The following is a 57,671-nucleotide window of genomic DNA, read 5'->3' as shown; positions in this document are numbered from 1 at the left end:
TCATACGCTAAAGAATCTAAAATTTCACCTTTAGAATTGATAACCGCAGAAATACCCGTATTAGCACTTCTTACTACGTTTTTTCTGTTTTCTATGGCTCTTAGTCTAGCATAGCTTAAATGTTGTTGGTGCCCTTGTGTGTTACCCCACCAAGCATCATTTGTAATAATAGCTAAAAGTTGAGCGCCATTTTTCACATAGTTAGTAACATACTCTCCATAAACAGATTCATAACAAATTACAGGGGCTACTTTTTCTCCAGAATTTAGCAGAAAAACAGCTCGATCTTCTTGCGTAGTTTTCATAGCTACCGTACCTCCTAAATCTATCATAGCATCTCCTAAAATAGGTTTTAAAGTAGATTGATAAGGGAAGTTTTCTACCCCTACTACTAGTTTAGATTTATGATAAATCTGTTCTTTTTCATTATTTAACAAGAAAGCAGAATTGTAATCATTATACCAAAGCCCTTCTTTGTAATAATTAGACTGTGGACCAATTTTATTTTCATCTGAAAATAATTCAGCAAAAGAAATACCACCTAAAAAATTAGCTTGTGGATGATTGATGTTGATTTGTTTCCCGTAATGATATGCTGTAGAGTTTTTAAAATCATTAATTTTTGTACCATTTGCAAAAACAGTTTCTGGTGCAACTACTAATTTGGTAGAATCTGTAATTTTATCTTCGGTTAATTTGTTTAATAATTGTCCAATTTTTCGGTCGTTAGTATTGTATTTTTCGGTGTACGGATTAATGTTTGGTTGTAGAATTACAACTTCCATTGTAGTAGAAGTTTTTTCTTCTTCAGAATAAAATAAAATAAAAGAAACTATAATTGGGGTTATAATGAATAAACTGTTTTTTAAAATACCGCGGTAAATAATAGCTTTGTCTTTGTGTTGGGTGTAAAGCAAAACTGTTTTAAATATACTGATGTTTACAAGCCAAACCCAAAGTGTACCTCCAAAAGTACCGGTAAACTCATACCATTGTATCCATTTAAAATATTCTGAAAATCCGTTACCTAAATTAAGCCAAGGCCAAGAAAACTCCCAGTTGAGGTGCATTTTTTCAAAACACATCCATAAACAGATTAAAAAAGTTGCGCCAGCAGTAAAGTTTACTTTTTTAGCTATTTTATGATATATAAAAAACACCAATGACATTAATAAACTATTGGCTAGTACTGCAAACCACATTCCGAAAGGAGTAGAGTAAAATAACCAATTGGTGGTAATAATATTCCAGATGAAGAAAGTTAGGTAAGCTACAAGAAATACTTTTGAGCCTACTTTACTGTTTTTGTTTCTTAAATTAAATTCAGCAAAAAGTAAAGGTACAAAAGCAAAAAACAGTAATAAGGGAAAACCATAAGTAGGCCATCCTGCGGCTAAAAGTAAACCACTTGTTAATGCTAATAAAAAATTCTTCATATAAACAGAATTAGAGTTTCAAATTTAGAAAAACTTAATTCAAAGAAGAGGCTAAGCATGAAAAAAGTTATCGGAATAAGGTCCAATCTAATTTTAAAGAGAATACGTTAGAATAAAGAGCAACACTTTGGTCGCCTATATCTGTAAAAGCATAGTCTAAATGAATGCCTTTGTATTTAAAACCAATTCCAAACCCTGGCTGAAAGCCAACTTCTGTAGTATTATCAAATTGTTCTACGTTTTGAAAATTACCAACCCCGCCACGTAAATAAACTAAATCAATATAGCCAACCTCAAAACCGAAAGAAGGGGTTACGCTAATAGCTGAAGATGAAAAAATATCGTTAGTCTCTGCAAAACGCATATGTAGGTCTAGTTCTGTTTTAATATCAAAATCGTATCTAACCGTAAATGTTTTAGCAATCCCTAGTTGTAGTTTTGGGATAGTAATTTCTGTAGTTTCTGGTAATTCTTGGTTTTCTCCTTCTATGGCTTCTTGTACAGTACTATATTCTTCTTCATCTATAGTCCACGTATTATAAGTGGTAGTGATATCTCTAGCCATAGCACCAAATACCCAGCCGCTTCTGTCGGTTTTGTATTGAAATCCGGCGTCAAAGCCTACCCCCCAAGAAGTAGCAAAATCTCCAATAATTCTTCTTATCACTTTTGCATTTACTCCGTAACTAAAACCATCTACAAGTAATAAATTTCTGGCATAAGATAATGTGAACGCATAATCTGCAGCAGAAAAGTAGGTGATATTGTCATAGTTTATTTGTCCGTTTTGGTCAATTAATTGGGTAGTGTTCATAATATTATCTACACCAAATCTAATTACGCTAAAAGCAACCGTACTTCTATCATCTATAGGCATTGCTCCCGCTAAATAATCATAATTAGCAATGTTTGCAAAATAACTAGAGTGCATTAAAGAAACCTCATTGTCTTCTAAATTCATTAGGCCAGCGGGGTTCCAGTATGCGGAGTTAACATCGTCACTTGTTGCTACTACAGAATTAGCCATACCAAAAGCAGCAGCATCTACTCCAATGTTTAAAAACTCATTAGAGTATTTTGCTAAGGTTTGAGCAAAGAGAGAGGGCCCTAAAAAAATAAAGAATAATAGTAATTTACGGTTCACCGACTTTTAAATTTTGGCAAATATCTTAATTAATTTATAATATAAACTTTTATTCTTGTTATATATTGTCTTTACTATTTATGTCTTTCTGCAAGTTTTGTACATTTACATCTAAAAAAATAACCCATGTTAAAGAGACAAGTACCTAATATTATAACCCTATTTAATTTACTTTCAGGTTGTACAGCTGTAATTTTAGCAATGCAAAATAACTTAGTGGGGGCTGCTATATTTGTTGGTTTGGGTATATTTTTTGATTTTTTTGATGGGTTAGCAGCAAGAAGCTTAAAAGTACAAAGTGAATTAGGTTTGCAGTTAGACTCTCTAGCAGATATGGTAACTAGTGGTCTGGCTCCTGGCATAGTTATGTTTCAGTTAATGAAAAAGTCTGTAGGTTTTAATAGTGTCTTACCTGTAGATTGGTTGTCAACTTCTATTGTAGAGGTTGGTTTCCCTTTATTTGCTGTGTTAGGTCTTTTAATCACTTTAGCTTCTGCATACAGACTTGCAAAGTTTAATATAGATGATAGGCAAACTTCTTCTTTTATAGGTTTACCTACACCAGCAAATGCTATTTTTATTTTAAGCCTACCATTAATAATAATATATCAGCCAGAACTTTGGGTGGTAGATTTAATTTTAAATAAATGGATTTTATTGGGTATTACTTTATTAAGCTGTTTTATGCTGAATGTAGAAATACCTTTATTTGCTTTAAAGTTTAAAAATTTCAATTTTAAAGAAAACTGGTTTAGGTTTTTATTTTTAATTTTTTCAGTGCTTGCTATTCTTTTTCTTCAATATTTAGCATTGCCAATTATTATCGTTACTTATATATTGTTATCAATTTTGTTAAATATGTATCATAATAAGCAGTGAAGATAAGTGATTATCTACTTTTTGAGCTTGTTTTTTCTCTATTTACCCTGTGAAATAAAACCTAATACTTAGATTAAAAGAAATAATTATCGATTAAAAAATCATTGATATGCTGTTCGTCTAAATAATTGGTGAGGTTATCGAAAACTTACTGATATTCAAGGGTGAAGGGGGGGTATGTGTTATTTTTGCATTAATAAATAACTACTTTTTGGTTATTTATATAAAAGCCTTTTGGTATAAAAATGCAAGTTTATGAAAAAACAATTATTATTATTTGCGCTAATTTTTACTTGTTTTACTGTCTCTGCACAATCTACTAGATGGACCGGTTTAATCAATTCTGATTGGACTAATCTTTTAAATTGGACTAATGGTGTTCCTACTAGTAACTCAGAAGTAGAAATTAATTTTATAAATCCACTTTTATCAGAACCAATTTTATCAGGTAATGTAACTATTAAAGAGTTAGAGTTAGGGAGTAACGGACAAACTTTAACCATAGCTAATGGAGGTGTGTTAGAAATAACAGAAACACTATCTTTAGGATATTCGGCAACTTTAGATATAGGTGATGGAGATGTTATAGTAAATGATGACTCAACAATTAATGGTGTAATCAGTATTGATGGAGGGAGTTTACAGTTTAAAGATGGAGTAACATTAACTAATGCAGATTTAAATGTAATTTCAGGTGAAGTTACTGTTGGAAATACAGGAACTAGTCTTGTTGAATTTAATATGTCTGGAACAAGTGATTTTTCTTTAAACGCTTCAAATTTATCAATATATGGTTCTGTAAATATTTTAGGATTTTCTGATTTTGATGCAGGTACAGGAACAATTAGTATTACTGAAGATGCAAATTTTACAGGTAATTCTAGTTTTGACTTAAATCAAGGTCAAATTGAGATTTATGGATCTACATTGTTTAATTCTTATTTTACGGCAAGTAACGGATCTCTTATTTTTCATGATGATATAACCTTTTATTGGGGATCTTTTGATGCTGGTGAAAGTAATACTGTTTTAGATGGTAATATTACTATAGGCAATAATGGTACAGGTAAATCTGGGTCTACAGGTAGTTTTTATAATGTCTTGATTACCTCGGGAAATGTGGTAGAAGGTGATTTGCCTTTAACAATATCTGGAGATTTTGACAATCAAGGAAGTTACACACATTTAGCAGGAACTACAATAGATATTTACGGAGACGTGGTAGGGTATAATAATATGTACACAGATTCTCCTTTTGTTACGTATGTTACCGCTACTACAGATACTACAATAGAGGTAGCTTTTAGTGAAGCCCTTTCTGTAGCGTCTATAGCTAACATTGCAAATAATACTTCTATTAGAAGTAGCTCGTTTACCAACTCTATTAGTAGTCCGCTTATGTCTGCCACTTTAAAAACGGGAACAGATAATATTTTGGTATTTACATTTAATAAGTCTATAGATTTAACTTCTAATAACAATTATTTGTGGATATACGGTAATGTAGAAGATTTGAGTGGTAATTCTATTCAAAATCCTTACATCAAAGAAATAAAAGAAGTAAGAGATATTTATTGGTCTGGTAATAATAACTCTAGTTGGACTAATATTAGTAATTGGGTAGATAACACAGGTATTTTACGTGGAAGCTTTCCAGATCCATCAGAAGGCTATAATTTATATTTTGATGAAAATGCAGTAAATGATTTAGTATTGCCACAAGATATTGTAGTAAATAGTTATAAAAATACTTCTACAAAAAACTTGAACCTTAATGGTTATACAATTTCAATTTCAGAAGATATCCATGTTGTTAATTCTAAAATTATTGCGAATGGTCTTGCATCAAAATTGATTCTTAATGGAGAAAAAAAGCAAGTAATACCTTCAGATATTTTTTTTAATAATACAATAGATAATCTTACTATAGCTAATACAGGAGAAGGTGTTTTGTTAGAAGGAGATTTAAACCTAACAGGAATTTTACGTTTAAGTAATGGTGTTTTTGATACGCAAGATCATCTAACTTTTAAAAGTGATTTAAATAAAACCGCTATAGTTGCTCCTATCACCAATGGTTCTATTTTAGGAAATGTTACGGTAGAAAGATATATGCCAGCAAGAAGAGCTTTTAGATTTGTAACCTCTTCTGTAAATACATCAACATCAATTCATGATAACTGGCAAGAAGGTGTAAATAATACAGGTATAACAGAGGCAGATAATTTAAATCCTAATCCAGGATTTGGAACGCATATCACAGGTTCAACAATAGGAGCTAATGGTTTAGATGCTACTCCATCAGGAAATCCATCTTTGTACAAATTTGATAATGCTACCCAAAATTGGACAACTATATCTAATACGTTGACAGAAAAATTAGAAGCAGGGGTGCCTTATAGAATGTTGATTAGAGGAGATAGAAGTATTGATGTAACAAGTAATTCTACCACACCACAGCCTACTATTTTAAAGGCTGTAGGAGAGTTAGCTACAGGTTTCTTTATATACGACCAAATGGAGGCTACTGCTGGTACATTTGAGTTAATAGGTAATCCCTACCAAGCAGCGGTAGATGTACAGCAATTATTGCAAAATTCAGGAGGAATTAATAAGCAGTTTTTTTATGTATGGGATCCTACGCAAAACACAAGAGGGGCTTTTGTTACAATAGATGCTAACTTAAACTCAAGCAACATGTCAAGTTCTACAGCTAATAAATATTTACAGCCTTGGCAAGCAGCTTTTGTAGAGGTAAATGGGAGTAGTAGTTACCCTTACATAAATTTTACAGAAGAATTAAAAAGAGAAACTACTGTTACTACAACTACTTACAGTGTATCAGATGACAATACATATAAATTACAAGTAAGTTTATTTGAAGCAGATGCTTACCAAAATGGAGAAGCTGCAGCAGATGGATTTATAGTTAATTTTTCTGATCAATTTTCAAATAGTGTAGATGATTATGATGCTGTTAAGTTTTACAATTTAGATGAAATGTTAGCTATTTCTAATAGCGATAATCTTTTAAGCATCGAGAACAGAGCTTTAGTAAAAGCGGGAGATGAAATTGAATTTTTTAATGCTACTTATCGTAATACCAACTATGTTTACTTAATAGATGTTCCTGTATTTAATGGTTTTGTAGGGTATTTGTATGATAGCTATTTAGATAAATATATAGCACTTAAACCTGGCGTTGAAAATTTTATATCTTTTCAAGTAGATGCTAGTGTAGATGAAAGCGTGGCTTCAAATAGGTTTAAAATTGTATTTGAAGAAGAAACACTTGGGACAGAAGATTACCTTATAAATAATAATTTAAGTTTATACCCTAACCCAACAAGTGAAGGTTATGTAAATATTTCTATTTCAGATATCAATATATCAAAAGATTTAACCGTAAAAGTTTATAGTATACTAGGTCAACAAGTTTATGAAACTGCAGAAACCTTTGAAGAAGGAAAATTAACTTTACCTACAAATACTTTTTCTTCTGGAGTATATCTAGTAAAAGTTGAAAATGAAAATATTAGCTATACCAAAAAATTAGTTGTTGAATAATCCCCACAATTCTATTCAACCAAAATCCTTTTATGTACGTAAAAGGATTTTTTTATCTCTATTTCCGTAAAATTTAGGTGCTATTGTTATTACATATATAATTATTAATAAATTTTATAGCTATAATTTATAAAATCATCATCAATTTGATGGTTTATCTAAATTTCAAGGAAGTAGTTTCCCGATTAAAATACCTTTTATTTCGATTAAAATCTCGCCATTTCCTTTGGTCGAAATTAAATCGCACTTCAACGAAAAGATTATTTCAAAGAGATGTTCTGATTTATTTTTGTACCGTTATTTAAGTAGTTAATGAGTTGTTTTATAACTCTTTAAAGTAATAGGTTTTAAAAGTATTTATATATATTATTATGAAAAAAATTATTCTTTTATTCATTTTTATTTTTACATATATTGGTGTTAACGCGCAATATACAAAATGGGTTGGTTCTGTAAGTGCTGACTGGGATACTGCTGCAAACTGGTCTAATGGAGTGCCTACTTCTGCAGGCACAGCAGAGGTGAGTTGGATTAATTCTAATAATTACCAGCCTGTATTAAGTACCAATACTACTGTAAATCAATTAACTTTAGGTAGTAATAATCAGACTTTAAGTATTGTTAATGGGGCTGTGTTAAATGTATCTACAACTTTATCTATAGGAAATAGTGGAACATTAGACGTTGGTACAGGAATCGTAATTGTTAATGACTTTTCTACAATTCAAGGAACTTTAAATGTAGGGACTGGTAGTATACAATTTATAGGTGGTGTTACTTTAAATAATGTAGCAACCAATTTGTACGGTGGTCAGTTTATAGTAGGACAAGCAGGAGGTAGCTCAGTTTCTTTTAATATTACTGGTCAATCAAAGTTTAATTTAAATAATTCTGATTTAATTATTTATGGTCCTGCAGTTTTTGATGGAAGTGCTGTGGTAGATGCAGGTACTGGTAATATTGAAATTTACGGAGATTCACAATTTAGTGGAAATTTGACATTTGATTTAAATCAAGCAGATTTAGTTATTGATGGTTCTTCAGTTTTTAATGGTAGTGCTGTGTTTGATGCAGGTACCGGAGATATTGAAATTCACGGAGATTCAGAATTTAGTGGTGGAAGTACTTTTGATTTAGAGCAAGCTGATATAGAGTTTCACGGTGAAACAGTCTTTAAATCATCTTTTGATGCCAATGAAGGAGATCTTACTTTTCATGATGATATAGTTTTTGATTGGGGAGGTGGTACTTTTGATCCTGGAGAGAGTACTACAATTTTAGATGGAGATATTACTATTGGTAATAATAATAATGGTCAATACGGGCAAACAGGTAGTTTTAATGATGTAGTTATTACAGAAGGCTCTGATGTTACTGGAGATTTACCTCTTAATGTTACAGGAAACTTTACTAATAATGGAGATTATAATCATTTAACAGGAACACATTTAGATATTTATGGAGAAATTATTGGGTATGAAGATATGACAACAGATTTTCCGTTTGTAATGTACGTAAACCTAATCTCTTCTACTTCAATTGAAGTTGTTTTTAGTGAGGCTATATTAACTAATTCTTTATCTAATCTTTCTGCGAGTAACACTTTTATTAGAGATGGTTATTCAAACTCTCCATCAGTGCTAAGTTCATTGTCTTCTGCTAATTTAAAATCAGGAACTAATAATGTTGTGGTTTTAAACTTTGCTACACCTATTGAACTAGATTCTACAAGTAATTATTTATGGATAGAAACAACAGTTGAAGATGTTGATAATAATTCAATACGTAATCCTTATATAAAACAATTACAAGTAGCTAATGAAATTTACTGGGTAGGTACTAATAGCTCAAATTGGAAAAACGCAAGTAACTGGGATGATGTTACGGGGATATTAGATGGGACTTTCCCTAATCCACTAGGTGGTTATGATTTGAAATTTGCAGATAACGCAGTAAGAGATTTAATATTACTAGAAGATATTGAAATAGAAAACTATGAAAATTTTTCAACTAAAGATTTAGAATTAAATGGTTTTTCTATGTCAGTTAGTGAGAATATGTCTGTAAGTAACACATATATATGGGGAGATAGTGAAGGTTCAGAATTAATTTTATCTGGAGAACAAAATCAGACTATACCAAGTAATATTTTTGAAAACAATACTTTACATAGTCTTACTATAAATAATAATGAAGAAGTTATTTTAGAAGGTGAGTTAAATTTAACAGGAGTTCTTTCTCTTGATAATGGTGTGTTGGTTACTCAAGATAATTTAACACTTAAAAGTTATTTAAATAATACAGCTATTGTTGCCCCTGTAACTAATGGATCTATTTTAGGAGATGTAACTGTAGAAAGATACATACCTGCAAAGAGAGCTTTTAGATTTGTAACTTCATCTGTAACTACTACCACTTCTATTCACGAGAATTGGCAAGAAGGAGCAAACAATACAGGTTTAGATAGAAGTGATAATTTAAATCCAAACCCTGGATTTGGAGCTCACATTACAGGTTCTACTATAGGAGCTAATGGATTAGATGCAACTCCATCAGGTAACCCTTCTCTTTTTAAGTATAATAGTGATACACAAACGTATGAAGCAATAACTAATACGTTCAATGAAACAATTCAAGCTGGTGTAGCTTACAGTATGATGATTAGAGGAGATAGAAGTATAGATGTTACAAATAACGATGCTGTTGCAGAAGCTACTATTTTAAGAGCTAAAGGAGAGTTAATGACAGGTAATTATTACTATAGTGGAGCGCAAGTTCCAGCTACAGGTGGATTTGAATTAATAGGTAATCCTTACCAAGCAGCAATTGATGGAGAAGATTTGTTACAAAGTTCAAATGGTGTTAATCAACAATTTGTATATGTGTGGGATCCTACGCAAAACACAAGAGGGGCTTATGTTACAGTAGATGTAAATTCTAATGCTAATAACTTATCAAGTTCTACAGCTAATAAATATATACAACCTTGGCAAGCAGTATTTGTAGAAGTAAATCCAAGTCAGACTCCTTCTTTTAAAGTTGAAGAAAGTTTTAAGTCAGAAACTACAACAACTACAACTACTTATAGTGTTGCTGAAAACGATAATTCTTTATTACAAGTAACATTATTTGAAAGGGATGCGTATTTAAATGGAGGAAATGCAGCAGATGGATTTGTGATAAACTTCTCTAGTGAGTTTTCTAATGAAGTAGATAATCACGATGCAATTAAGTTTGATAACCAAGATGAAATGTTGGCTATAAATAAAAATGGTAACCTTTTAAGTATAGAAAATAGAGGGCAGATAGAAAAAGGTGATGAAATTGAATTTTATTCAAGTAAATATCGCTTTTCAGATTATATATATATAATTAATGTACCAAATTTTGAAGGTTTTACAGCTTATTTAGAAGATAGCTATTTAAAGAAAACTATTCAATTAAAAGAAGGCGGTGAAAATTTTATATCGTTTCAAGTAGATATCAATATAGATGAGAGTATAGCTTCAGATAGATTTAAAATAAATTTTGCAGTAGACTCTACTTTAAATGTTGAAGATTTTGATTTGAATAACAACTTTGTTATTTATCCAAACCCAACTAATACAGGCTACTTTAATATTGGTTTATCAAACGTAAATAACGATGTAACTATAGAAGTATTTAGTTTACTAGGTCAAAAAGTATATGAAACTAACGATACTATGGTGAACGGAAAATTAACTTTAAGTACAAGTGAATTTTCAACTGGAGTTTATTTAGTAAAAATGACTGCAGATGGAGTGAGCTATACAAAGAAATTGATTGTAGAGTAATCTACATATTAATAAACTCAATAAAAAAATCCTTTTATGAAAATAAAAGGATTTTTTTATTATAAATGATTAAAGAAATTAATTGAATAATTTCTTCTTTCTTAATTCAAAATTCTGACCTAGGTATACTTTTCTTACCATTTCGTCTTCAGCTAATTCTTCTGGTTGTCCGTGTTTTAATATACTACCTTCAAACATTAAATAAGTTCTATCTGTAATGGCTAAAGTTTCTTGTACGTTGTGATCTGTAATTAAAATACCTATATTTTTATTTTTTAACTGCGCAACAATTCTTTGAATGTCTTCTACTGCAACAGGGTCTACTCCAGCAAAAGGTTCATCTAGTAAAATAAATTTTGGATCTGTAGCTAAAGCTCGTGCAATTTCTGTTCTTCTACGTTCACCTCCAGAAAGTAAATCTCCACGGCTTTTACGAATATGGCTTAAGCTAAACTCTTCAATTAAACTTTCCATTTTCATTTCTCTTTCTTTTTTAGAGAGTTTGGTAAGTTGAAGAACACTCATGATGTTATCTTCTATACTTAACTTTCTAAATACAGATGCTTCTTGTGCTAAATATCCAATTCCGTTTTGTGCTCTTTTATACATTGGGAATTTGGTGATATCTGTTTTTTCTAGAAAAATATTCCCGCTATTAGGTTTAATTAAACCAACAATCATGTAAAAAGAAGTTGTTTTTCCTGCTCCATTTGGCCCTAGTAAACCTACAATTTCTCCTTGGTTTACTTCTACAGAAATTCCTTTTACAACTTTTCTTCCTTTATAGGCTTTAATTAAATTTTCTGCTTTTAACTTCATTACTCTAATAGCGATTTTAAACTAAACATAAGGAGCTTTTAAAAAAGCTCCTTTTTTTTATTTTTTACTTTCTAAGGTTTCCCAATATTCGTAGGCTCTACGTAAATGAGGTATTACAATAGTACCTCCTATTAATGTGCCAATACTTAAAGTTTCCATTACCTGTTCTTTTTGTAGACCAGCTTTATGGCTTGACTCTAAGTGATATTTAACACAGTCATCACATCTTAATACTAAAGATGCTACTAAGCCTAATAATTCTTTGGTTTTTACATCTAAGGCACCTTCAGCAAAAGCATTGGTGTCTAGGTTAAAAATTCTTTTGAGTACTTTATTGTTTTCTCCTAGAATTTTATCATTCATTTTTTGACGATAAGCATTAAACTCATCTACTTGATCAATCATTCTTCATTTCAATTTTTAGTGATACTTTTCTCTTCAATTTCTTTTTTTCTTTCTTTTTTCAAAACCATTTTAGAGATAAAAATACTTATCTCGTAAAGAATTAAAACTGGTATAGCTACTACAATTTGACTTGCAATATCTGGAGGTGTAATAATGGCAGAAACAATTAAAATACCTACCAAAGCAAATTTTCTATACTGTCTTAATATTTCTGGTGTAACTAAACCTATTTTAGTTAGCAAAAACATAATGATAGGTAGCTCAAATATAATGCCACTTGCAAGTGCAGAGGCTCTAATAAGTCCCATGTAGCTATCTAAATCTATTTCGTTTACTACTTCTTTACTTACTTGGTAGCTTCCTAAGAAGTTAATAGATAAAGGGGAAATAATATAATAACCAAATAGCACGCCTATAAAAAATAGTAATGAAGCTATCACTATAAATCCTCTAGATGCTTTTCGTTCTTTATCGTGTAAAGCAGGAGAAATAAATCTCCAAAATTCATATAAAATATAAGGAAAAGCAATAATAAAACCAGCAGTAATAGCTGTCCACATATGGATACTAAATTGTCCAGACATGGTTCTGTTTTGTATGCTAAATGGTATTTCTGTATAACAAAAGCTTTCATCTAAGCCTATAGATTGAGCTACGTTACATAGTACTCTATAAGTGATAAAACCGGGTTGTTTTGGGCCTAGTAAAACAACATCAAAAATAAATTCTTTAGCTATAAAAGCTACAACCCCTGCAATTAATACAGATAAAGTTGCTCTAATTAAATGCCATCTTAATTCTTCCAAATGATCAAGAAAAGACATTTCATTTGGATTTACTTTTGTTTTTTTTGCCATTTTAAATAATTCCTTCTTTAATAAGATTATGTAGGTGTACCACACCTACATATTTTCCGTTTTCTTGTGCTAGAAGTTGAGAAATCCCGTGCTCTTCCATAATTTCCATAGCATCTACTGCCATTGCATTATTTTTAATCACTTTCGGATTTTTACCCATAATGTCTTTAGCTTGGAGGTGCGTAAAATTATTATTGGTAGTAATCATTCTTCTTAAATCACCATCTGTAATAATTCCTACAATTTCTTCATTTTCTACTACAGCAGTTACGCCTAGCATTTTTTCAGAAATTTCAACAATTACCTCTGTAATACTCGTTTCTGGTGTTACTTTAGGTTTTTGATTTTCTTTAGTTATATCACTTACACGCAGGTATAGTTTTTTTCCTAAAGAACCTCCTGGATGATATTTAGCAAAATCTTTACTGCTAAACCCTTTTAAATGTAACAAAGAAACGGCAAGCGCATCACCTATTACCAATTGTGCCGTTGTACTGGTGGTAGGGGCAAGGTTATTTGGGCAAGCTTCTTTCTCTACATACGCATTAAGTACGTAATCAGATTGTTTTCCTAAAAAAGAATCTTTATTCCCTGTAATAGCAATTAAGGTATTTTTAAAGTTTTTTATAAACGGAACTAATACTTTTATCTCTGGGGTATTACCACTTTTAGAAATACAAATTACAATATCGTCTTTTAAAATAGTTCCTAAATCTCCGTGAATAGCATCTGCCGCGTGCATAAAAATAGCTGGAGTACCTGTAGAATTAAGCGTGGCTACAATTTTGGTAGCAATAATAGCACTTTTGCCAATACCAGTAATAATTACTCTACCTTTAGAATTGTAAATATCTTCTACTGCTTGCGCAAATTGGTGGTCTAATAAGTTGATTAATTCTTCAATCGCACGTGCCTCGTTAGAAATTGTTTCTTTTGCGACCGATAAGATGTTGTTTTGAAGCATTAATTTTATAATATTTGGGTTTGTAAAACCTAAAGAAACATGTATCTTTAGTACATACAAAGGTAGGTAAAATTGTAACACTAAAATATCAGTTTGACAGAAATCAATTTACATCAAGAGTTAAAAAAATATTTTGGATTTAGCCAGTTTAAAGGGCTACAAGAAGAAGTCATTAAAACAATTATAGCAAATAAAGATTCATTTGTAATCATGCCAACAGGCGGCGGTAAGTCTCTTTGTTATCAGCTTCCAGCTCTTATAAAAGAAGGTACAGCTATTGTTGTTTCTCCCCTTATTGCTTTAATGAAGAACCAAGTAGATGCTTTAAGAAGTATTTCTTCTGAGCATGGAATTGCTCATGTTTTAAATTCTTCTTTAAATAAATCTGAAATAAAACAAGTAAAAGCAGATATCACTAACGGAATTACCAAACTCTTATACGTAGCACCAGAATCGTTAACTAAAGAAGAAAATGTAGAGTTTTTAAAAAGCCAAAAAATTTCTTTTTTAGCAATAGATGAAGCGCATTGTATAAGTGAGTGGGGGCATGACTTTAGACCAGAATATAGAAATCTACGAAGAATAATTCAGCGTATAGGAGATAATATACCAATTATAGCTCTTACCGCTACAGCTACTCCAAAAGTACAAGAAGATATACTTAAAAATTTAGGAATTACAGATGCTAAAACATTTAAGGCATCATTTAATAGACCTAATTTATATTATGAAATTAGACCTAAAACTGCTTCTGTAGATGCAGATATTATTCGATTTGTAAAACAAAATTCTGGTAAAAGCGGTATTATTTATTGCTTAAGTAGAAAACGAGTAGAAGAGTTGTCACAAACACTTCAGGTAAACGGTATTTCTGCAGTGCCTTATCATGCTGGCCTAGACTCTAAAAAAAGAGCTAAACATCAAGACATGTTTTTGATGGAAGATATAGATGTAGTAGTGGCAACTATAGCATTTGGTATGGGTATAGATAAACCAGATGTACGTTTTGTTATTCACCACGATATACCTAAAAGTATAGAGAGTTACTACCAAGAAACTGGTCGTGCAGGTAGAGATGGCGGAGAAGGACATTGTTTAGCTTTCTATGCATATAAAGATATAGAAAAGTTAGAGAAGTTTATGAGTGGTAAACCAGTGGCAGAACAAGAAATAGGCCATGCTTTATTACAAGAAGTAGTAGCATTTGCAGAAACTTCTATCTCTAGAAGAAAATTTATACTTCATTATTTTGGAGAAGAATTTGACTCTGAAACTGGTGATGGAGCAGATATGGATGACAATGTACGTAACCCTAAAAAGCAACATGAAGCCAAAGATGAGGTTAAACTATTAATAGAAACTGTAAAGAAAACCAGTGAAATATATAAATCTAAAGAGATTGTAAATACGCTTATAGGTAAATCTAACGCGCTAATTAAATCTCACAAAACAGATGAAATAGCTCTATTTGGTAAGGGTAATGCTAAAGATGCTAACTATTGGATGGCTTTACTTCGTCAAGTTTTAGTAGCGGGTTACCTTAAAAAAGATATAGAAACTTATGGTTTAGTAAAAATCACACCAAAAGGAAAAGAGTTTTTGAAAAATCCTGTTTCTTTTATGATGACAGAAGACCATACTTATGATGAAGAATCTTCAGATAACATAGTTTCGGCACAAAAAGGCGGTGGAGCTACAGATGAGCAATTAATGAAGATGCTAAAAGATCTTCGTAAAAAAGTAGCAAAACGCAAAGATGTACCTCCATTTGTGGTATTTCAAGATCCTTCTTTAGAAGATATGGCAACAAAATATCCTGTTTCTTTAGAAGAACTTGCAAATATTCATGGAGTAGGAGAGGGTAAAGCCAAAAAATTTGGAAAAGATTTTATAGAACTTATTTCTCGTTATGTAGAAGATAATGAAATAATAAGACCAGATGATATGGTGGTAAAATCTACCGGAGCAAATAGTGCTTTAAAACTCTATATCATTCAAAATGTAGACAGAAAACTGCCTCTAACAGATATAGCTAGTGCTAAAGGTTTAGATATGCCAGATTTTATTAAAGAAATGGAAGCAATTGTATATAGTGGTACTAAATTAAATATTTCTTACTGGATAGATGAAGTTTTAGATGATGATCAACAAGAAGAATTACATGAATATTTTCTAGAAGCAGAAACAGACAAAGTAGATGAGGCTATGGATGAGTTTGATGGCGATTATGAAGATGAAGAAATTAGATTGTATAGAATTAAATTTATTAGTGAAGTAGCTAATTAAATTTATAGAATTTAAATGAAATAAATAATTAGAAGAATTGATAAAAAACCGAACATTTATGTGTTCGGTTTTTTTGTTTTTACCTCATATTAGGAAGATGGCATATGAAGTTTTATCTTTGTGCTTTCAGAATAAAAAATAGACAAATGGAAAACGGATTATACGCAAAGTTCAATACTTCAAAAGGAGAAATTGTTGTAAAATTACATCACGATAAAACCCCAGGAACTGTAGGTAACTTTGTAGCATTAGCAGAAGGTAAACAACCTAATGAAGCTAAAGCAGAAGGAGAAGCTTACTACAACGGATTAAAATTTCATAGAGTAATTCCAGATTTTATGATTCAAGGGGGTGACCCTAAAGGAACAGGTTCTGGAGGTCCGGGTTACAACTTTGATGACGAAATTCACCCAGATTTAAAACATGACAAACCAGGAATTTTATCTATGGCTAATGCTGGACCTGGTACTAATGGAAGTCAATTTTTTATTACACACGTAGAAACCTCTTGGTTAGACGGGAAACATACCGTGTTTGGAGAAGTGGTAAAAGGGCAAGACGTAGTTAACGCTATTGCTCAAGGAGATAAAATGGATACTGTTGTTATTGAAAGAGTAGGAGAAGAAGCAGAAAATTTTGATGGCGCTACAGCTTTTGCAACTTTTAATGCAGAAAAAGCAAAAAGAGAAGAAGAAGCAAAGCAAAGAGAAGCTGCAGAAATGGCTAAATTAACAGAAGGTTTTACTAAAACAGATAGTGGTCTTTATTACAAAATCACTAAAAAAGGGAAAGGTAAAGCAGCAGAGCAAGGAAGACCAGTAAAAGTACATTACCGTGGTAAATTAACAGATGGTACTGTATTTGACTCTTCTTTTGAAAGAAAACAACCTATTGAATTTCCTGTAGGAATAGGTCAAGTAATTGCTGGTTGGGATGAAGGTATCTTGTTATTAGCAGAAGGAGATGAGGCTACTTTTGTAATTCCGTCACATTTAGGGTATGGAGAAAGAGGAGCAGGTGGAGTAATACCTCCTAACGCAACTTTAATTTTTGATGTAGAGTTAGTTAAAGCTAAATAATTTTTATATTTTTAAAATATGAAGTACTTAAAAATTATTATCACAGTTAGTTTACTTTGCCTACTTTATTTAATAGGCTTAGGAGCAGTTTCATATTTTAATTTGGATCTGGTAATTATTGGAGTTTTTGCTGAATTATTAACTATTCCTGTAGTATTAACAGTTTTAATATTGTTTGGATTTGGTTTGGTGAAATTCTTTATTTCAAAAGATAAGAAAAAACAATTTTTATCTATAAGTTTAATTAACGTTTTGTCAATTGCTTGGATGGTGTTTATGACATTAGCGGAGTAATTAAATGGCAAAATTATTATATTAAAAAACCTCAAAGTTTTTGCTTTGAGGTTTTTTATTTTTAATTGAATATCGTCATTCTGAGTTAAACTCAGAATGACGATATTCAATTAATTAAAAATTATTCTTCTGGTTGTGCCGTCATTCTTAAATAAGGTTTTACTTCTTTAAATCCTTTAGGGAATAATTTTTCTGCCTCTTCATTAGAAACCGAAGGACTAATCACTACATCTTCTCCGTGTTTCCAGTTAGCAGGAGTAGCTACTTTTTTATAAGCAGTTAACTGTAAAGAATCAATAACTCTTAGTAATTCATCAAAATTTCTACCAGTGCTTGGTGGGTAGGTTAAGGTTAGCTTTACTTTTTTATCTGGACTAATAATGAAAACAGATCTTACCGTAAACTTGCTATCTTCATTAGGGTGAATCATTCCGTATAAACTTGCTACTTCTTTATTCTCATCTGCAATAATTGGGTAGTTAAGTTTTACGTTTTGTGTTTCTTCAATATCTTTTACCCAACCTTTGTGAGATTCTAAATCGTCTACACTTAATGCAATTACTTTAGTGTTTCTTTTTTCAAACTCTGGTTGGTAATTGGCTACTGTACCTAACTCGGTAGTACAAACAGGGGTATAGTCTGATGGGTGAGAAAAAAGAACTCCCCAACTATCTCCTAAATAATCGTAAAAATCTAATTTTCCTTGCGTAGTTTCAATTTCAAAATTTGGGGCAGTATCGCCTAATCTTAAATCTTTCATATCCATTCATTTTTTATTAGCAGTATAAATTTAAAAATTATAATGCTAGTAATAACATTTGAAAGATGCTTATCTTCTACTTTAGCATAAGCTTAACTTATAGTTTATGCGTTACTGGTCTTTCCATTTAATACCACAGCCCAAACTAGGTTTTTGGACGTCTGCTACTTTGTGGTTGTTAAGTATGGCATCTAGCGCTTCTCTTATACTTCTACCTGTTACGGGTATTCCGTTTTGAGGTCTAGAGTCGTCTAACTGTCCGTGATATACTAATTTTAGTTCTGCATCAAACACATAAAAATCTGGAGTACAAGCTGCGCGGTAAGCTTTAGCTACTTCTTGTGTTTCGTCATATAAATAAGGAAAGGTAAAATTGTTTTTTCTGGCATTTTCTCTCATAAGTAGCGGCCCATCTTGCGGGTAGTTTACTACATCATTACTAGAAATAGCTACAAAGCCAAAACCAAGTACTCTGTAATCGTTAGCTAGTCTTACCAATTCTTCATTTACGTGTATAACAAAAGGGCAGTGGTTACAAATAAACATAACAACGGTTCCTTTTTCACCTTTTACGTCGTAAATATTTACTAGGTTGTTAGTTACTGTATCTCGTAATTCAAACTCAGGAGCTTTTGTACCTAAGTCTATATCTATAGAATATGTTCTTGCCATTTTATTTTTAAATTTGAACAAACAAAATACTAAATTTTGAATTATTTCTGAAGTACTTCAGCTTTAAAATTCAATAGAAAATTAAATGATGGATAAAGAATTAACTTGGCAAAACTTTGCAAAAATAGATATGCGTGTAGGAACGATTGTTGAAGTTAACGATTTTCCTGAAGCACGAAAGCCGGCATACCAATTAAAAATTGATTTTGGTAAAGAGATTGGTGTTTTAAAAACTTCTGCACAAATAACCAAACGTTATTTAAAAGAAGACCTTTTGGGTAAACAAACTATAGCAGTAATAAACTTCCCTAAAAAACAAATAGCAAATTTTATGAGTGAATGTTTGTTGTTAGGCGCGGTGAATGGAGATGAGGTGACTATTATACAACCAGAAGCAAAAATTGAAAATGGTTTGAAGGTAAGTTAGTTTTTTGTTTAAAAAGAATAAGGTTCATTCAGCAAGTATTTAGTTCTGTTTAGAAGATAACTACAGATTAGAAGTGTTGATTTATAGAAATTTGGGTGTTTAATAAATAATACTCAACAAGATGAAACGAACTTTACTTTCTTTATTTTGCTTAGCTAGTGCTAGCCTTTTTGCTCAAAATGTACACATCCCAGATCCAGTTTTAAAAAATGTTTTAATTAGTAGCGCAGGAATAAATACTAATGGAGATGGAGAAATTAGCTATGCCGAAGCGAATGCTTATACGGGTATAATTTCTGCTCCTAATTTAACTATTTCAGATTTAACCGGTTTAGAGGCTTTCCCGAATATTACGGAAGTATTCTTGCCTAATAATAATATTAGTTTTGCCAACTTTACGGCTAATACAGCTTTAACTAAAATTTCAATAGGCTTAAACCCGTTAACAACTTTAGATGTAACAGGGCTTACCAATCTTACCAGATTAGGAGCAGATGCTACGTATAGTCTTGCCTCGATAGATTTAAGTACCAACGTAAATTTAGAGGTTTTAAACTTAGATAGAAGTCAATTAACCTCTTTAGATGTTTCTAACAATATTAATTTGAGCAATTTTTCGGCTTCGTTTAATCAATTAACAACGATAGATTTAAGTAATAATCCAGCTATTGAATACTTAAACTTGTATGATAATAACCTAAGCAGTTTAGACTTAAGCAATCAAACAAATTTGATTTTGTTTTCTATAATTTCTAATAATTTAACTGCTTCTAGCTTAACCTTACCCAATACATCAACCGTTACCATTGCTTATTTGAGTGATAACCCATTAGGAAGTATAGATGTAAGTAGCTTTACTAATTTAGAAAAACTACAAGTAAGCAATGCCAATCTTAGCACGATAGATCTTTCTAGCAATACTGTTTTAGAAGAATTAGAGGCAAATACTAATAATTTTACTTCTATAGATCTTTCTTCATTAGCTCAGCTTAAAAGTTTAAAATTAGTAGAAAATGATCTTACCAGTATAGACTTATCTAACAACCCGGTACTTTCACAATTGTATTTAGGAGATAACAATTTAACTTCTTTAGATGTTACAAATAATTCAAACATATATCACTTAGAGCTACAAGATAACCTTTTCTCTAGTATAGATGTTTCGATGCTACCCTCTTTAGGCACTCTGTATGTTTCAGATAACGCTAACTTACAAATTATAAATATGGCTAACGCCAACAATACTTCAATTTCTCAATTTAATGCAACTAATTGCCCTAATCTTTCTTGTGTGCAATTAGATAATGGTTTTACGCCTCCTGCTGCAAGCCCTGGTATACTATGGATAATAGATTCAGATAAAGACCCTAGCACCATTTATGGTTATACTACTTGTACTTTAGGTACAGAACAGAATGTATTAGACAACTTCTCTGTTTATCCAAATCCAGTACAAGATGTTCTTCATATAGATGCAGTTTCTATGGTAGATAAAGTTAATGTTTACAACACTTTAGGTAAAAAAGTAGCCACTTCTTATACTCAAGCTATAGATGTAAGTTACTTACCTAGCGGTATTTATTTTGCAGAAATTATTTCTGAAGGTAATCGTGCTGTAAAGAGAATTATTAAAAAATAATCATTTTTGAAAGCGCATACTGGTGGGGTAGTATGCGCTTTTATATTTAAATCAATCTATTATGAAAATAAAATCAAGTTTAATAATGTTGGTTATTGCCTTGTTTTGCAGTATTTCTACCCAAGCACAGTTTGGTAAAATGCTAAAAAATAAAGTTAAAAACGCAGCTAAGAATGTTGTAAAAGAAGAAGCTAGTACTACTACCACATCTTCTTCAGGACCATCAGGTGGTGCTAGTAAAATGCCAGGCAGTGTACCTGGGAGTCCTTATACAGAAGAAGCAGGTAATGTTGCTACAAGTCTAAAATTTTTAGACCCAATGGGTTCTGTTTATGCACATACTACGCATATTGTAACAGGAGCAAATTATAAAGAAGGTGAGTTAGAGCAAGGGCACGCCGTAGTTATACAACCCGATTATAAACTAGAATATTCTTGGTTAGTTTTTATATCTCCTAAAGTGTTAGATGGTTTTGCTATTGGCGGCACACGTGTTTATGAGATGACTAGCGGATCTTATATTGTTAAGCATCCAGCAGATCCTAACCAACAATTAGAGATAGGTATTACCGGACCTATTTTAAGTAGAATGCTAAAGGTAGAAGAAGATGTTTTTATTTTATATGCAGGTCAACAAGTAGGTGGTCACGCCTATAATGTACCATCATACATTGTTTTAGATGATTTGTATATCATGAATGTAATTGCTCCAGAAGAAAAATTAGCAAAATACAGTAAAGAAGAAGCTAAAAAAATAGCTGTAGAAATGGAAACTAAACTTAAAGCTAATTATGATGCTGCAGCAAAAGCAGACTTGGCAAGTATTAAGATACCATCTGCAGGAAAATTGAATAGTGACGCTAGCTTAAAGAATTTTGCCAAAACAGAAATTAATAAAGTGGTAGTAAAAGACGGTGGAGAGTTAATTCATGTAAATATTGAATCTAACGATTGGAATATTGTACATCATAAAGTAACAGGAAGACCATTATACAGATGGATAAGAGGAGCGTTTACCGAAAAATTAAGAAGTGGTAAGTGTAAACTACAAGGTTATTTGTTAAAACAACAATACAATGGTAGTGGTTATAGCAATACCACTTTTGGAGGCGTTATTCACGGTCAAATGCCTTACGGTCAATATATAGATTGTAATAATACTAAACCATAAAATTATATAAAAATGAAGAAAACAGTTTTAGCCCTTTCAACACTTGCCTTAGTAAGTTTTTATTCTTGTTCTAGTGATGATGATAGCAGTAGTGAGAATATAAGTGAAACTTATGTGAGTATTCCTGATGTTAATTTTAAAGCAAGCTTGTTAGCTAACTCTTCCATAAATACAAATGAAGATGAAGAGATAAGTTATGCTGAAGCAGAAGCTTTTGGAGGTAACTTAGTGATAAGTAATCAAACTATAGAAGACCTAACTGGTATTGAAGCTTTTGAAAATATTGTGGTACTATCAGCATTTAATAACAATATTTCTACTATAGACTTATCGTCTAATACAAAATTAAGACAAGTGCTTTTAGAAAATAATTCTATAGAAAATTTAGATGTAAGTATGTTACCAGAGTTAGAAGACTTAAAAGTGCACACCAATGACTTGTTAAGTTTAAATGTAGCCAATGGTAACAATGCTAATTTTACAAGAATGGAAGCACAAGGCAACTTAAGTTTAGCTTGCATTACGATTGATGAAGATTTTACACCAACAGATGGGTGGAATAAAGATCTTGAAACTTATTACTCTACTACACCTTGTGATGAATTAGAGTAGGAGTAGTTTCATATTTTGTAGGGGTGAGAGGTCAAGCAGTAATGTTTGGCCTCTTTTGTTATCCGAAAATTTGCTGTACTACTTTTAAGAAACTTTCTTTATTAGATTTAGAAATAGGAACCGATTTTTGGTTACTCATTATTAATTGATCGCCATCTTTTCTAGAAAACTCAACTACATATTGCAGATTAACTAAGTAAGAACGGTGGCATTTAAAAAACAAGGACTCTTCTTGTAATTGTTCAACAAATATTTTTAATGGTTTACAAATAAGTTTTTTATCTCCATTTTTAAGAAATACATTGGTATACATACCATCTGCTTCAAAATAAAGTATATCGTCATGAGCTACAAATAAAATTCCTTTAGGTACTTCTAAGGCAATCTTATTAATAGCAATTTTTTGTAGCGCTTTAGATAAATCTTCTATTTGGTTAGTTAATCGCTCGCTAGAAATTAATTTTTGAGCTTTTTGCACCGCTTTTTCTAACTCATCTATATCTATAGGTTTTAATAAATAATCTACAGCATTTTGCTTAAAAGCTTCAATAGCATATTGGTTATAAGCAGTAGTGAAGATGATTTTAAAATTTATAGGAGGTTTTATAAAATTGAAAATTTCTAAACCAGAGTGTTCTGGCATTTCTATATCTAAAAAAACAATCTTAGGTTGTTCTTTTTCAATAAGTTCTACGCCTTCGAGTAAGTTTTTTGCTGTAAATACTTCTAAAGAAACATCTTCTATGTCTATTAGCATTTTCTCGAGCAAGTTTCTAGCTCTTGGCTCATCATCTATAATAATTGCTTTCATTTTAAATTAATAGGGATTTTAAGTGTGACCATAGTGCCTGGGTTATCTTTTCTGTCTGTAATATTGGTTGTATTAATTTCTATATTATAGTTTTTTAAACGGTTGTATAGATTAATACGTTCTTTGTTGGCATCAAGCGCAAAAGATTTGTGTTTGCTGTAATTTTTTTTATTTATAGCCATAGAGTTTTCTACACCCACGCCATTATCTTTAATAGTACAAACAATAAATTCTTGTGCTTTTGTAAAGCTAATATAAAGTTGCTTCTCTCCTTTTTTGTGTAAAAGACCGTGTTTAATGGCGTTTTCAATATATGGTTGAATAAATAGAGAAGGCACCATTATTTGTTGTAACTTAATATCTTCAGTGATTTCTAGTTTAAAATCAAAACTATCTTCAATTCTAATTTTTTCTAATTCAATATATATTTTTAAAGCTTCTAGTTCTTCTGCCAGGGTTATAAAGTTTTTTTGGCTGTGCTCTAAATACATTCTAATTAATCTAGAAAATTTTACTAAATAAGAGCTTGCTAGTTTCTTTTCATTAGAAAGAATGTAATCTTGTATAGCGTTAAGTGCATTAAAAATAAAATGCGGATTCATCTGTGACCTAATATTTTCTAAACGCAATTCACTCAATTTTTTCTTGGTATGGAGTGCAAGGAGCTCTTCAGCTTGTTTTTTATTTTTTCTAAATACATATAATTTTAAAGAGCTTATTATTATAGCAATTATTAGAAAGAAGACAGCTACATAAAACCAAGTTTTTTGCCAAAATGGAGTTTCAATTTCAAATGTTATGCACAGGTTTTCTTTACTTTCTATACCATCTATGGTAAGAGTTTTAATTTCTAGATCATATTTTCCGGAGGGTAGATAACTAAAAATAAGATTATTTAAACCAGTGGTGGTTTCTTTCCAGTGAGATGATAAATTAGATAATCTGTATTTATATAAATATGGATCTATAACTTGTAAACCAGGAGCCTGAAAACTAATATTAATGTTTTTCTGGTTATATTTTAGTTGAAGATTATCTGTAGTATGGTAAGTAGAATCTTCTGTAGTGATTTTTTGTAAAATAGGAGCGGGAGGAAACTTTTGTATATTGTTGCTATTTGGAATTAAAGGTATTAATATCAACTCTTCATTACCTGAAATAATAATTTTTTTATTGAAAATAAGTAGTTTTTTAAGATTAAGCTGATTGTGATTGTATTTATAGTTATCGGTGAAAACTTGCAGTTGAGTATCATATTTTTGCAAACCATTTTTAGTAAGAACCAATAGTTGATGCTGAACAGCTTTAATGTCTAAAATAGTATTGTGGGCTAGTTTATTTTGAGTGTTTAAAAACGAAGACATAGTCCCATTTTGATACTTTAAAATTCCGTTTTGCCGCGTACCTATGTAAATTTCATTGTCTATTTGTGTGAATGAAGTAGCTAGTACAGGTTGATTTTTGTAAGTAATGGTTTTTTCATTAAAATCTTTATCATATTCTACCAACTCATCAATATAAGAAATAAAAAAGCGTTCGTTTTTTTCGTCATAAAATGCAGTAACCGCTCTTTTATCTTTTAATAAAACTGCTTTTTCATGATTTGGAGATTCATTATAAAATGCAGCTCTGTAGGTGAGATTTAAAAAACCATTTTTTACAGCCACCAAATCTTTAGCGCTCCAATAAGCTTTTATTGGTGTTGCCGTTTGGTTATTTAAATTTACTAAGTATGAGCTTAAATTATCTTGACTTACTAAAAGCTCGTTACTTTTATTAAGGTATAAGAGTTTTACAATTTGCTTTTTTTGAGGTAAGCTTATTTTCTTTTCTAGTTGAAATGAATTATTATACACAAGCAAATTTCCTTTACTAGTACCTATAATTAATTTGTCTTGATTAATGGTTGTAAAAGCATTTACCGTTTCTTGAGAAAGTTGAAGATCTAATTTATTAAAATGCTTATTCGGAATTATAAAAACACCATTTTTAAGGGTGGTTACCCATGTATTTCCTTGAAAGTCTTCAAGAATTTTGGTTATAGAATACTCTGTAAAATAAGTATTGATAACATTAAAATTAGAATCTACCTCAATGATACCTCGGTTAGTACCTAATAAAATTTTTTGATCTTTTAAAAAAGAACAATAAATCTGTATGTCTTTATGTGGTACAGAAAAATTTACGTCTTCAATTTTTTTTGTTGTGGAGTTCCATTTTTTTATAACACGTAGGTTATTTTCATCTATATAAGTATGGTAAATAGTTTTATGGAATTGAAAAATTTGATAATTGTATTTTTCGTTTCGGTTTATTTGTAAGTCTTGATAAAGAGTTTCAATATGGTTATTGGTAATTTTTTTAAACTCATCTTTATGATTAATGTAGTAAATAGCCTTTGTTTCTGGATTTTGCCAAGTAGTTAAAATATTTTCTTTATGAAGAGTATTTAATTGTTTATTCTCTAGATTGTAGGTTAACAATCCGTTTTGAGATGAAATATAAAGTATATTATTTATTACATTTATTTGAGCTAATTTACCTTTAAGGTAGGGAGTTAAATTAGCAACTACGACAAGTGAATCTTTTTCGGTTTTTAATAATTGCCCATATAGATTAACCATCCATATAGAATTATTTATCTCTTTTAAAGAAAAAAAAGCGTTACTTTTTTGTGCAGAGGTAACGTACTCTTTAAATGTATTACCATCATATTTATAAAGTCCATTGTCTGTAGATAACCATATGTTTTTGTTGTTATCTTCTAGTGCATCGTAATAAACTAAATCAGGTTGTTGGTAAAAAGACCCTAAAGAAATTGCAGCAGGTTCTTGGGCAATATGTTTAGTAATAGCAAAGAGAGATAGGGTAAAAAAAAGTAAAAATTTCTTTAACACTGGTTAGGGCTGTATGTTACAATACTAATATAACTTCAAGTTACTATTAAAAATTATTTTTCTTCTGAATTGTGCTTTTTTTTTGTTGAATGGTATAAAAAAAGCCGCTAAGTAATTTAGCGGCTTTTTTTAGAAGAGTATTATTTTAGATATCATCAAAACTAATATCTGTAAATTTTTCTGCTACAGAAGAAGTTTCTACTTCTTCATTATCATAATCTTTCTTAAAATCTTTTTGGTGACGTTCACTAATTACTTCTTCTCCTTTTTCATTTACAATGTAAGAAGTCATTTCTTCTAAGATTTCAGCAAAACCTTCAAAATCTTCTTTGTAAAGGTAAATTTTGTGTTTTTTGTAGTAAAAAGAACCATCTTCATTAGTAAATTTCTTACTTTCTGTAATTGTCAAGTAATAGTCGTTAGCCTTAGTAGCTCTTACATCAAAGAAATAGGTACGTCTTCCCGCTCTTAATACTTTAGAAAAGATTTCTTCTTTCTGCATCGTTCCATTATCGCTCATAGTCGAAAAATTATTGGTTTAATTTTAGATATTGTCAAAAATCTTAAAAAAATTAACATCTGCCAAAAAAAATTAGCTTTCTTTTTCACTCAGTTGTTTTAAATAGAGTTCTTTATAATACCCATTTATTTTTATTAACTGATTGTGAGTTCCTTGTTGTATGATTTTACCTTCGTCTAAAACAATAATTTTATCAGCGTGTTTTGCAGAAGATATACGGTGACTTACAATAATAGTTGTTTTGTCTACAGAGATTTTATGTAGGTTACTTAAAATTTCTTCTTCTGTTTCTGTATCAACTGCAGAAAGGCAATCATCTAATAATAAAATTTTTGGATCTTGTATAATAGCTCTAGCAATAGAAACTCTTTGTTTTTGTCCTCCAGATAAAGTAATACCACGTTCCCCTAGTACCGTATCGTACTCTTTGTTAAACGTTTGTATGTTTTTGTGCACAGCAGCATTTTTGGCTGCTTCTATTACTTCTTGGTCTGTAGCGTCATTATTACCAAATCTAATGTTGTTTTTTATAGAATCACTAAATAAAAATGCATCTTGAGGTACATAACCTATAGATTTTCTTAAGCTTTTTAAATTTATTTGATCTATCTGTTTACCGTCAATAAGTAAATCTCCTTTATCTATATCGTATAATCTCCCTATTAATTCTAAAATGGTAGATTTACCAGAGCCTGTTTTACCAATAATGGCTAAGGTTTGGCCTTGTTCTATTTCAAAAGAAATATTTTTTAATGCAGTAATATTGGTATCATCATAAGTAAATGTAACATTTTTAAATTCTACATTTCCTTGAATAGTGCTTTGGTTATTGTTTTTATTTTTTATTTCTGTTTTCTGATTTAAAAACTCATTAATTCTTTTTTGAGAAGCAGCAGCACGTTGTACCATATCTGCAATCCAACCTACACTTGCTACTGGCCAAGTAAGCATATTTACATACAAGAGAAATTCTACAATTACTCCAAAATTTTCAATCTCTCCGCTAATTACTCTTTGGCCTCCAATGTAGATAACCAAAACATTACTCCCGCCAATTAAAAGAGCCATAAGCGGATAGAAAAAAGCTTGAACCTTTACTAAATCTATATTTTTTTCTTTACTAGTATCTGCTAGTTCTACAAAGCTGTTGTTGGTTTGAAGTTCTAATCCGTAAGATTTAATAACAGAAATACCGCTAAAATTTTCTTGTGTAAAAGTGCTTAGTTTAGATAGGTATTCTTGTACAATAGTACTTCTTCTATTAATAGATTTACTTAATTTATATATTGCATAAGATAGTATAGGGAAGGGAGCAATAGTATAAAGTGTAAGTAATGGTGCTTTGCTAACCATATATATAATTACTACTATAAACATAGTAATAGTAGAAATGCTATTCATTAATGCAGGTCCAAAATACATTCTTACCCGAGAAACGTCTTCACTAATACGGTTCATTAAATCTCCTGTTCGGTTTTTCTTATAGAAGTTTAATGATAAATCTTGGTACTGCTCATAAATTTCATTTTTTAAATCATATTCAATATGCCTAGAAACCACAATAAAGGTTTGTCTCATTAAAAATGTAAATAAAGCAGAGAGGAGTGCGGCTCCTAAAATGTAGAGAATATTTGTGTAAAGCTGAGATTTTATTTCAGCAATATCTGTAATTTCTCCATTTACATATTGCTCTATAGCACTTGTAGAATTACCTATAAATTGAGGTACATATACTGCAAATATTTTAGCAGTCACCGTAATGATGAACCCTAAAAACATTTGCCATTTATATTTTTTAAAAAATTTGTTTAGATGTTTTAGTTCTTTCATAAAGATGGAAAAGCTTCTAAATTATTAAATATTCATTTTAACGCTTTTAAAACACTTTCTAATTAATAAATTCGTTATTTTTGTCAAAATTTTTGATAATTCAATAATCTAATTTAAATAAAACAGCTTATGGATGCTGAAGTTTTAAAAGCAAATGAATTAAAAAAAGTCGCACCAGTTTTTGGGCAACTTTCTTTTGATAACCACGAACAAGTGGTTTTCTGTAACGACAAAGATACAGGTTTAAAAGCAATAATAGGAATTCATAATACAAATTTAGGGCCAGCTTTAGGAGGTACTCGTATGTGGAATTATGAAAGTGAATATGATGCATTAAACGATGTATTAAGACTTTCTCGCGGAATGACTTTTAAAAGTGCTATTACTGGCTTGAACCTTGGAGGAGGAAAAGCAGTAATTATTGGCGATGCTAAAACACAAAAAACTCCAGCATTAATGAGAAGGTTTGGAGAGTTTGTACATTCTTTAAGCGGAAAATATATTACGGCAGAAGATGTAGGGATGGAAACAGAAGATATGGATACTGTAAGAGAAGTAACTCCATACGTATCCGGTATTTCTGAAGAAAAAGGAGGCTCTGGTAACCCTTCTCCAATTACTGCATATGGAGTATTTATGGGTATGAAGGCTGCTGCGAGGTATAAGTTTGGTAACGATAACTTGAAAGGTAAAAAAGTGTTAGTACAAGGTATTGGGCACGTAGGAGAAACCTTAGTAAAACATATTACCGATGAAGGTGGAGAAGTTATTATTGCAGATATTAATCAAGACAGATTAGTAGAAGTAAGTAACAAATATGGAGCTAAAATTTTTGAAGGAGATAATTTGTACGGTTTAGATGTAGATATTTATGCACCTTGTGCTTTAGGGGCAACGTTAAACAACCAAACTATTTCGCAGTTAAAAGCAAAAGTAATTGCTGGGGCAGCAAATAATCAATTAGCAGATGAGTTAATTCACGGAGAATTACTTCAGAAAAAAGGCATAGTTTACGCACCAGATTTTTTAATTAATGCCGGTGGTATTATTAATGTATATGCAGAATTGGTAAAGTACGATAAAGCTGAAATAATTAGAAAAACAGAAAATATTTACGATACCACTTTAGAAATTTTATCAAAAGCAGAGCTAGAAGATATTACTACACATCAAGCAGCATTGCAAATTGCTCAAAACAGAATTTTAGCAGCAAAAAAATAAACTTCTAATAAGATTTAAATACATAAATAAAATTCTATTTTTGCAGGGCGAAATTCTTTTCGCCCTTTTTTAATTTTAAAATGTTCTTTAAAAGCCATGTTAACAAGAAGACATATTCGTGTAAAAGTAATGCAGTCTATCTATGCATTTAATCAATCTAGTAATGCTAACCTACAAGTAGAGCAAAAATTTCTTCTTAAAAGTATGGAAGAAATGTATGATTTGTTTTTACTAAACCTGTCTTTGTTGGTTGAGGTAAAAAAAAGAGCAGAAGATTTAATTGAGAAATCTCAGAAAAAACATCTTGCCACTGCAGAAGATAAAAAGCCAAACTTAAAATTTGTTCAGAATAAATTAATTCAGAAAATAGAACAAAATGAAGAGTTTAATGAGCTTTTAGAAGACCGCCATTTAGATCATTGGCAATTAGATGATGAGTATGTAAGCATTGTTTGGAATAAAATTAGAGAAAGTGAGCTTTTTGCTGAATATCTAAAAACTCGTGAGTCTACCTTTTCTGAAGATAGAGAATTTATAGCAAACATATTTAAAGATATTATAGCTCCTAATGAAAAGCTTTACGATTATTTAGAAGACAAGAAACTTACTTGGTTAGACGATTTGCCAATTGTAAATACCACTGTTTTAAAATTAATAAGAAAAACTAAAGAGTCTGAAGAAGTTATAAAAATACCAAAACTCTTTAAAAATATAGAAGACAAAGAGTTTGCTACAGAGCTTTTTACAAAAGCTTTGCTTAATCAAGAAACCTTTGCAAAAGATATTGAAGGTAAAACCCCAAATTGGGATCAAGACAGAATTGCAGAAATAGACTCTATACTTTTAGTAATGGCAATATGTGAATTTTTAAAATTTTCATCTATCCCAGTAAAAGTAACTATTAATGAGTATTTAGAAGTAGCTAAAGAGTACAGTACCCCAAAAAGTAGTATTTTTCTTAACGGTATATTAGATAAGCTATCTAAAGAATATAAAGAAGCTAATAAATTAAATAAAATAGGTAGAGGTTTGATGTAATACATCAAATTTTATTACTTTTAAGGCTTAAAATCAATTACAAACCCTAAAATAATTTAAAATGAAAAAACAATTCTTAATGTTGGCTGCTGTTGCAGCAATCGCATTTACTTCATGTAAAGAAGAAAAAGCAGCAGACAAAGTTAATGAAGAAAATGTATCTGAAGTTGCAGAAAGAGATGCTAATGCAGAAGGAACTCCAAAAATGACTTTCGCAGAAGAAATGCACGATTTTGGTACAATTAACGAAGGTGATGTAGTAGAGCATACTTTCAAATTTACTAACACAGGTGATGCACCTTTAGTAATTTCAAATGCAAAAGGAAGTTGTGGTTGTACAGTACCATCTTGGCCAAAAGAGCCTATCGCTCCAGGTGCAGAAGGTGAAATGACTGTAAAGTTCAATTCTCGTAACAAGCCAAATAACCAAATGAAAACTGTTAGAATTACAACTAACACAGAGTCTGGACAAGAGATGATTAAAATTCAAGCTTTTGTAAACCCAGCTGCTGCTGCTGACGGTGCTGCTGCTCCAGCTGCAGAATCTCATGAAGGTCACACTCATAGCTAAAATTAGATATAAAAATACTTAAATTTAGTGTATGGATGCATTGATGGGACTTTGGCCTTTTTTAGCAATATTTGCGGTTTTCTATTTCTTTATGATTAGACCTCAAATGAAGCGTCAAAAAAGTGAAAAGAATTTTGCGCAAGAGCTTAAAAGAGGAGATAAAGTAGTGACTAAAAGTGGTATGCACGGTAAAATTGCAGATTTTAGTGAAAAACTAAATGCAGTAATTATTGAAACCGGAGCTGGTAAAATCACTTTTGATAAGTCTTCCATTTCTATGGAGCTTAGTCAGGCTTTAAACAAACCAAAGGAAGAAAAAGATAATAAGAAATAATTTTATTTCTGCATTATACAAAAAAAAGCCTCTCCAATTGGAGAGGCTTTTTTTTTTACTTACACTTAGTAAGAAATTATACTCTTACATGACCATCACCATACACGTAGTATTTATTAGTGACTAACTGTTTTAAGCCTAATGGCCCTCTATGGTGTAATTTATCTGTACTTATAGCTAACTCTGCACCAACACCCATTTGGCCCCCATCTGTAAATCTTGTAGAGGCATTGTGGTATACTGCAGCACTATCTACTTGCTCCATAAATTTAGCAGCTTTACTACTATCTTCTGTTATTATACAGGCAGAGTGACCTCCAGAATACTTGTTAATTTTCTCTATAACATCGTCAACTCCATCTGCTTCAGAAATTACAATTTTTAAAGCGAGAAATTCTTCATACCAAGTATTTTCACTAGAAATTTTTTCTTCATCGGTCAAAATTTCTCCTACTTTTTGGTCTACTAAAATTTTAACATTAGCTTCTTTTAAAATAGTTTGTAGCTCTTTAAGTTTAGCATGGTAATCTGGTAAATTTTTGTCTACTAAAACTTTATCTAGGGCATTGCAACCAGAAATCTTATCTGTTTTAGCATTAAGTATAACTTTTACAGCTTTTTCCCAATTTGCGTCTTTTGCTACATATAAAAAGTTATTACCTCTACCACTGATTAAAACAGCACATTTTGCATTTTCTTTTACAAATTGTATTAAACGCTCTCCACCTCTAGGTACAATTAAATCTAATTGTTCTGTCGGGTTTTGTAAAAATTCTTGGGTTTCTTTTCTATTGGTATGCATTAGTTTAATCCAATCTTTAGATAGGCCATTCTCTTCTAATGCTTGGTGCCAACATTTTTCTAGAATAATATTACTGTTTTTTGCTTCTTTACCACCTTTTAAAATAATTTTATTATTTGCTTTAAATGCTAAAACAGCAGCTTCAATAGTAACATCTGGTCTAGACTCATAAATAATCATGATAGTTCCAAAAGGAGCTGTTTTATTGATGATTTTTAGTCCGCTATCTAAAGTTCTGTCAGATATTTGATTATCTACAGGGTCTTGCTGCTGTTTTACTTCTTTAATAGCTTGAATCATTCCATCTACTTTTGCTTCATTTACAACTAAACGATCAAAGAGTGCTTGGTCTTCTCTATTAAAAGCATCTAGGTCTTTTTTATTTTCAGCAATAATATTTAAACGCTCTTTATCAATAATTTTCATCATTGAGTCTAGAACTTTATTTTTTATAGTTGAATCTAATAATTCCATTTTTTTTTCAGTTTTAAGTTTTATCAATTAATTTAATTGGTAAACTTTGTTCCTACATCTTTTCCATCTATAATATCTACAATTACATTATGTCGTTTACCATTTGCGATGTAGGTAGGTATATTTTTATTAGCAGTACCTTTTGCTATTTTTAATTTAGAACTCATACCACCTCTACCTTCACCTTCACCTTTCTCTGAAGTTTGAACGTATTTTTCTACATTTTGATCAACTTTAACCTCATTTAGTTTTCTAGAGTTTTCATCATCTGGGTGACCTGTGTAAAAACCTTCAATGTCTGTAAGAATAATCAATTTATCTGCATTAATTAATTCTGCTACTAAACTTGCTAATTCATCATTGTCTGAAAACATAGACATAGTTAGTGATACAGCATCATCTTCATTTGCTATAGGGATAACTCCTTCAGAAAGAAGACCTTCATAGCAATTAATCATGTTTTTTCTGTGTTTACCAGAGTCAAAATCTCTTTTGGTGGCTAATACTTGTGCACATCTCATTCCGTAATCATGAAATATGCTATAATAATGTCTCATCATTCTTGGTTGACCTACAGCAGAAAAAACTTGTCTTCTAATAGACTTGTCTTTAATGTTGCATTCTCCCAGTATTTCTTGGCCTGCTATAGAAGAACCAGATGATACTAGAACTGTCATGATATCTCTTTCATAAAGTTCTGCTATTTGTCTCACTAGTTCTTTAAGCACTGGGCCTAAAATTCGGTTGTCTTTATTGGTCATTACATTCGTACCGACTTTTATTACAACTCTTTTCTTACTCATAATAATTTATATTATTGTTTACCTAGTTCTATTGCTCTATTAAATGCAGCGTATGCTGCTTCTTTAATTAAATCTTTCACATTATTGTCGTCCATTGAATCTAAGGCTGCTCTAGTAGTACCTCCTTTAGAGGCAACTCTGTTCATCCAGGTTTGTGGAGATAAATCATTTCTATTAAAAAGTTCTACAGCACCTTCAAAAGTGTTACTTACAAGTGTTTTAGAATCTTTATCTGAAAATCCCATTTTTTTAGCAGCTTCTAGCATAGAGTTCATAAAGTAAAATACATATGCTGGACCGCTACCAGAGATACCTGTAGAGGCATCAATAAAATTTTGAGAAGTTACATGTATAGATGCTCCAGTAGTATCTAGTAAGTTTTTAATAGCTAATAATTCTACTTTTGAAACTTCTTTAGATTCTGTGTAAGAGGTAACACCTTTACCAACTTGTGCTGGTAGGTTAGGCATTGTTCTTACTACTTTTTTAGCTCCTAGTCTTTCTTGAATAGATTCTATAGTTACACCTGCCATTAATGAAATAAATATTTGACTTTCATTAATCATTGTTTTCATTTGCTCAAAAAGCTCATCGCTATGATAAGGCTTAACAGCAATAAATACCAAATCTGCTTGAGGTAAGCAGTCTTCTAGTTTTTCAAAAACATCAAAATGTGAAATTTCTTTAAGTGATAAGATCTTTTCTGGGTCAGTGTCATATATCATTAGATTTTCTTTTCCTAAGAGAGGTGATTTTACCATTCCTTCAGAATAAGTTAATCCCATATTTCCTGCTCCAATTACTAATACTTTCATCTTTTTTATTTCTTGGTTTAGTATTTATTTACCTTATTAGGTGCAAGTACTATGCAGACCTCCCTAAATAATAGGTAAATGTATCGGTTTCTTGAATTTAGCAATTAACAGGTCTATATGTTAGCACTTTGACATTATTTTAGGATATTAGCTTGCATAATCTAAATTGAAATAATTTTTTACTTTTTGTCATACTGCCAAAGCGTCTAAAAGGTGTTAAGCTGTCAGTTAATGAAATCTTAAAAAATAAAAAAGCCCAAGATTTAACTTGGGCTTTTTCACTGTATAAAATATGGTAGGGTGTAAAGTGATAGATAAAAAAAGCCCTATAAAATTAATTATAGGACTTATATATTAGAAAAAATGAGGTTTATTCTTCTTTCTTGTTTTCTCTAGGCTTACGATCATCACGTGAGCGATTGTCTCTACCTTTATTTTCTCTAGGAGCTCTTTCTGTATGACCTTCTGGTTTTGGAAGTAAAGCTTTTCTAGAAACTTTTTCTTTTCTAGTTTTTGGGTCTGTACCAAAATACTTTACATCTAATACGTCACCCATATTTACAATATCAGTCACATTATTAGTACGTTCCCAAGCAAGTTCAGAAATATGTAATAATACTTCGTTTCCTGGAGCTTCTGTATATTCTACAACCGCACCAAAATCTAAAATCTTAATTACTTTTACTTCGTAAACACTTCCTTTAACAGGTTTAAAAGTAATAGAGTCAATTTTAGCCATTACTTTATCTATTCCATCTTGAGCTGTACCAAGTATTTCTACAATACCTTCTTCTGTAACAGGGTCTTCGTTAATCACGATAGTTGTACCTGTTTCTTTTTGAAGTTCTTGTATCACTTTACCACCAGGCCCAATTAATGCACCAATAAAATCGTTAGGGATTCTACGAGTAATCATTTTTGGAGCGTGCCCTTTCACATCTTCACGAGGAGCATCTATGGTTTCGGTAATTTTTCCTAAAATATGAAGTCTACCATCTCTAGCTTGTTTTAAAGCATTGGTAAGAATTTCATAACTTAATCCTTTTACTTTAATATCCATTTGGCAAGCAGTAATACCATCTGCAGTACCTGTAACTTTAAAGTCCATATCACCTAAGTGATCTTCATCACCTAATATGTCTGAAAGAACAGCATATTTACCAGAATCTGCATCAGATATTAATCCCATTGCAATACCAGAAACAGGTTTTGTAAGTTTTACACCAGCATCCATTAAAGACATAGTACCAGCACAAACTGTTGCCATAGAAGAAGAACCGTTAGATTCTAAGATTTCTGAAACTACACGTACTGTGTAAGGGCAGTCTGCAGGAATCATTCCTTTTAAAGCTCTTTGTGCTAAGTTACCGTGACCTACTTCTCTACGAGATGTACCACGAATTGGTCTAGCTTCTCCTGTAGAAAAAGGAGGGAAGTTATAGTGTAAATAGAAAGTTTCTTCCCCTTCAAAACTAGGCATATCTATTTGGTTTGCTTCTCTAGAAGTACCTAAAGTAACGGTTGCTAATGCTTGAGTTTCTCCTCTAGTAAAAATAGCAGACCCGTGTGTAGATGGTAAGTAATCTACCTCACACCAAATAGGTCTAATCTCGTCAGTTTTTCTTCCGTCAAGACGTAAACCTTCGTTAAGAGTTAAATCTCTAACTGCAGCTTTTTCAGCTTTAGCGTAGTATTTAGAGATTAAATCTCCAAAATCTTGAATTTCTTCTTCGCTAAAACTAGCTTTTATTTCTTCTTTTATTTCTCCAAAAGCAGTAGAACGTTCTTTTTTAGAAGATCCTGCTTTTGCTACAGCATATACTTTATCATATGCCATTTCGTGAATTTTTTGCTGAAGAGCTTCATCTTCTCTTTCCCCTTCATACTCACGTGTTTCTTTTTTACCAAAAGCTTCTGCAAGTTTTACCTGTGCTTCACATTGTTTTTTAATAGCTTCGTGAGCAAACTTGATAGCTTCTGTCATTTCTTCTTCAGAAATTTCATTCATTTCCCCTTCTACCATCATTACAGAGTCTGCAGAAGCACCAATCATCATATCGATGTCAGATTCTTCTAACTGTGCACGAGTAGGGTTAATAATAAATTCTCCGTTTACACGACCTACTCTTGCTTCAGAAATAGGGCATTCAAATGGAGCATCTGAAAGTTGAATAGCAGCTGATGCAGCTAAACCAGCCATAGCGTCTGGCATAACATCATCATCATGAGACATTAATTGAATCATGATTTGAGTTTCTGCGTGATAATCTTTAGGGAAAAGTGGTCTTAACACACGGTCTACTAAACGCATAGTTAATACTTCACCGTCACTAGGTCTTGCTTCTCTTTTAAAGAAACCACCTGGGTAACGACCTGCAGCAGCAAATTTTTCTCTATAATCTACAGTTAATGGTAAGAAATCAACATCACTCTGTTTGTAGTTAGATACTAACGTACAAAGCAACATACACTTCCCTGATTGTACAACCACAGATCCGTGTGCTTGTTTTGCTAATTTTCCGGTTTCGATAGAGATCTCTCTTCCATCTCCTAAGTCGATAACCTCTTTAAATGTTTTTGGAATCATAATTTGTTTTGTTATTAAACAATGGTCTCCGTCTTATCGGACGGTCAGAGTTGTGTTGTTGTGTGTGTTGTTGACCAATGAAAAACTACCCTTGACTGTCTAGGGTAACAATTTATTCTATAAAAAAAGGGGCATAAAGCCCCTTTAGTGTTTTTATTTTCTCAATCCTAATTCCTTAACAATAGCACGATATCTTAAAATATCTTTCTTCATTAAGTAATCAAGTAAGCTTCTTCTTTTACCTACTAGCATAACTAGAGAACGCTCAGAGTTAAAATCTTTTCTGTTCGTTTTTAAGTGATCAGAGATGTGAGCGATTCTTTTTGTAAATAAAGCAATTTGCCCTTCTGCAGAACCAGTATCGTTTTTACCGTTACCGTGCTTTTCAAATAATTGTTGTTTTTCTTCTTTTGTTAAATACATTCCAATATTATTTCAATGATTATTATGTACGAATAGTTTTTCTATTCAGCGGCAAATATACACTTATTATTTATTTTTCAGATAAAATTTTAAATTCAATTAATTACTTATTTCAGGTGCTATTTTTGTAGAAATAAATTTGATGTTTAGTAAGATATTTTATTATTCTGTAATTAATATAATAGTATAAATTAAGTTGTGGAAGGCTTAAGAATAAAGAAGGGTGTTTTTTCTGAAAATATTTTTTTACTTTTGTAAGGTGGAAAACAAATTCTTTCATAAAATATTTTCTTTGTCACTAGCTATTTTGATACTAGTGTCAACCTCTTCATTTACTATAGAGAAGCACTTTTGTGAAGGGTTTTTAATAAATTTTTCTTTATTTAATAATTTAGAAAAATGCGATGATATCCCTTGTGCCGATAAATGCCAAAATGAGAATATTGCAGATGCAGACTGTTGTAGTGATGTAATAGATGTAGTGGAAGGGCAAGATGTTTTTCCTGCAAAAGATTTTGATGATTTAGATTATAATCAGCAAGTTTTCTTATTTGCTTTTACAGTTTCTTTTAATGAGCTATTTAATTTTACTTCTGTATCTAAAACAAGGTATAAAAACTATAGTTCTCCCTTTTTAATTACCAATAAGTTGGTAGATCACCAGACATTTTTGATTTGATTTTTAAATTTTAATGAATTGAATAATTCTCTTTCTTCTATATAATGGAGTAGGGAATACGCACTTTTTAATTGTAATTCATAAAATTTATTAACCTAATTCATGAAAAAAATATTATTAGTTATTTTTCTCTTTCCTTTATTCAGCTTTGCTCAAGAAACAGTAGAGGGAATAGTGAAAGAAGAAGGAACAAATACACCACTTTTAGGAGCCAACGTGTATTGGTTAGGGACAGAGGTAGGTGTTGTAACCAATTTTGATGGGGAGTTTTCTATTCCTTATAAAAAATCTTATAAAAAACTTGTAGTGAGTTATGTGGGATTTTCTACAGATACTTTAATAGTTAATAACCCTAAAAATAAAATAGATCTAGCATTAAGCCCTACTAGCAATCTTGATGAGGTAAATGTGGTATCAAAAAAGAAAGCCACTTCTAGATCTTACATTGATGCTAAAAATGTAATAAATATTAGTAGTGATGAGTTGCTAAAAGCAGCTTGTTGTAACTTATCAGAAAGTTTTGAAACCAACCCTTCTATAGACGTTAATTTTGCTGATGCTATTTCTGGTACCAGACAAATTAAAATGTTAGGGCTTACAAGTCCGTATATTTTAATTGCTATGGAAAATATTCCTACTGTGAGAGGAGCATCACAAGCTTACGGATTAACTTTTACTCCAGGTACTTGGGTAGAAAGTATACAAATAACCAAAGGAGCAGGAAGTGTTGTAAATGGTTATGAGAGTATTGCAGGTCAAATTAATGCAGAGTTGCAAAAACCTACAAAAGATAATAAATTCTTTTTAAATGTATATGGAGCAAGTAGCCAACGAGTAGAGTTGAATACCCACTATAATACTAAAGTAAGTGAAAAATGGAGCACAGGTATTTATCTTCATGGTAATTCACATCAAGAAAAACACGATGTGAATCATGATAACTTCTTAGATATGCCTATGTATCATCAAATAAATTTAATGAATCGTTGGCAGTATACAGATAATGAAAATGGTATTGTAGGTTTTTTTAATCTAAGAGTGCTTAACGACCATAAACAAACTGGAGAGTTAGATTTTGATCCAGATACAGATAAATTAACAACTAATGCTTGGGGTAGTGAGATAGATACCCAACGTTACGATTTTTCTAGTAAAATAGGCTATGTAAACCCTGATTTACCTTGGCAGAATATGGGATTACAATTTGCGGTAAGTCACCATAATCAAGAATCTTATTTTGGTTTACGTAATTATGATATTGAGCATAACAGCATTTATTCTAATTTTATTTATAGCTCAATCATTAGTGATTCACGCCACAAAATTAAAACAGGTTTAAGTTTTACTTATGATGAGTATGATGAGCAAGTACAAGAAATGTCATACCAACGTAAAGATAACTCGGTAGGTAGTTTTTTTGAATATAATTTTGATAATTTAGAAAAAGTTAATCTAACAGCTGGTTTAAGAGCAGATTATCACAATAGATTAGGTTTCTTTTTAACTCCTCGTGTACATGTAAAATACACTCCTTGGGAAAAATCTGCTTTTAGAGCGTCTATAGGAAGAGGTAAGCGAATTGCTAATATTTTTGCTGAAAATCAAAGTTTATTTTCTACCAATAGGTCTATAAATATTTTAGGTGCTTCTGAAGGAGGGACTTATGGTTTAGATCCAGAAATTGCTTGGAATTATGGAGTGTCTTATCTGCAAGGTTTTAATCTATTTAATAGAAAAGCAGATGTTACGGTTGATTTTTACAGAACAGACTTTACTAATCAAGTAGTGGTAGATTGGGAAAACGCTCAGCAAGTAAGTTTTTATAATTTAGAGCACGATAGCTACGCAAATAGTTTTCAAACAGAAGTAAATTACAATGCTTTTGAGCGTTTTGATATTAGGTTAGCATATAAGTATTATGATATTAAAACCAAGTATTTATCTGGAGAAAAAATAAAGCCACTTACAGCTCAACATCGTTTCTTCACTAACCTTTCTTACGATACTGAAATTAAAAATAATAGTATGTGGAAGTTTGATGTTACTTGTAACTGGTTGGGTAAACAACGTTTTTCTTCTACAGCAGCAAATTCTGTAGAGTTTCAGTTGCCAAATTATTCACCAGAAGTGAATACCATTAATGCGCAAGTAACAAAAGTATTTTCTCCTAAATTTGAAATTTATGTGGGTGGAGAAAACATTACCAATGTAAGACAAGATAGACCTATATTAGGAACTGATAATCCGTTTGGTTCTACCTTTGATAGTACTTTTGTATATGGACCTATCTTTGGAAGTTTATATTACGCAGGGTTACGTTATAAAATTAAATAATTAAAATATAAATAAAGATGAAAAAATTAGTAAGTATTGTATGTTTAATGGTGACAACCATTGTTTTTGCTCAAAATAAAAATGCTAGAACCTCCCTAGAGGTAGATGGTGTTTGTGCGATGTGTAAAGAACGTATCGAAAAAGCAAGTATAAAAACCAAAGGCGTAAAAAGTGCTATTTGGAATGTAGAAACACACGAGTTAAAACTTATTTACAATGAAAAGAAGACAGATTTAGCGACCATAAAAGAAAGCATTTTAGCAGTAGGGCACGATGTGGAAGATTTAAAAGCTACAGATGAAGCTTATCATAGCGTTCACCCTTGTTGTCTTTACCGCGATGAAGAAATAAAAGATGATCATAAAGACGAGGAAAGCAAGTAAGCAGAATAATTAAAAATTTTTAAAAAGCCTTTGAAATTAAATTTTAAGGGCTTTTTTTATTGATAAAATAGAATTTTAAAAAGGTTAATCTTATGTTTTTAATACTTTTTAAATGAAATATTCATTTTTTTAAGTACTTTAGGTGTAATTGTTTTAAAATTAACCAATTAAAATCTAATAGTATGAAACAATTTTACCAACCAACCAACTTAGATGGTGTTTTTTTATTATTTTCTTGTTTTTTAATTTAATAGCTTTTGCTCAAGTTGAATATGAGGAACCTTGTGGTTTTGTAAGGGAAGAAATTAATTTAAACCGAGCAGTATCATCACCTTATTCATATTATATAAGTATTACCTCAACTCAAACCGTAATAAGTAATAATTATATTCTAGATGTAAATACAGGCTCAGTAAACATAGATGTTTCTACTTACCCTAGTGGTAGCATTAACATGTAATAGAGTAATTATAGCTACCAAAAATTTAGTCATTCAATAAAACAAAACCTTATGAAAATATATATAAACCTTTTAAGTCTATTCTTCTGTATTGGTATTACGGCACAAACTACTAGCATACCAGACCAAAATTTTGAGCAATACCTTATCAATCAGAGTATAGATAGTGACGGTGTAATTAATGGGCAAGTATTAACTAGTGATATTAATACTTTGCTCAGTTTACAATTACAATGGGTAGGAAATTTTACTGGATTAGAAGATTTTACGGCTTTAGAAATATTAGAAATATCTGATGTGCCTTTTCAGAATAATAATAATATAACACTAGATTTAACAGCTAATACCAATTTAAAAATTTTAGAAATTTGGACTTATGAGGGATTAAAAAAAATAGACCTAACAGGTTTAGTGAATTTAGAAGAATTAATGGTAATGGAAGGGCAAAATGATGTGGAAACTATGTTTATTGAAGAAATAGATTTAAGCACTAATCCTAATATTACATATCTGTCTACAGGATATTTACAGCATTTAGAGCAAATCAATTTACAAAATGGAAATAATATTAATATGCTAAATATGGAAATTTCTGTCTATAATACTTCTGCTCGCCCTATTTGTATAAAGGTAGATGATGCTACTGCGGCAACAAATAATAATGCTCCTTATAATAGCTGGACACTGTATGGGATTACTCCTAATTTTTATGAACAAGGAGCTTGCACATTAAAAGTAGATCCTCTAAATAAACTAGAAATTGCTTTGTACCCTAACCCTGTACAAAACAGTTTTCAAATAAAAACTTCAGAAAAAGTAGACGAGGTAAGTTTGTTTTCAGTAACAGGTAAAAAAATAGCACACTTTAGTTCACAACAAGATTATGATATTTCTAACTTGCCTGTTGGATTGTATTTTGTAAAAATACAAAGCGCTGAAGGAGAAAGCGTTCAGCGAATTGTTAAAAGGTGATTGTGGTAAATTAAAATGAAATAAGAGTATAAAAAAAGCGACCAATTGGTCGCTTTTTTTGTTTTTGTTATGCTCTAACCGGCTGATTTAAAATTAAATCTAAATAAAGGTTCACTTTATTTTTTAATTCTTTTCTCGCAGTGATAAAATCAAGGAAACCGTGTTCTAGTAAGAACTCAGAACGCTGAAAACCTTCTGGTAAGTCTTTACCTGTAGTGTCTTTTACTACACGTGGACCGGCAAAACCAATTAATGCACCAGGCTCAGAAATATTAATATCTCCTAACATTGCAAAAGATGCCGTAGTACCACCAGTAGTTGGGTCTGTACATAAAGAAATGTATGGTAATTTAGCTTCTGCTAACTGTGCTAGTTTTACAGAAGTTTTTGCCATTTGCATTAATGAGTATACAGCTTCTTGCATTCTTGCTCCTCCAGATTTAGAAATAATCATAAGAGGTAGCTTTTTTTCTATACAATAGTCTGCAGCTCTGGCAATTTTTTCACCTACTACAGATCCCATAGAACCTCCTACAAATCTAAAATCCATACAAACTACTACTAAATCTTTTCCTTTAGATTTACCAACTCCAGTTCTAATAGCATCTTTAAGTCCCGTTTTTTCTTGAGCGTCTTTTAAACGGTCTGGGTACTTTTTGGTGTCTTCAAACTTAAGCGGATCTTTAGAAGTAAGATTCTTATCTAGTTCTTTGTATTTTTTATCGTCAAAAAGAATTTCAAAATACTCTTCACTACCAATTCTTACGTGGTAACCATCTTCTGGACTCACATAAAAATTTTTCTCTAATTGCTCTGCGTCAACAATTTTACCGGTAGGGGATTTGTACCACAAGCCTTTAGGGACATCTTTTTTGTCTTCTGTAGCTGTTTGAATTCCTTTTTTTGTTCTTTTAAACCAAGCCATATGTATTTATTTGGGTAGTAAAAGGTTAACTAATTAAAGACTATTAACATTGTTTAAGTCTTCAAAAGCTTTTTTAAGTCTGTTTTTGAAAGTGATTTCACCTTCTCTTAACCATTTTCTTGGGTCGTAATATTTTTTGTTAGGTAGTTCATCTCCATCAGGGTTACCAATTTGTGTAGCTAAGTAATCTTTGTTAGCTAATACATAATCACGTACACCTTCTGTAAATGCATATTGTAAATCTGTATCAATATTCATTTTAATAACTCCGTAACCAATTGCTTCTCTAATTTCTTCTACAGTAGAACCACTTCCTCCGTGAAAAACAAAATCAATGTGGTTTTCTTCAACTCCGTATTTTTCTGTAATAAACTCTTGAGAGTTTTTAAGAATTTTTGGAGTTAATTTTACGTTACCTGGCTTATAAACACCGTGTACGTTACCAAAAGCAGCAGCAATTGTAAATTGATCACTTACTTTGCTTAATTCTTCGTAGGCGTAAGCTACTTCTTCTGGTTGAGTGTATAATTTAGAAGAGTCTACGTCTGTATTATCTACACCGTCTTCTTCACCACCAGTAATACCTAATTCAATTTCTAAAGTCATTCCCATTTTGCTCATACGCTCTAAGTATGTTTTGCAAATTTCAATGTTTTCTTCAAGTGACTCTTCACTTAAATCAATCATATGAGAGCTGTATAATGGTTTACCGTGCTCTTTGTAAAATTGCTCACCAGCATCTAATAAACCGTCTATCCAAGGTAATAATTTTTTAGCACAATGATCTGTGTGAAGAATCACTGTAGCTCCATAAGCTTTTGCTAAATCATGAACATGCTTTGCTCCAGTTACTCCACCTAAAATTGCTGCTTGTTGGTTTTCATTAGAAAGGCCTTTACCAGCGTTAAAAATAGCACCACCGTTAGAAAATTGAAGGATTACAGGTGAGTTTAATTCTGCAGCAGTTTCCATAACTGCATTGATGGTATCAGAACCAACAACGTTTACCGCAGGTATTGCGTAACCGTTTTCTTTTGCATGATTAAAAATTTCTTGTACTTCTTTTCCGGTAGCAACTCCCGGCTTGATATTATGACTCATGAATTATCTTTTAAATTAAACGAATTACAAAATTAATAAAATAAAATGGGTTAGAAAGGATAATTAATTCCAACATTATAAACAGCATTTGAAAAGTTATATTCTTGAAACCATTTTTGCTTGTTATATGCTGGGTTGTAGGTTTTAAAACCTACATCTAATCTAATTACAAAAAAGCTAAAATCGTATCTAAGTCCGAGACCAGATGATACTGCTAACTCACTTAAATCTGATAGAGAAGTGAATTTAGATTCTTCATCTTCTACATTGTCTAACACATTCCAAATATTACCTGCATCTACAAAAAAAGCACTGTTTAATTGCCCAAATAGGTTAAATCTGTATTCTGCATTAAGGGTAATTTTCATATTAGCTTCATTAAATTCATTGATACCTCCTGTACTACCAGGACCTAAATCATATGCTTGCCAACCTCTATTATCATTTGCTCCTCCTGCAAAAAAACTTCTAGCAAAAGGGATATCATTAGAGTTTCCGTATGGTATTGCTATTCCGCCCAATGCTCTTATGGCTAATACGTTTTGTTGCCCAAGATCCCAATGCTTTATAAAATCTGTTTCTACTTTTCCGTATTGTGAAAATTGTACGCCAAACAGGTTGTAATTGTTACTGCTGTTTTTATCAAAATTAAGTAAAGGTGCAATTAACGATAGTGTGTTACCTGCCATTTCTAGCTTAAGTCTAAATTGCGTAAATTCTTGATCGTAAATATTTTCTCTAGTGTTTTTTATGTAACTAAAACTAGTAGCAAGTATTAAGTTGTCTTGGGTAAGTCTGTCTCTTCTTTCAATAATATCACTTGCAGTCTGGCTTTCGTCTGAAGTTAATGTGTAAACACCATTATTTATATCATTAATAAAAGCTGTTGTCCCATCAGGTATGCTTAAATCTGGTAGATTGTCGTCAGTAGGGTCATCGTCTGTTTCAAAGTATGAAGCGTTTACTTGGTCGTAATTATCTTGTGCAATTTCATTTAATCTGCTAAATGAATTTTCATAAACATTAAAGTAATTTCCTGAGTTTAAATTTCTAACATATTGTAGATCTACTAAGTCTAATTTTTGTGTTAATTCTTGACTAGGATACCATTTGTAATTAAATTTCCCTGTTACATTTTGTTTATCTAAACCTATGTTTTGTTGTGAGCTTACCCCTGCACTAATAGTAGTGAATGGAAACATGGATTTTGGTATAATACCATCTGTATTAATAGGAAAAGCGATTTTAGGGAAAGATAAGTTTACGTCTGCACCAATTTCAGAAATATTAAAAAACTTATCATCACTATCTGCTGCATCTTTAGAAGAACCTATACTTCCTCTTCCTCCAATTTCTAAAGTTTCTGCTCCACCAAAAATATTTCTTATAGATAAGGAACCTCCAAAGCCAATCCCGAAATCTTGAATATTACTTCTAGAAATATCAAAATCATAATTTACTCCAAATTTAGGTTTAGGAGTTAAAAATATATTAGTTATTAAGTTAGTACCAGTACTATCTCTTGGATCTGCCATGTATTGAATATCTGGATATTTAAATATCCCTAGTTGATTCATTCTTCTATAAGTAAGAGATCTGTCTAAGTCGCGGTAAACTTGTCCTTTTTTTATAAATACGGCATCAGCAATGGCTTCTGGCTTGTATTTTAATTCATCAAAACTATAGAGAGTGTACCCTTTATAACTAGCAGAGTCTTTAATTGCGTTATTTCTGTTTTGGTATTTGTAGTCTGTAATAATGTTTACATCACTAATAAAGTGCGCATGGTAAGGTACAGTGTAAGTAGTGTCTTCTTTAGTAATTTGTCTATCTGCAATTACTAAGTCTATATTTACTTGGTGGTCTGTATTAATAGTATCGGCTTCAAAACTTATGTATTCTTGCTCAAAATGGTAAAGACCATTATTTCTAAATAAATTTACAATTCTTTCTCGCTCTGCATTAAATTTATCGGTTTCAAATTGAGCTCCTTTTTTTATAAAAGATTCTTCTTTATGTAATTGATAAATAGAATCTGCTTGTGGTGATGCTATTCTTTCTGATATAGAGTCTAATTTATAAGGTTGATGGGTTTTAATGTAATAATCTACTTTTGCTCGTTTATGTTCTAATTTATTTATTTTGTAATCTGTTTCTGCATTAAACCAACCGTGGTTCCAGTACCAAGCTTTAAGCCTTGTAGAAGAACTTTCAGATTTTTGTTCACTTACTACTACAGGAGCTTCTCCAATTTCTTCTAAATATTTATGTAAACCAACATAAGATTGGCCAATTTGTTCTAATTGTTTTTTAGAAAACCACCTAATTAAACGTTTTTCACGTTTAGGTTTTTTGTGTAGCCAATTGTAAAATAAAGTGTCTGGTTGCGGATTAGCAGCGTTGTAAATGTGTAGTTTTAAAGGGATACCAAATAGAGGTAATTTAGCATTAGGTTCTTGGTAGAGTTGGTCGTAAATCTGTCTAGTGCTAATTTCTTCATTATTTACAAAAATTTTATTTTCTGTTAATAAATGTTGATTGTCTTTAACCTTTTTTACTGCATTACAAGAAATAATGAGCAGTACCAACAGAATAAATGATATTTTTGTAGTTACAGATTTCAAATAAAAAAAATTAAATTTCAAAAATACATCATTTTATGCTTAGCAAAGGCCAAATAAAGTTAATAAACAGCCTATCTCAAAAAAAATATAGACAAAAAAATGCTTTGTTTGTAGCAGAAGGGATTAAAGTGATTAAAGAGCTTTTAAATTCTAACTTTAAATTAGAACGTTTATTTTCTGAAGCAGATATTTTTTTTACTGATAAAAATAAAATTCAGCTATTAGAGCCTAATGAGTTAAAAAAAATTACAAAACTAACCAACTCTCAAACTGCTTTAGCTTTGTTTGAAATCCCTCAAGAACCATCAAAAATCACAGAAGATTTTATAGTGGCTTTAGATGGCGTTAGAGATCCTGGTAATTTAGGTACTATTATTAGACTTTGTGATTGGTTTGGTGTAAAGCAACTTTTATGTTCTGAAGATACAGTAGATTGTTACAACCCTAAAGTAATACAAGCAACCATGGGGTCAATATCTAGAGTAGAAGTTGTATATGGAAATTTAACAGACGAGATTTCTAAATTAAAAATGCCTGTTTATGGCACGTTTATGAATGGCGAAAATATTTATGAAAGTGAAATCTCTTCAAAAGGAATATTAGTTTTAGGTAATGAAGCTAATGGTATTTCGCCTCAAATAGAGCGTTTAGCAACCTCTAAAATATCTATACCACAATTTGGTGAAAATAAAAATACAGAAAGTCTAAACGTAGCAACAGCTACTGCTGTACTTTTAAGTGAATTTAAACGTAGATAATTTTTTAATACTTATGTGACGTATCTTAAATTTTTCATTTATATTTGTTTTTATAATGAAAGATCAAAACGTACATAACTTCTATTTAACTTCAAAAGAAATTTCTTCTTCTGAAGCTACTGCTGTGCTTTTTAGTCTTACAGAAATCCGCTTACGACGTCCCCGCCTAAGGGCGTAATATTTTTTTAGCGAGGTTACGTACCTCTGCATTATTCTCAGGACGATACAATTCAATTTTTTTTAATTTTAAAACTCGATTTTATATGGAGTTTACACTATGTGTGGCAAATGCTAGCCATTATTCTTGGGCTGAAACCATCTGTACTATGATGGAAGAAGCTGCCAAAATTAGAGGTACAGGTATAGCAAAAAGAGCACCAGAATACATACAAAAAAAAATGGCCGAAGGTAAGGCTGTTATTGCTTTTCAAAATGAAAAAGTAATTGGTTTTTGTTATATAGAAAACTGGGAAGGAGAGAAGTACGTAGCCAACTCTGGTCTTATTGTACATCCAGATTTTAGAAATTCTGGACTTGCTAGAGCTATCAAAAAAGCAATTTTTGATTTATCTAAACAAAAATATCCTAATGCTAAACTATTTGGTATAACCACTAGTATGGCTGTCATGAAGATTAATTCAGACTTAGGGTATAGACCAGTTACTTTTTCTGAACTTACTCAAGATGAAACTTTCTGGAAAGGTTGCCAAAGTTGCCGTAATCACGATATTTTACAACGTACAGAGCGTAAAATGTGTTTGTGTACAGGCATGGTGTGCGATTTAAGTAAAATTTCTCAAGCACAAACAGAAATCAATAAAAAAAGAGCTTGGGATAGTTTTAAAACTTTTATGCAAGAAAGAAAGTTGAGACTTCAGAAAAAAGCAAATTTATTTCACTTTAACCATCAAAAAAAATAACTAAAATGAAAAATAATAAAGTAGTACTAGCCTTTAGCGGAGGCCTTGATACTTCCTATTGTGTAAAATATTTAACTCACGAGAAAAATTTAGAAGTTCATTCTGCAATTGTAAACACAGGAGGTTTTTCAGCAGAAGAATTACAAGAAATAGAAGAGAAAGCATATGTTTTAGGGGTAAAGCAACACACAACTCTAGAGCAAACCAATGCGTATTACAATAACATTATCAAGTATTTAATTTTTGGTAATGTGCTAAAAAATAATACTTATCCGCTTTCTGTAAGTGCAGAGCGTATTTATCAAGCCATAGCTTTAGCAGAATACGCAAAAAAAACAGGAGCAAGCTACATTGCTCACGGTAGTACGGGAGCAGGAAACGATCAAATTAGGTTCGATTTAATTTTTCAATTAATTGTACCAGAAATAGAAATTATTACACCTATTAGAGATTTACAACTTTCTAGAAAAGATGAGATAGACTATTTGGCAAAACACGGTTATGAAATTGATTGGAAAAAGGCTCAGTATTCCATCAACAAAGGTTTGTGGGGTACTAGTGTTGGCGGTGCAGAAACTTTAACTTCTCATCAGCCGTTACCAGAAGAAGCTTACCCTAGTCCGTTGCAAGAAAAAGAATCTAAAACTATTTCTATTGAATTTAAAAATGGAGAACCAGTTGGTCTAAACGGAAAAGAACTAACTCCAGTTGCGTGTATACAACAAATAGAAGCGATAGCAAGTAAATATGCTATTGGTAGAGATATTCATGTGGGAGATACCATTATAGGTATAAAAGGAAGAGTTGGCTTTGAGGCCGCAGCTTCTACCTTAATTATTAAAGCACATCATCATTTAGAGAAACATACACTTTCTAAATGGCAACAACATTGGAAAGAACAATTAGGTAATTGGTATGGTATGTTTATACACGAGTCGCAATATTTTGAGCCTGTAATGAGAAATATAGAAACTTTTCTAGAAGAAACTCAGCAGAATGTAAGCGGTACAGTTTTTATAGAACTGCATCCTTACAGATTTGTGATTCAAGGTATAGAGTCTAAGCATGATTTAATGACATCTGATTTTGGAGAATATGGAGAAATGAATAAAAATTGGTCTGGAGACGATGTAAAAGGCTTTACCAAAATTTTAGCCAATTCTATGCAAATTTATAACCACGTAAACAAGAAAAATGATTAAGGTAGGTATTGTAGGTAGTACGGGTTACGTAGCAGGAGAGTTAATAAGATGTTTACAGCATCACCCAAAAGTAGAGGTAGATTTTTTATATAGCCATTCTCAACCAGGAGAATTGGTAGGCTCTATTCACCAAGATTTAGGTTATTTAGATTTACAATTTACAGATCAAGTAAATGCAGAGGTAGATGTATTGTTTTTGTGTCTAGGTCACGGAAATTCTAAAAAGTTTTTAGAAAAATATTCTTTTGCAAAAACTACAAAAATTATCGATTTAAGTAACGATTTTAGATTGAATAAAGATGCAGTTTTTCAAGAAAAAGAATTTGTATATGGTTTAGTTGAAGCTAATAAAGAAAAGATAAAGCAAGCCAAACATATTGCTAATCCAGGTTGTTTCGCTACTGCAATTCAGCTTGCATTATTACCATTGGCTAAAAATGAATTATTAAAAGATGAGCTTCATATTCATGCATTAACAGGTTCTACAGGTGCAGGACAAAAATTAACTGAAACCTCACACTTTAGTTGGAGAAATCAAAATGTATCTATTTATAAAGCTTTTCAGCACCAACATTTAGATGAAATTGGGGAGACGTTAAAAGATTTACAATCAGGTTTTTCTGAAGAAATAAATTTTTTACCGCTAAGAGGAGATTTTACTAGAGGAATTTTTGCTTCAGTTTACACGAAATCTTCTTTAAGTCAAGAAGAATTATTTCAGCATTATAAAACCTATTATCAAGATAGTGAGTTTGTACACGTAACAGAAGAAACTATTAATCTAAAACAAGTAGTAAATACCAATATGGCATTTATTCAGGTACAAAAAATAGATGGCAAGGTTTTAATTACTTCTGTAATAGATAATTTATTAAAAGGAGCGGCTGGCCAAGCCATACAAAATATGAATTTATTATTTGATTTTCCAGAGAATGCGGGACTTCAACTAAAAGCAAATTATTTTTAAAATGAGTTTATTCAACGTATATCCAAGGTTTGCTATCACGCCAACTCACGCAGAAGGAGCTTATGTTTTTGATGAAAATGAGCAAAAATATTTAGACTTATATGGTGGTCACGGGGTAATATCTATAGGTCATTCGCATCCGCATTATGTAGAAAAAATACAGCAACAGGTAGCCAAAATTGGTTTTTACTCTAATTCTATTCAAATGCCATTGCAAGAAGAATTAGCAAAGAAAATTCAGCAATTAAGCGGTTATCAAAATCACGAACTTTTCTTTTGTAATAGTGGGGCAGAAGCTAATGAGAATGCTTTAAAAATAGCTTCTTTTTTTACTGGGAAGAAAAAAATAATAGCTTTTAAAAATAGTTTTCACGGAAGAACTGCTGCAAGTTTAAATGTAACCGATAATGCAAAATTATCTGCTCCGTTAAATGTAGATAATTTTCCAGTAGAATTTTTGTCTTTAAATAATGAAGAAGCGGTGTTATCTGCTTTTAAAAACGATGATGTTGCCGCCGTAATTGTAGAGGGAATTCAAGGAGTAGGAGGTTTAGATATGCCTACAGAAGATTTTCTGAAATTTTTAAAGCAAACATGTGAAAAGCATCAGGCATTATTGATTTTAGATGAAATACAAAGCGGTTATGGTAGAAGCGGAAAGTTTTTTGCACATCAATATGCTAATATAGAAGCAGATCTTGTTACAATGGCAAAAGGTATGGGAAATGGTTTTCCTGTGGCTGGCGTATTAATTCATCCAAAAATTAAAGCTCAATTTGGTATGTTAGGGACCACATTTGGTGGTAATCATCTGGCTTGCGCAGCAGGTTTGGCTGTTTTAGAGGTAATAGAAAAAGAAAATCTTTTAGAAAACGCAATTGCTATAGGTGCTTTTGCAAAAGAAGAATTTGCTAAAATCCCGCAAGTAAAGCAAGTGAAAGGTAAAGGTTTAATGTTAGGGGTAGAGTTTGATTTTCCTATTAAAGAGTTAAGAATTCAATTACTGGAAGAACATAACATTTTTACAGGAGCTTCAGCAAATCCTAATTTATTAAGAATTCTTCCGCCGTTAACTATTCAGCAAAAAGAAATTCTACAATTTACCAATGCTTTAAAAAGCTTATTATCATGAAAAATTTTATTAGTTTAAACAATGTTGATAGTTTAGATGCACTTGTTCAGCTAGCTGCTGAGGTGAAGAAAAATCCGTTTGGTTTTAAAAAACATACAGAAAATAAGACATTAGGTTTATTGTTTTTCAATCCGAGTTTGCGTACCCGTTTAAGCAGTCAAAAAGCAGCTTTTAATTTAGGCATGCAAGTAATGGTGATGAATGTAGATAAAGATGGTTGGGTGTTAGAAATGGAAGATGGTGCGGTAATGAACCAAGGGAAACAAGAGCATATTAAAGAAGCAGCTGCTGTAATTTCTCAATATTGTGATGTGATTGGGGTAAGAACTTTTGCTTCGTTGACAAATAAAGAAGACGATTATGCAGAGGCTTTTTTGAGTAAGTTTATAAAGCACGCTTTGGTTCCTGTAATATCTTTAGAAAGCGCCACTTTACATCCGCTACAATCTCTAGCAGATGTTTTAACTATAGAAGAGCATAAAAAAATAGCAAAACCCAAAGTGGTATTAAGTTGGGCACCGCACCCAAAACCTTTACCGCAAGCGGTACCCAACTCTTTTGCGCAGTGGATAAATGCTACCGATTATGATTTTGTAATTGCAAATCCAGAAGGCTTTGATTTATCTAAAGAGTTTGCAGGAAGTGCAAAGGTTATTCATAACCAAGATGAAGCTTTAAAAGATGCAGATTTTGTATATGCTAAAAACTGGTCTTCTTATCAAAATTATGGTAAATCTGCTCCAGAGTTAACAGATTGGACTATTACTTCTAAGAAAATGAAACTAACACAACAAGCAAAATTTATGCATTGTTTGCCAGTAAGAAGAAACGTAGTGGTTAGTGATGAGGTGTTAGATAGTGATGCTTCTTTAGTTATTGAGCAGGCTAATAACAGAACTTTTTCTGCACAAACGGTACTTTTAAAATTATTGGATTATGAAAACTAAACTGAAAATTGTAAAAATTGGAGGAAATTTAATAGATGATGCTGAAGTTTTAGCAACACTATTAAAAGATTTTTCAGCAATAAAAGAACCAAAAATACTAATTCACGGTGGCGGCAAAATTGCGACGGCAACTAGCAAAAAATTAGGAATTGAGAGCAAACTTGTAGAAGGCAGAAGAATAACCTCTGCAGAAGATTTAGAAGTAATTACAATGGTGTATGCAGGTTTACTTAATAAGAATATAGTTGCTCAATTACAAGCTAATAATTGTAATGCTTTAGGTCTGTCTGGAGCAGATGCTAATTGTGTTCAAGCAAATTTAAGGCATAAAGAACCTGTAGATTATGGTTTTGTAGGAGATGTAAATCATATTAATTCAGCAATAATTCAGCAATTACTTACAGCTCAACTTACTCCTGTTTTTTGCGCTATTAGTCACGATGGTAAGGGGCAGTTACTCAATACAAATGCAGATACAGTTACTGCAGAGATTGCCATTGCTATGAGTAAATATTATGAGGTAGAATTAATGTATTGTTTTGAAAAGAATGGTGTGTTAGAAAATGTAGAAGACGAAAATTCGGTAATTCCGAAAATAAATACTGCAAAATATGAAGCGTTAAAAGCTAATCAGCAAATTCACCAAGGTATGTTACCTAAAATGCAAAATTGTTTTTATGCTTTAAAAAACGGAGTAGCAAATGTGGTAATTGGTAGTTCAAAATTGCTTCAATCAAATTCAACATTATTCACCCAGTTAAGTTTATAAGTTATGAGTATAGAAAAACTTCAAGAAAAAGCATTACATCTGTTACAACAACTTATAGAAACACCATCTTTTTCTGGAGAAGAAGATAAAACTGCATTATTAATAGAAGCGTGGTTACATCAATTTAATATTGAAACTAATAGAACTAAAAATAATATTTGGGCAACCAATAAATATTTTGACGAGCAAAAGCCAACGGTTTTATTAAACTCGCATCACGATACGGTAAAACCAAATAAAGCATATACAAATAATCCATTTGAAGCAGAAATTAAAGATGGTAAGTTGTTTGGTTTAGGCAGTAATGATGCTGGTGGTTGTTTGGTTTCTCTGTTAAGTTTATTTGTTTATTATTATGAACAAGAAAATTTAAAATACAATATAGTAATTGCTGCTACTGCAGAAGAAGAAAGTTCTGGTTCCAACGGTTTAAATAGTTTGTTGGCAGAATTACCAGCAATAGATTTTGCTGTCGTTGGTGAACCTACGCAAATGCAATTGGCAGTAGCAGAAAAAGGTTTACTGGTAATAGATGGTTATGCACCAGGTATTGCAGGACACGCGGCACACGAGAATACAGATAATGCCATTTATAACGCGTTGGAAGATATTTTATGGATTAAAAACTATGAGTTTTCTAAAGTCTCTAAAACTTTAGGAAAAGTAAAAATGAATGTTACGCAGATAAATGCAGGAGAGCAACACAATGTAGTGCCAGCAACTTGTCATTTTGTAATAGATGTTAGAATAACAGATAAATATAGCAATAAGGAGATTTTTAAGTTTTTGCAAGAAAACACCAAATCTGAATTGAAGGCACGTTCATTTAGGTTAAATTCTTCATCAATTCCGTTAGATCATCCTATTGTTATAGCAGGAGTTGAGTTAGGTAGAGAAACCTATGGTTCGCCTACACTATCAGATCAAGCAGTATTAAGTTGCCCTTCTTTAAAATTGGGGCCAGGAGATTCTACTCGCTCTCATAGTGCAGATGAGTATATTTATGTAGATGAAGTAAAAGAAGGAATTCAGCTTTATGTTGAATTATTTTCTAAAATACTTTATTAGAATTTATTAAAATAAACAAACCAACACACTTAAAAATAGTAAGATGAAACTTTGGGATAAGGGATATACCGTAAATAATATAGTAGATAAATTTACCGTAGGTAAAGATAGAGTGTTAGATCTTCAATTAGCAAAATATGATGTTTTGGGGAGTAAAGCACACGCTAAAATGCTTCAAAAAATAGAAATATTATCTGAAGAAGAATTAAAAAATTTATTAATAGCTCTAGATGAAATTGAAAAAACAATAGATGAAGGTACCTTTACTATAGAAGAAGAATTTGAAGATGTACACAGTAAAGTAGAGCATATTTTAGTAGAGAAATTAGGCGATACGGGTAAAAAAATACACACTGCAAGATCTAGAAACGATCAAGTCTTGGTAGATTTACATTTGTACGCTAAAGATCAAATTACAGAAATAAAGAAACTTACTCAGCAATTATTTAATACTTTATTAGAGTTAGCAGAAAAGCATAAAGAAATTATTATTCCAGGGTATACGCACTTACAAGTAGCAATGCCCTCTTCATTTGGGTTGTGGTTTTCTGGTTATGCAGAAAGTTTGATAGATGATGTAATTATGCTGAATGCTGCATACAAAATTGCAGATCAAAATCCGTTAGGTTCTGCAGCAGGTTATGGTAGCTCTTTTCCTATAGATAGAAAAATGACTACAGAGTTATTAGGTTTTAATACCTTAAAATATAATGTTACAGCTGCACAAATGAGCAGAGGTAAGCTAGAAAAGACCGTAGCTTTTGCTTTAGCATCAGTATCTGGAACCTTAGCTAAATTTGCTTCAGATGTATGTTTGTATATCAATCAAAACTTCAACTTCATTAGTTTTCCGAAGGAATTAACTACGGGATCTAGTATTATGCCTCACAAGAAAAATCCGGATGTTTTTGAGCTAATTAGAGCAAAATCTAATAAAATACAGCAATTACCATCAGAAATAATGATGATTACAAATAATTTGCCTAGTGGTTATCATAGAGATTTTCAGTTGTTAAAAGAAAATTTTATGGAAGGTATCGAGCTGATGAAAGATAATTTAGAGGTAACTAATTTTATGTTACAGCATATAGAAGTAAACACCTCTATAGTAGAAGATAGTAAGTATGACTATCTCTACAGTGTAGAAGAAGTAAATAAATTAGTAATGAATGGTTCTTCGTTTAGAGATGCTTACCGAGAAGTAGGTAAGCAAATTATGGATGGTGATTTTACAGGAGATAGAGCTGTTAATCACACGCACGAAGGTAGCCTTGGTAATCTTTGTTTAGAAGAGATTAAAACAAAATTTAAAAATATTATTGAAATGTAAAGTTGATAAATATACCTCTTGTAGACATTTTATCTATATTACCTGTATATGCGCTATTTGGATCGACATCTCTTTTAAGCTCGTCATTTAGCGCAAATACGCCTCTAATAGATGGTGTAAATTTAAAGAACATTAGGTATAAATCTATACCAAAACCTACTTCATAATAGTAGGTGTTTTTCATCATTCTAAATTCACCAGAGCTATTATCATCTGGGTTATCTTGGTTACTAGATAAATTGAAAGAAGTAGATACCCCTCCTACAATAAACGGCTTAAAATTATTTATTCTTTTAGTAGAAAATTTTAATAATAGCGGGATGTGAACATAAGTAGATTTAACTTCTCTAAAATTATCTTCTGTAAGTTCTGGGTAAGTTAAATTTCTGCTGGCAAAAACAACACCTGGCTCTAATCTTATATCAAAGTAATCGTTAATACGTAAATTACCAACTAGCCCAACATTAAATCCCATACTTTTATCTACCAAAACATCTTCAGACGGATGGTCTTTGTAATCAAATTTAAAGTCATAAGAGTTAAACCCTAAATAGTAACCCCACGATAATCTAGCTTTATCAAAGTTTTCAAGGTTTCTTATTTTTTCTTTAGTAAAAAGTTGAGCTTGTGTTTGTTGATACCCAAAAAGTAAGACTAAAATTAAAACTATTCTCTTCATACAATTATTTTGAAGCCGTATAAATGGTGGCTACCCCAAAAGTTTGAGGCTTATCGTTTACATTTATAAACCCAATTTTCTTTAAAATATTGTTGAATTTTTCTCCGTAAGGAAAAACAGCAGCACTATCACTTAAATATTTGTAGGCAACCTTATCTTTAGAAAATAGTTTTCCAATAGTTGGTAATACCAATTTACAGTGTATTTTATACCCTTGCTTAAAAGGGAATTTAGTAGGTACAGAAGTTTCTAAAACCACAAAAACACCACCAGGCTTTAATACTCTATATATTTCTTGAAGTCCATTTTCAAGCGTTTCAAAATTTCTAACACCAAACGCAACGGTAATAGCATCAAAACTGTTATCTTCAAAAGGTAAATTTTCAGAATCTCCTTGAATCATTTCAATTTTTCCAGATAGAGAAGAGTCTTCAATTTTCTTTCTACCTACGCTAAGCATACCTTCAGA

General features: G+C 31.4%; 50 protein-coding genes (2 of these 50 only partly in view). 28 read left to right on the top strand and 22 right to left on the bottom strand.

Annotation, left to right across the window (positions count from 1 at the left end):
- Together lnt and BUC03_RS01600 are read right to left on the bottom strand one after the other, a co-directional pair.
- Positions 1 to 1,436, bottom strand: partial view of an apolipoprotein N-acyltransferase gene (lnt, locus tag BUC03_RS01605; protein ID WP_073147562.1) — the 5' portion only. 148 nt of this gene lie to the left of the window's left edge; 1,436 of the gene's 1,584 nt are visible here — the first part of the coding sequence; it begins with the start codon at positions 1,434 to 1,436; its stop codon lies beyond the left edge, outside the window.
- Positions 1,437 to 1,503: 67 nt separating this feature from the next.
- On the bottom strand, positions 1,504 to 2,580 hold the full coding sequence (locus BUC03_RS01600) for a putative type IX sorting system protein PorV2 (protein ID WP_073147560.1): 1,077 nt from the start codon (positions 2,578 to 2,580) through the stop codon (positions 1,504 to 1,506).
- A 126-nt stretch (positions 2,581 to 2,706) separates the two neighbouring features.
- Here BUC03_RS01600 and BUC03_RS01595 point away from each other — a divergent pair, with 126 nt between their 5' ends.
- From BUC03_RS01595 to BUC03_RS01585, 3 genes are all read left to right on the top strand, one after another.
- On the top strand, positions 2,707 to 3,459 hold the full coding sequence (locus BUC03_RS01595; RefSeq protein WP_073147558.1) for a CDP-alcohol phosphatidyltransferase family protein: 753 nt from the start codon (positions 2,707 to 2,709) through the stop codon (positions 3,457 to 3,459).
- A gap of 255 nt (positions 3,460 to 3,714) precedes the next feature.
- Complete coding sequence (locus BUC03_RS01590) at positions 3,715 to 7,026, top strand: T9SS type A sorting domain-containing protein (protein ID WP_073147556.1); 3,312 nt, start codon at positions 3,715 to 3,717, stop codon at positions 7,024 to 7,026.
- A gap of 371 nt (positions 7,027 to 7,397) precedes the next feature.
- On the top strand, positions 7,398 to 10,841 hold the full coding sequence (locus BUC03_RS01585; RefSeq protein WP_073147553.1) for a T9SS type A sorting domain-containing protein: 3,444 nt from the start codon (positions 7,398 to 7,400) through the stop codon (positions 10,839 to 10,841).
- A 78-nt stretch (positions 10,842 to 10,919) separates the two neighbouring features.
- Here BUC03_RS01585 and lptB read toward each other — a convergent pair whose 3' ends face one another.
- The 4 genes from lptB to BUC03_RS01565 are packed head-to-tail and all read right to left on the bottom strand — an operon-like array spanning position 10,920 to position 13,886.
- Positions 10,920 to 11,660, bottom strand: coding sequence for an LPS export ABC transporter ATP-binding protein (gene lptB / locus BUC03_RS01580; RefSeq protein ID WP_073147551.1), 741 nt, complete (start codon positions 11,658 to 11,660; stop codon positions 10,920 to 10,922).
- 57 nt (positions 11,661 to 11,717) lie between these two features.
- Entirely contained in the window at positions 11,718 to 12,065 is a 348-nt protein-coding gene (locus BUC03_RS01575) for a carboxymuconolactone decarboxylase family protein (protein WP_073147549.1), read from the bottom strand.
- A gap of 8 nt (positions 12,066 to 12,073) precedes the next feature.
- Positions 12,074 to 12,922 carry a twin-arginine translocase subunit TatC gene (tatC, locus tag BUC03_RS01570; protein WP_073147547.1) on the bottom strand — a complete coding sequence of 283 codons (849 nt, stop codon included), beginning with the start codon at positions 12,920 to 12,922 and terminating at the stop codon, positions 12,074 to 12,076.
- A gap of 1 nt (position 12,923) precedes the next feature.
- The gene (locus BUC03_RS01565) at positions 12,924 to 13,886 is read right to left on the bottom strand and encodes a KpsF/GutQ family sugar-phosphate isomerase (RefSeq protein ID WP_073147545.1); all 963 of its coding nucleotides are present in this window, start codon (positions 13,884 to 13,886) and stop codon (positions 12,924 to 12,926) included.
- Positions 13,887 to 13,973: 87 nt separating this feature from the next.
- On the opposite strand from BUC03_RS01565, the gene recQ reads away from it, so the two are divergent.
- From recQ to BUC03_RS01550, 3 genes are all read left to right on the top strand, one after another.
- The gene (recQ, locus tag BUC03_RS01560; protein WP_073147543.1) at positions 13,974 to 16,172 is read left to right on the top strand and encodes a DNA helicase RecQ; all 2,199 of its coding nucleotides are present in this window, start codon (positions 13,974 to 13,976) and stop codon (positions 16,170 to 16,172) included.
- Positions 16,173 to 16,318: 146 nt separating this feature from the next.
- A complete protein-coding gene (locus tag BUC03_RS01555; RefSeq protein WP_073147541.1) occupies positions 16,319 to 17,251 on the top strand; it encodes a peptidylprolyl isomerase in 933 nt (310 codons plus the stop codon).
- Between the two features lie 18 nt (positions 17,252 to 17,269).
- On the top strand, positions 17,270 to 17,545 hold the full coding sequence (locus BUC03_RS01550) for a hypothetical protein (protein ID WP_073147539.1): 276 nt from the start codon (positions 17,270 to 17,272) through the stop codon (positions 17,543 to 17,545).
- A 121-nt stretch (positions 17,546 to 17,666) separates the two neighbouring features.
- On the opposite strand, the gene BUC03_RS01545 is transcribed toward BUC03_RS01550, so the two are convergent.
- Both BUC03_RS01545 and BUC03_RS01540 read right to left on the bottom strand, forming a co-directional pair.
- Positions 17,667 to 18,305 carry a peroxiredoxin gene (locus BUC03_RS01545; protein ID WP_073147996.1) on the bottom strand — a complete coding sequence of 213 codons (639 nt, stop codon included), beginning with the start codon at positions 18,303 to 18,305 and terminating at the stop codon, positions 17,667 to 17,669.
- 111 nt (positions 18,306 to 18,416) lie between these two features.
- The gene (locus BUC03_RS01540; RefSeq protein WP_073147537.1) at positions 18,417 to 18,977 is read right to left on the bottom strand and encodes a thioredoxin family protein; all 561 of its coding nucleotides are present in this window, start codon (positions 18,975 to 18,977) and stop codon (positions 18,417 to 18,419) included.
- 88 nt (positions 18,978 to 19,065) lie between these two features.
- On the opposite strand from BUC03_RS01540, the gene BUC03_RS01535 reads away from it, so the two are divergent.
- The 4 genes from BUC03_RS01535 to BUC03_RS01520 all read left to right on the top strand — a co-directional run bounded on the left by BUC03_RS01535 (position 19,066) and on the right by BUC03_RS01520 (position 22,826).
- Complete coding sequence (locus BUC03_RS01535) at positions 19,066 to 19,404, top strand: tRNA-binding protein (RefSeq protein WP_073147523.1); 339 nt, start codon at positions 19,066 to 19,068, stop codon at positions 19,402 to 19,404.
- Between the two features lie 121 nt (positions 19,405 to 19,525).
- Positions 19,526 to 21,043 (top strand): T9SS type A sorting domain-containing protein, encoded by a 1,518-nt coding sequence (locus tag BUC03_RS01530; RefSeq protein ID WP_073147521.1) that lies wholly within the window; start codon positions 19,526 to 19,528, stop codon positions 21,041 to 21,043.
- A 61-nt stretch (positions 21,044 to 21,104) separates the two neighbouring features.
- Entirely contained in the window at positions 21,105 to 22,214 is a 1,110-nt protein-coding gene (locus BUC03_RS01525; protein WP_073147519.1) for a hypothetical protein, read from the top strand.
- A gap of 12 nt (positions 22,215 to 22,226) precedes the next feature.
- Positions 22,227 to 22,826 (top strand): leucine-rich repeat domain-containing protein, encoded by a 600-nt coding sequence (locus BUC03_RS01520; RefSeq protein ID WP_073147517.1) that lies wholly within the window; start codon positions 22,227 to 22,229, stop codon positions 22,824 to 22,826.
- A 58-nt stretch (positions 22,827 to 22,884) separates the two neighbouring features.
- Here the strand turns inward: BUC03_RS01520 and BUC03_RS01515 are convergent, their stop codons facing one another.
- The 4 genes from BUC03_RS01515 to BUC03_RS01500 all read right to left on the bottom strand — a co-directional run bounded on the left by BUC03_RS01515 (position 22,885) and on the right by BUC03_RS01500 (position 28,884).
- Positions 22,885 to 23,637, bottom strand: coding sequence for a LytR/AlgR family response regulator transcription factor (locus BUC03_RS01515; RefSeq protein WP_073147515.1), 753 nt, complete (start codon positions 23,635 to 23,637; stop codon positions 22,885 to 22,887).
- A complete protein-coding gene (locus BUC03_RS01510) occupies positions 23,634 to 26,534 on the bottom strand; it encodes a sensor histidine kinase (protein ID WP_073147513.1) in 2,901 nt (966 codons plus the stop codon). The genes BUC03_RS01515 and BUC03_RS01510 overlap by 4 nt, the downstream gene beginning before the upstream one ends.
- Before the next feature lie 145 nt (positions 26,535 to 26,679).
- Positions 26,680 to 27,054 (bottom strand): PUR family DNA/RNA-binding protein, encoded by a 375-nt coding sequence (locus tag BUC03_RS01505; RefSeq protein WP_073147511.1) that lies wholly within the window; start codon positions 27,052 to 27,054, stop codon positions 26,680 to 26,682.
- A gap of 72 nt (positions 27,055 to 27,126) precedes the next feature.
- Positions 27,127 to 28,884, bottom strand: a complete 1,758-nt coding sequence (locus tag BUC03_RS01500) for an ABC transporter ATP-binding protein (RefSeq protein WP_073147509.1) — start codon at positions 28,882 to 28,884, stop codon at positions 27,127 to 27,129.
- A gap of 129 nt (positions 28,885 to 29,013) precedes the next feature.
- Between BUC03_RS01500 and BUC03_RS01495 the strand changes: the two genes are divergently transcribed.
- From BUC03_RS01495 to yajC, 4 genes are all read left to right on the top strand, one after another.
- Positions 29,014 to 30,105, top strand: coding sequence for a Glu/Leu/Phe/Val family dehydrogenase (locus BUC03_RS01495; protein WP_073147507.1), 1,092 nt, complete (start codon positions 29,014 to 29,016; stop codon positions 30,103 to 30,105).
- Between the two features lie 96 nt (positions 30,106 to 30,201).
- Positions 30,202 to 31,143: a transcription antitermination factor NusB gene (gene nusB, locus BUC03_RS01490; protein ID WP_073147505.1), complete on the top strand. Its 942-nt coding sequence runs from the start codon at positions 30,202 to 30,204 to the stop codon at positions 31,141 to 31,143.
- A gap of 61 nt (positions 31,144 to 31,204) precedes the next feature.
- Complete coding sequence (locus BUC03_RS01485) at positions 31,205 to 31,714, top strand: DUF1573 domain-containing protein (protein ID WP_073147503.1); 510 nt, start codon at positions 31,205 to 31,207, stop codon at positions 31,712 to 31,714.
- A 31-nt stretch (positions 31,715 to 31,745) separates the two neighbouring features.
- The gene (gene yajC, locus BUC03_RS01480) at positions 31,746 to 32,048 is read left to right on the top strand and encodes a preprotein translocase subunit YajC (protein ID WP_073147501.1); all 303 of its coding nucleotides are present in this window, start codon (positions 31,746 to 31,748) and stop codon (positions 32,046 to 32,048) included.
- Between the two features lie 76 nt (positions 32,049 to 32,124).
- Here the strand turns inward: yajC and BUC03_RS01475 are convergent, their stop codons facing one another.
- The 5 genes from BUC03_RS01475 to rpsO form a co-directional block, all read right to left on the bottom strand.
- Positions 32,125 to 33,324, bottom strand: a complete 1,200-nt coding sequence (locus BUC03_RS01475; RefSeq protein ID WP_073147994.1) for a glutamate-5-semialdehyde dehydrogenase — start codon at positions 33,322 to 33,324, stop codon at positions 32,125 to 32,127.
- Positions 33,325 to 33,356: 32 nt separating this feature from the next.
- Complete coding sequence (proB, locus tag BUC03_RS01470; protein ID WP_073147499.1) at positions 33,357 to 34,127, bottom strand: glutamate 5-kinase; 771 nt, start codon at positions 34,125 to 34,127, stop codon at positions 33,357 to 33,359.
- A gap of 11 nt (positions 34,128 to 34,138) precedes the next feature.
- Complete coding sequence (proC, locus tag BUC03_RS01465) at positions 34,139 to 34,942, bottom strand: pyrroline-5-carboxylate reductase (protein WP_073147497.1); 804 nt, start codon at positions 34,940 to 34,942, stop codon at positions 34,139 to 34,141.
- 370 nt (positions 34,943 to 35,312) lie between these two features.
- Positions 35,313 to 37,529, bottom strand: coding sequence for a polyribonucleotide nucleotidyltransferase (locus BUC03_RS01460; protein ID WP_073147495.1), 2,217 nt, complete (start codon positions 37,527 to 37,529; stop codon positions 35,313 to 35,315).
- Between the two features lie 153 nt (positions 37,530 to 37,682).
- Positions 37,683 to 37,952 carry a 30S ribosomal protein S15 gene (rpsO, locus tag BUC03_RS01455; protein WP_073147493.1) on the bottom strand — a complete coding sequence of 90 codons (270 nt, stop codon included), beginning with the start codon at positions 37,950 to 37,952 and terminating at the stop codon, positions 37,683 to 37,685.
- Positions 37,953 to 38,175: 223 nt separating this feature from the next.
- Here rpsO and BUC03_RS01450 point away from each other — a divergent pair, with 223 nt between their 5' ends.
- The 5 genes from BUC03_RS01450 (at position 38,176) to BUC03_RS01430 (ending at position 42,780) form a co-directional block, all read left to right on the top strand.
- A complete protein-coding gene (locus BUC03_RS01450) occupies positions 38,176 to 38,631 on the top strand; it encodes an HYC_CC_PP family protein (protein WP_449405523.1) in 456 nt (151 codons plus the stop codon).
- 102 nt (positions 38,632 to 38,733) lie between these two features.
- A complete protein-coding gene (locus BUC03_RS01445; protein ID WP_073147489.1) occupies positions 38,734 to 40,965 on the top strand; it encodes a TonB-dependent receptor in 2,232 nt (743 codons plus the stop codon).
- Positions 40,966 to 40,982: 17 nt separating this feature from the next.
- Positions 40,983 to 41,348 carry a heavy-metal-associated domain-containing protein gene (locus BUC03_RS01440; RefSeq protein WP_073147487.1) on the top strand — a complete coding sequence of 122 codons (366 nt, stop codon included), beginning with the start codon at positions 40,983 to 40,985 and terminating at the stop codon, positions 41,346 to 41,348.
- Positions 41,349 to 41,583: 235 nt separating this feature from the next.
- A complete protein-coding gene (locus BUC03_RS01435) occupies positions 41,584 to 41,808 on the top strand; it encodes a hypothetical protein (RefSeq protein ID WP_073147485.1) in 225 nt (74 codons plus the stop codon).
- 51 nt (positions 41,809 to 41,859) lie between these two features.
- Positions 41,860 to 42,780 carry a T9SS type A sorting domain-containing protein gene (locus BUC03_RS01430; protein ID WP_073147483.1) on the top strand — a complete coding sequence of 307 codons (921 nt, stop codon included), beginning with the start codon at positions 41,860 to 41,862 and terminating at the stop codon, positions 42,778 to 42,780.
- A 67-nt stretch (positions 42,781 to 42,847) separates the two neighbouring features.
- Here the strand turns inward: BUC03_RS01430 and accD are convergent, their stop codons facing one another.
- From accD to tamL, 3 genes are read right to left on the bottom strand one after another with little or no spacing between them, the layout of a single operon-like run.
- On the bottom strand, positions 42,848 to 43,705 hold the full coding sequence (gene accD / locus BUC03_RS01425; RefSeq protein WP_073147482.1) for an acetyl-CoA carboxylase, carboxyltransferase subunit beta: 858 nt from the start codon (positions 43,703 to 43,705) through the stop codon (positions 42,848 to 42,850).
- A gap of 33 nt (positions 43,706 to 43,738) precedes the next feature.
- On the bottom strand, positions 43,739 to 44,806 hold the full coding sequence (fbaA, locus tag BUC03_RS01420; protein ID WP_073147480.1) for a class II fructose-bisphosphate aldolase: 1,068 nt from the start codon (positions 44,804 to 44,806) through the stop codon (positions 43,739 to 43,741).
- A gap of 50 nt (positions 44,807 to 44,856) precedes the next feature.
- Positions 44,857 to 47,451, bottom strand: a complete 2,595-nt coding sequence (tamL, locus tag BUC03_RS01415; protein ID WP_234971589.1) for a translocation and assembly module lipoprotein TamL — start codon at positions 47,449 to 47,451, stop codon at positions 44,857 to 44,859.
- 14 nt (positions 47,452 to 47,465) lie between these two features.
- Between tamL and BUC03_RS01410 the strand changes: the two genes are divergently transcribed.
- The 9 genes from BUC03_RS01410 to argH all read left to right on the top strand — a co-directional run bounded on the left by BUC03_RS01410 (position 47,466) and on the right by argH (position 56,523).
- On the top strand, positions 47,466 to 48,188 hold the full coding sequence (locus BUC03_RS01410; RefSeq protein WP_073147478.1) for a TrmH family RNA methyltransferase: 723 nt from the start codon (positions 47,466 to 47,468) through the stop codon (positions 48,186 to 48,188).
- Between the two features lie 263 nt (positions 48,189 to 48,451).
- A complete protein-coding gene (locus BUC03_RS01405) occupies positions 48,452 to 49,108 on the top strand; it encodes a GNAT family N-acetyltransferase (RefSeq protein ID WP_073147476.1) in 657 nt (218 codons plus the stop codon).
- Between the two features lie 5 nt (positions 49,109 to 49,113).
- Complete coding sequence (gene argG / locus BUC03_RS01400; RefSeq protein WP_073147474.1) at positions 49,114 to 50,310, top strand: argininosuccinate synthase; 1,197 nt, start codon at positions 49,114 to 49,116, stop codon at positions 50,308 to 50,310.
- The gene (gene argC, locus BUC03_RS01395) at positions 50,303 to 51,277 is read left to right on the top strand and encodes an N-acetyl-gamma-glutamyl-phosphate reductase (protein WP_073147472.1); all 975 of its coding nucleotides are present in this window, start codon (positions 50,303 to 50,305) and stop codon (positions 51,275 to 51,277) included. Before argG ends, argC begins: the two co-directional genes overlap by 8 nt.
- A 1-nt stretch (position 51,278) precedes the next feature.
- Positions 51,279 to 52,409: an aspartate aminotransferase family protein gene (locus BUC03_RS01390; protein WP_073147470.1), complete on the top strand. Its 1,131-nt coding sequence runs from the start codon at positions 51,279 to 51,281 to the stop codon at positions 52,407 to 52,409.
- On the top strand, positions 52,406 to 53,356 hold the full coding sequence (locus BUC03_RS01385; RefSeq protein ID WP_073147468.1) for an N-acetylornithine carbamoyltransferase: 951 nt from the start codon (positions 52,406 to 52,408) through the stop codon (positions 53,354 to 53,356). The genes BUC03_RS01390 and BUC03_RS01385 overlap by 4 nt, the downstream gene beginning before the upstream one ends.
- The gene (gene argB, locus BUC03_RS15270) at positions 53,346 to 54,125 is read left to right on the top strand and encodes an acetylglutamate kinase (protein ID WP_073147466.1); all 780 of its coding nucleotides are present in this window, start codon (positions 53,346 to 53,348) and stop codon (positions 54,123 to 54,125) included. Before BUC03_RS01385 ends, argB begins: the two co-directional genes overlap by 11 nt.
- A 3-nt stretch (positions 54,126 to 54,128) precedes the next feature.
- A complete protein-coding gene (locus BUC03_RS15265) occupies positions 54,129 to 55,193 on the top strand; it encodes a M20 family metallo-hydrolase (protein WP_073147464.1) in 1,065 nt (354 codons plus the stop codon).
- 43 nt (positions 55,194 to 55,236) lie between these two features.
- Complete coding sequence (argH, locus tag BUC03_RS01370) at positions 55,237 to 56,523, top strand: argininosuccinate lyase (RefSeq protein ID WP_073147462.1); 1,287 nt, start codon at positions 55,237 to 55,239, stop codon at positions 56,521 to 56,523.
- On the opposite strand, the gene porT is transcribed toward argH, so the two are convergent.
- Together porT and ubiE are read right to left on the bottom strand one after the other, a co-directional pair.
- Positions 56,510 to 57,202 (bottom strand): type IX secretion/gliding motility protein PorT/SprT, encoded by a 693-nt coding sequence (porT, locus tag BUC03_RS01365; RefSeq protein ID WP_073147460.1) that lies wholly within the window; start codon positions 57,200 to 57,202, stop codon positions 56,510 to 56,512. The two genes, argH and porT, sit on opposite strands and share 14 nt — an antisense overlap.
- A gap of 4 nt (positions 57,203 to 57,206) precedes the next feature.
- Positions 57,207 to 57,671, bottom strand: the 3' portion of a protein-coding gene (gene ubiE / locus BUC03_RS01360; protein WP_073147458.1) for a bifunctional demethylmenaquinone methyltransferase/2-methoxy-6-polyprenyl-1,4-benzoquinol methylase UbiE. 264 nt of this gene lie beyond the right edge of the window; 465 of the gene's 729 nt are visible here — the last part of the coding sequence; its start codon lies beyond the right edge, outside the window; the stop codon is at positions 57,207 to 57,209.

Source organism: Mesonia phycicola (genome assembly GCF_900141885.1).
Classification (GTDB): domain Bacteria; phylum Bacteroidota; class Bacteroidia; order Flavobacteriales; family Flavobacteriaceae; genus Mesonia; species Mesonia phycicola.
Note: the sequence above shows the minus strand (reverse complement) of the source record. Positions and strands in the feature narration are given on the sequence as shown.

Coding starts and splice junctions, on each gene's coding strand:
- BUC03_RS01595 (WP_073147558.1), top strand. CDS start 2,707: ATGTTAAAGAGACAAGTACCTAATATTATAACCCTATTTAATTTACTT.
- BUC03_RS01590 (WP_073147556.1), top strand. CDS start 3,715: ATGAAAAAACAATTATTATTATTTGCGCTAATTTTTACTTGTTTTACT.
- BUC03_RS01585 (WP_073147553.1), top strand. CDS start 7,398: ATGAAAAAAATTATTCTTTTATTCATTTTTATTTTTACATATATTGGT.
- lptB (WP_073147551.1), bottom strand. CDS start 11,660: ATGAAGTTAAAAGCAGAAAATTTAATTAAAGCCTATAAAGGAAGAAAA.
- BUC03_RS01575 (WP_073147549.1), bottom strand. CDS start 12,065: ATGATTGATCAAGTAGATGAGTTTAATGCTTATCGTCAAAAAATGAAT.
- tatC (WP_073147547.1), bottom strand. CDS start 12,922: ATGGCAAAAAAAACAAAAGTAAATCCAAATGAAATGTCTTTTCTTGAT.
- BUC03_RS01565 (WP_073147545.1), bottom strand. CDS start 13,886: ATGCTTCAAAACAACATCTTATCGGTCGCAAAAGAAACAATTTCTAAC.
- BUC03_RS01555 (WP_073147541.1), top strand. CDS start 16,319: ATGGAAAACGGATTATACGCAAAGTTCAATACTTCAAAAGGAGAAATT.
- BUC03_RS01550 (WP_073147539.1), top strand. CDS start 17,270: ATGAAGTACTTAAAAATTATTATCACAGTTAGTTTACTTTGCCTACTT.
- BUC03_RS01545 (WP_073147996.1), bottom strand. CDS start 18,305: ATGAAAGATTTAAGATTAGGCGATACTGCCCCAAATTTTGAAATTGAA.
- BUC03_RS01540 (WP_073147537.1), bottom strand. CDS start 18,977: ATGGCAAGAACATATTCTATAGATATAGACTTAGGTACAAAAGCTCCT.
- BUC03_RS01535 (WP_073147523.1), top strand. CDS start 19,066: ATGGATAAAGAATTAACTTGGCAAAACTTTGCAAAAATAGATATGCGT.
- BUC03_RS01530 (WP_073147521.1), top strand. CDS start 19,526: ATGAAACGAACTTTACTTTCTTTATTTTGCTTAGCTAGTGCTAGCCTT.
- BUC03_RS01525 (WP_073147519.1), top strand. CDS start 21,105: ATGAAAATAAAATCAAGTTTAATAATGTTGGTTATTGCCTTGTTTTGC.
- BUC03_RS01520 (WP_073147517.1), top strand. CDS start 22,227: ATGAAGAAAACAGTTTTAGCCCTTTCAACACTTGCCTTAGTAAGTTTT.
- BUC03_RS01515 (WP_073147515.1), bottom strand. CDS start 23,637: ATGAAAGCAATTATTATAGATGATGAGCCAAGAGCTAGAAACTTGCTC.
- BUC03_RS01505 (WP_073147511.1), bottom strand. CDS start 27,054: ATGAGCGATAATGGAACGATGCAGAAAGAAGAAATCTTTTCTAAAGTA.
- BUC03_RS01500 (WP_073147509.1), bottom strand. CDS start 28,884: ATGAAAGAACTAAAACATCTAAACAAATTTTTTAAAAAATATAAATGG.
- BUC03_RS01495 (WP_073147507.1), top strand. CDS start 29,014: ATGGATGCTGAAGTTTTAAAAGCAAATGAATTAAAAAAAGTCGCACCA.
- nusB (WP_073147505.1), top strand. CDS start 30,202: ATGTTAACAAGAAGACATATTCGTGTAAAAGTAATGCAGTCTATCTAT.
- BUC03_RS01485 (WP_073147503.1), top strand. CDS start 31,205: ATGAAAAAACAATTCTTAATGTTGGCTGCTGTTGCAGCAATCGCATTT.
- yajC (WP_073147501.1), top strand. CDS start 31,746: ATGGATGCATTGATGGGACTTTGGCCTTTTTTAGCAATATTTGCGGTT.
- BUC03_RS01475 (WP_073147994.1), bottom strand. CDS start 33,324: ATGGAATTATTAGATTCAACTATAAAAAATAAAGTTCTAGACTCAATG.
- proB (WP_073147499.1), bottom strand. CDS start 34,127: ATGAGTAAGAAAAGAGTTGTAATAAAAGTCGGTACGAATGTAATGACC.
- proC (WP_073147497.1), bottom strand. CDS start 34,942: ATGAAAGTATTAGTAATTGGAGCAGGAAATATGGGATTAACTTATTCT.
- BUC03_RS01460 (WP_073147495.1), bottom strand. CDS start 37,529: ATGATTCCAAAAACATTTAAAGAGGTTATCGACTTAGGAGATGGAAGA.
- rpsO (WP_073147493.1), bottom strand. CDS start 37,952: ATGTATTTAACAAAAGAAGAAAAACAACAATTATTTGAAAAGCACGGT.
- BUC03_RS01445 (WP_073147489.1), top strand. CDS start 38,734: ATGAAAAAAATATTATTAGTTATTTTTCTCTTTCCTTTATTCAGCTTT.
- BUC03_RS01440 (WP_073147487.1), top strand. CDS start 40,983: ATGAAAAAATTAGTAAGTATTGTATGTTTAATGGTGACAACCATTGTT.
- BUC03_RS01430 (WP_073147483.1), top strand. CDS start 41,860: ATGAAAATATATATAAACCTTTTAAGTCTATTCTTCTGTATTGGTATT.
- accD (WP_073147482.1), bottom strand. CDS start 43,705: ATGGCTTGGTTTAAAAGAACAAAAAAAGGAATTCAAACAGCTACAGAA.
- fbaA (WP_073147480.1), bottom strand. CDS start 44,806: ATGAGTCATAATATCAAGCCGGGAGTTGCTACCGGAAAAGAAGTACAA.
- BUC03_RS01410 (WP_073147478.1), top strand. CDS start 47,466: ATGCTTAGCAAAGGCCAAATAAAGTTAATAAACAGCCTATCTCAAAAA.
- BUC03_RS01405 (WP_073147476.1), top strand. CDS start 48,452: ATGGAGTTTACACTATGTGTGGCAAATGCTAGCCATTATTCTTGGGCT.
- argG (WP_073147474.1), top strand. CDS start 49,114: ATGAAAAATAATAAAGTAGTACTAGCCTTTAGCGGAGGCCTTGATACT.
- argC (WP_073147472.1), top strand. CDS start 50,303: ATGATTAAGGTAGGTATTGTAGGTAGTACGGGTTACGTAGCAGGAGAG.
- BUC03_RS01390 (WP_073147470.1), top strand. CDS start 51,279: ATGAGTTTATTCAACGTATATCCAAGGTTTGCTATCACGCCAACTCAC.
- BUC03_RS01385 (WP_073147468.1), top strand. CDS start 52,406: ATGAAAAATTTTATTAGTTTAAACAATGTTGATAGTTTAGATGCACTT.
- argB (WP_073147466.1), top strand. CDS start 53,346: ATGAAAACTAAACTGAAAATTGTAAAAATTGGAGGAAATTTAATAGAT.
- BUC03_RS15265 (WP_073147464.1), top strand. CDS start 54,129: ATGAGTATAGAAAAACTTCAAGAAAAAGCATTACATCTGTTACAACAA.
- argH (WP_073147462.1), top strand. CDS start 55,237: ATGAAACTTTGGGATAAGGGATATACCGTAAATAATATAGTAGATAAA.
- porT (WP_073147460.1), bottom strand. CDS start 57,202: ATGAAGAGAATAGTTTTAATTTTAGTCTTACTTTTTGGGTATCAACAA.